This window comes from Ectopseudomonas oleovorans, assembly GCF_029845265.1.
Taxonomy (GTDB): domain Bacteria; phylum Pseudomonadota; class Gammaproteobacteria; order Pseudomonadales; family Pseudomonadaceae; genus Aquipseudomonas; species Aquipseudomonas oleovorans.
Genome location: NZ_JAOCLK010000026.1, coordinates 1 through 57340, shown reverse-complemented (window position 1 = coordinate 57340; position 57340 = coordinate 1). Strand labels below are relative to the sequence as shown.

46 protein-coding genes and 3 pseudogenes (1 of these 49 cut by a window edge) are annotated in these 57340 nt (G+C 64.1%); 28 read left to right on the top strand and 21 right to left on the bottom strand.

Going from position 1 to position 57340, the window contains the following annotated elements:
• Positions 1–962, bottom strand: partial view of a ribonucleoside-diphosphate reductase subunit alpha gene (locus tag N5J71_RS14345; RefSeq protein ID WP_279917115.1) — the 5' end (the start) only. Its footprint begins 1948 nt before the window's first position; the window shows 962 of its 2910 coding nt (coding positions 1–962); its start codon is at positions 960–962; its stop codon lies off the left edge, out of view.
• A gap of 906 nt (positions 963–1868) precedes the next feature.
• On the opposite strand from N5J71_RS14345, the gene N5J71_RS14340 reads away from it, so the two are divergent.
• Complete coding sequence (locus N5J71_RS14340; RefSeq protein WP_074858547.1) at positions 1869–2624, top strand: winged helix-turn-helix domain-containing protein; 756 nt, start codon at positions 1869–1871, stop codon at positions 2622–2624.
• A 10-nt stretch (positions 2625–2634) separates the two neighbouring features.
• Complete coding sequence (locus N5J71_RS14335; protein WP_279917114.1) at positions 2635–4242, top strand: ATP-binding protein; 1608 nt, start codon at positions 2635–2637, stop codon at positions 4240–4242.
• Positions 4243–4510: 268 nt separating this feature from the next.
• Here the strand turns inward: N5J71_RS14335 and N5J71_RS14330 are convergent, their stop codons facing one another.
• Complete coding sequence (locus N5J71_RS14330; RefSeq protein ID WP_055985048.1) at positions 4511–5215, bottom strand: 4'-phosphopantetheinyl transferase family protein; 705 nt, start codon at positions 5213–5215, stop codon at positions 4511–4513.
• A 607-nt stretch (positions 5216–5822) separates the two neighbouring features.
• Between N5J71_RS14330 and N5J71_RS14325 the strand changes: the two genes are divergently transcribed.
• Positions 5823–7697, top strand: a complete 1875-nt coding sequence (locus N5J71_RS14325) for an MFS transporter (protein WP_279917113.1) — start codon at positions 5823–5825, stop codon at positions 7695–7697.
• A 123-nt stretch (positions 7698–7820) separates the two neighbouring features.
• On the opposite strand, the gene sugE is transcribed toward N5J71_RS14325, so the two are convergent.
• The 3 genes from sugE to N5J71_RS14310 form a co-directional block, all read right to left on the bottom strand.
• Complete coding sequence (gene sugE / locus N5J71_RS14320) at positions 7821–8135, bottom strand: quaternary ammonium compound efflux SMR transporter SugE (protein WP_279533640.1); 315 nt, start codon at positions 8133–8135, stop codon at positions 7821–7823.
• 141 nt (positions 8136–8276) lie between these two features.
• A complete protein-coding gene (locus N5J71_RS14315) occupies positions 8277–9224 on the bottom strand; it encodes a bile acid:sodium symporter family protein (RefSeq protein ID WP_206407881.1) in 948 nt (315 codons plus the stop codon).
• A 147-nt stretch (positions 9225–9371) separates the two neighbouring features.
• The gene (locus N5J71_RS14310; protein WP_074858535.1) at positions 9372–10241 is read right to left on the bottom strand and encodes a MurR/RpiR family transcriptional regulator; all 870 of its coding nucleotides are present in this window, start codon (positions 10239–10241) and stop codon (positions 9372–9374) included.
• Between the two features lie 203 nt (positions 10242–10444).
• Between N5J71_RS14310 and zwf the strand changes: the two genes are divergently transcribed.
• The 4 genes and pseudogenes from zwf (at position 10445) to N5J71_RS14290 (ending at position 15350) form a co-directional block, all read left to right on the top strand.
• Positions 10445–11914 (top strand): glucose-6-phosphate dehydrogenase, encoded by a 1470-nt coding sequence (zwf, locus tag N5J71_RS14305; protein ID WP_003462188.1) that lies wholly within the window; start codon positions 10445–10447, stop codon positions 11912–11914.
• Positions 11901–12614 carry a 6-phosphogluconolactonase gene (gene pgl, locus N5J71_RS14300; protein WP_074858532.1) on the top strand — a complete coding sequence of 238 codons (714 nt, stop codon included), beginning with the start codon at positions 11901–11903 and terminating at the stop codon, positions 12612–12614. The genes zwf and pgl overlap by 14 nt, the downstream gene beginning before the upstream one ends.
• A gap of 1 nt (position 12615) precedes the next feature.
• Positions 12616–13287: a bifunctional 4-hydroxy-2-oxoglutarate aldolase/2-dehydro-3-deoxy-phosphogluconate aldolase gene (locus N5J71_RS14295; protein ID WP_084341123.1), complete on the top strand. Its 672-nt coding sequence runs from the start codon at positions 12616–12618 to the stop codon at positions 13285–13287.
• Between the two features lie 141 nt (positions 13288–13428).
• Positions 13429–15350, top strand: a pseudogene (locus tag N5J71_RS14290) (methyl-accepting chemotaxis protein).
• A 78-nt stretch (positions 15351–15428) separates the two neighbouring features.
• Here the strand turns inward: N5J71_RS14290 and ggpS are convergent.
• From ggpS to phhA, 5 genes are all read right to left on the bottom strand, one after another.
• Positions 15429–17687, bottom strand: a complete 2259-nt coding sequence (ggpS, locus tag N5J71_RS14285) for a glucosylglycerol-phosphate synthase (RefSeq protein ID WP_279917112.1) — start codon at positions 17685–17687, stop codon at positions 15429–15431.
• Positions 17688–17804: 117 nt separating this feature from the next.
• Positions 17805–19061: an MFS transporter gene (locus N5J71_RS14280; RefSeq protein ID WP_279917111.1), complete on the bottom strand. Its 1257-nt coding sequence runs from the start codon at positions 19059–19061 to the stop codon at positions 17805–17807.
• 203 nt (positions 19062–19264) lie between these two features.
• On the bottom strand, positions 19265–20461 hold the full coding sequence (locus tag N5J71_RS14275; protein ID WP_279917110.1) for an amino acid aminotransferase: 1197 nt from the start codon (positions 20459–20461) through the stop codon (positions 19265–19267).
• On the bottom strand, positions 20458–20811 hold the full coding sequence (locus tag N5J71_RS14270; RefSeq protein WP_279917109.1) for a 4a-hydroxytetrahydrobiopterin dehydratase: 354 nt from the start codon (positions 20809–20811) through the stop codon (positions 20458–20460). Before N5J71_RS14270 ends, N5J71_RS14275 begins: the two co-directional genes overlap by 4 nt.
• A gap of 342 nt (positions 20812–21153) precedes the next feature.
• The gene (gene phhA / locus N5J71_RS14265) at positions 21154–21939 is read right to left on the bottom strand and encodes a phenylalanine 4-monooxygenase (protein ID WP_279917108.1); all 786 of its coding nucleotides are present in this window, start codon (positions 21937–21939) and stop codon (positions 21154–21156) included.
• A 256-nt stretch (positions 21940–22195) separates the two neighbouring features.
• Here phhA and N5J71_RS14260 point away from each other — a divergent pair, with 256 nt between their 5' ends.
• Positions 22196–23749 carry a sigma-54-dependent transcriptional regulator gene (locus N5J71_RS14260; protein ID WP_279917107.1) on the top strand — a complete coding sequence of 518 codons (1554 nt, stop codon included), beginning with the start codon at positions 22196–22198 and terminating at the stop codon, positions 23747–23749.
• Positions 23750–23835: 86 nt separating this feature from the next.
• On the opposite strand, the gene N5J71_RS14255 is transcribed toward N5J71_RS14260, so the two are convergent.
• Positions 23836–24390, bottom strand: a complete 555-nt coding sequence (locus N5J71_RS14255) for a nucleoside deaminase (RefSeq protein WP_279917106.1) — start codon at positions 24388–24390, stop codon at positions 23836–23838.
• A gap of 370 nt (positions 24391–24760) precedes the next feature.
• Positions 24761–25648 carry a LysR family transcriptional regulator gene (locus N5J71_RS14250; RefSeq protein WP_279917105.1) on the bottom strand — a complete coding sequence of 296 codons (888 nt, stop codon included), beginning with the start codon at positions 25646–25648 and terminating at the stop codon, positions 24761–24763.
• A gap of 200 nt (positions 25649–25848) precedes the next feature.
• Here N5J71_RS14250 and N5J71_RS14245 point away from each other — a divergent pair, with 200 nt between their 5' ends.
• The 6 genes from N5J71_RS14245 (at position 25849) to N5J71_RS14220 (ending at position 32606) form a co-directional block, all read left to right on the top strand.
• Positions 25849–26676: an HTD2 family dehydratase gene (locus N5J71_RS14245; protein ID WP_279917104.1), complete on the top strand. Its 828-nt coding sequence runs from the start codon at positions 25849–25851 to the stop codon at positions 26674–26676.
• Positions 26677–26805: 129 nt separating this feature from the next.
• Positions 26806–27969, top strand: coding sequence for an acyl-CoA dehydrogenase family protein (locus N5J71_RS14240; RefSeq protein WP_104727584.1), 1164 nt, complete (start codon positions 26806–26808; stop codon positions 27967–27969).
• Between the two features lie 10 nt (positions 27970–27979).
• On the top strand, positions 27980–29332 hold the full coding sequence (locus N5J71_RS14235; protein ID WP_279917103.1) for an MmgE/PrpD family protein: 1353 nt from the start codon (positions 27980–27982) through the stop codon (positions 29330–29332).
• 14 nt (positions 29333–29346) lie between these two features.
• Positions 29347–30549 (top strand): CaiB/BaiF CoA transferase family protein, encoded by a 1203-nt coding sequence (locus tag N5J71_RS14230; protein WP_279917102.1) that lies wholly within the window; start codon positions 29347–29349, stop codon positions 30547–30549.
• A gap of 109 nt (positions 30550–30658) precedes the next feature.
• Positions 30659–31480, top strand: a complete 822-nt coding sequence (locus N5J71_RS14225; protein WP_003462158.1) for an HpcH/HpaI aldolase/citrate lyase family protein — start codon at positions 30659–30661, stop codon at positions 31478–31480.
• A 130-nt stretch (positions 31481–31610) separates the two neighbouring features.
• Entirely contained in the window at positions 31611–32606 is a 996-nt protein-coding gene (locus N5J71_RS14220) for a TRAP transporter substrate-binding protein (protein WP_279917101.1), read from the top strand.
• A 378-nt stretch (positions 32607–32984) separates the two neighbouring features.
• On the opposite strand, the gene N5J71_RS14215 is transcribed toward N5J71_RS14220, so the two are convergent.
• The gene (locus N5J71_RS14215) at positions 32985–33920 is read right to left on the bottom strand and encodes a hydroxymethylglutaryl-CoA lyase (RefSeq protein ID WP_279917100.1); all 936 of its coding nucleotides are present in this window, start codon (positions 33918–33920) and stop codon (positions 32985–32987) included.
• A gap of 157 nt (positions 33921–34077) precedes the next feature.
• A complete protein-coding gene (locus N5J71_RS14210) occupies positions 34078–35280 on the bottom strand; it encodes a CaiB/BaiF CoA transferase family protein (RefSeq protein WP_279917099.1) in 1203 nt (400 codons plus the stop codon).
• A gap of 168 nt (positions 35281–35448) precedes the next feature.
• Here N5J71_RS14210 and N5J71_RS14205 point away from each other — a divergent pair, with 168 nt between their 5' ends.
• The 5 genes and pseudogenes from N5J71_RS14205 (at position 35449) to N5J71_RS14180 (ending at position 40254) form a co-directional block, all read left to right on the top strand.
• Complete coding sequence (locus N5J71_RS14205) at positions 35449–36369, top strand: LysR family transcriptional regulator (RefSeq protein WP_003462150.1); 921 nt, start codon at positions 35449–35451, stop codon at positions 36367–36369.
• Between the two features lie 164 nt (positions 36370–36533).
• A pseudogene (locus N5J71_RS14200) lies at positions 36534–36776 on the top strand (C4-dicarboxylate ABC transporter); the annotation flags it as partial.
• Between the two features lie 268 nt (positions 36777–37044).
• Positions 37045–39006: an acetate--CoA ligase gene (acs, locus tag N5J71_RS14190; RefSeq protein WP_074858492.1), complete on the top strand. Its 1962-nt coding sequence runs from the start codon at positions 37045–37047 to the stop codon at positions 39004–39006.
• A gap of 210 nt (positions 39007–39216) precedes the next feature.
• Positions 39217–39423, top strand: a pseudogene (locus tag N5J71_RS14185) (methyl-accepting chemotaxis protein); the annotation flags it as partial.
• 51 nt (positions 39424–39474) lie between these two features.
• Positions 39475–40254, top strand: a complete 780-nt coding sequence (locus N5J71_RS14180) for an EAL domain-containing protein (protein WP_074858489.1) — start codon at positions 39475–39477, stop codon at positions 40252–40254.
• 221 nt (positions 40255–40475) lie between these two features.
• Here the strand turns inward: N5J71_RS14180 and N5J71_RS14175 are convergent, their stop codons facing one another.
• Positions 40476–41153 (bottom strand): DUF4197 domain-containing protein, encoded by a 678-nt coding sequence (locus tag N5J71_RS14175; RefSeq protein ID WP_104727599.1) that lies wholly within the window; start codon positions 41151–41153, stop codon positions 40476–40478.
• 118 nt (positions 41154–41271) lie between these two features.
• On the opposite strand from N5J71_RS14175, the gene N5J71_RS14170 reads away from it, so the two are divergent.
• Complete coding sequence (locus N5J71_RS14170; protein WP_074858479.1) at positions 41272–41673, top strand: hypothetical protein; 402 nt, start codon at positions 41272–41274, stop codon at positions 41671–41673.
• 6 nt (positions 41674–41679) lie between these two features.
• Here N5J71_RS14170 and N5J71_RS14165 read toward each other — a convergent pair whose 3' ends face one another.
• Genes N5J71_RS14165 through N5J71_RS14155 form a run of 3 tightly spaced genes read right to left on the bottom strand, consistent with a single transcriptional unit; the run spans position 41680 to position 43462 of the window.
• On the bottom strand, positions 41680–42378 hold the full coding sequence (locus N5J71_RS14165; protein WP_278619192.1) for an SDR family NAD(P)-dependent oxidoreductase: 699 nt from the start codon (positions 42376–42378) through the stop codon (positions 41680–41682).
• Positions 42375–42908 (bottom strand): DUF3833 domain-containing protein, encoded by a 534-nt coding sequence (locus N5J71_RS14160; protein ID WP_075748798.1) that lies wholly within the window; start codon positions 42906–42908, stop codon positions 42375–42377. The genes N5J71_RS14165 and N5J71_RS14160 overlap by 4 nt, the downstream gene beginning before the upstream one ends.
• A gap of 8 nt (positions 42909–42916) precedes the next feature.
• Entirely contained in the window at positions 42917–43462 is a 546-nt protein-coding gene (locus N5J71_RS14155) for a chalcone isomerase family protein (protein WP_125874775.1), read from the bottom strand.
• Positions 43463–43956: 494 nt separating this feature from the next.
• On the opposite strand from N5J71_RS14155, the gene N5J71_RS14150 reads away from it, so the two are divergent.
• Together N5J71_RS14150 and N5J71_RS14145 are read left to right on the top strand one after the other, a co-directional pair.
• Positions 43957–45318, top strand: coding sequence for a putative bifunctional diguanylate cyclase/phosphodiesterase (locus tag N5J71_RS14150; protein WP_279917098.1), 1362 nt, complete (start codon positions 43957–43959; stop codon positions 45316–45318).
• A gap of 231 nt (positions 45319–45549) precedes the next feature.
• On the top strand, positions 45550–46206 hold the full coding sequence (locus N5J71_RS14145; RefSeq protein WP_279917097.1) for a TIGR04211 family SH3 domain-containing protein: 657 nt from the start codon (positions 45550–45552) through the stop codon (positions 46204–46206).
• 4 nt (positions 46207–46210) lie between these two features.
• Here the strand turns inward: N5J71_RS14145 and ubiM are convergent, their stop codons facing one another.
• Positions 46211–47383 (bottom strand): 5-demethoxyubiquinol-8 5-hydroxylase UbiM, encoded by a 1173-nt coding sequence (ubiM, locus tag N5J71_RS14140; RefSeq protein WP_206408890.1) that lies wholly within the window; start codon positions 47381–47383, stop codon positions 46211–46213.
• 322 nt (positions 47384–47705) lie between these two features.
• Here ubiM and N5J71_RS14135 point away from each other — a divergent pair, with 322 nt between their 5' ends.
• Positions 47706–48671: a glucokinase gene (locus N5J71_RS14135; protein WP_206408891.1), complete on the top strand. Its 966-nt coding sequence runs from the start codon at positions 47706–47708 to the stop codon at positions 48669–48671.
• A gap of 51 nt (positions 48672–48722) precedes the next feature.
• Here the strand turns inward: N5J71_RS14135 and mapR are convergent, their stop codons facing one another.
• Together mapR and ccoG are read right to left on the bottom strand one after the other, a co-directional pair.
• Complete coding sequence (gene mapR, locus N5J71_RS14130; RefSeq protein WP_279917096.1) at positions 48723–50135, bottom strand: GntR family transcriptional regulator MpaR; 1413 nt, start codon at positions 50133–50135, stop codon at positions 48723–48725.
• 282 nt (positions 50136–50417) lie between these two features.
• Positions 50418–51830 carry a cytochrome c oxidase accessory protein CcoG gene (ccoG, locus tag N5J71_RS14125; RefSeq protein ID WP_084341101.1) on the bottom strand — a complete coding sequence of 471 codons (1413 nt, stop codon included), beginning with the start codon at positions 51828–51830 and terminating at the stop codon, positions 50418–50420.
• A 342-nt stretch (positions 51831–52172) separates the two neighbouring features.
• Between ccoG and N5J71_RS14120 the strand changes: the two genes are divergently transcribed.
• The 5 genes from N5J71_RS14120 to N5J71_RS14100 all read left to right on the top strand — a co-directional run bounded on the left by N5J71_RS14120 (position 52173) and on the right by N5J71_RS14100 (position 57290).
• On the top strand, positions 52173–53840 hold the full coding sequence (locus N5J71_RS14120) for a nitrite reductase NirA (protein WP_104727609.1): 1668 nt from the start codon (positions 52173–52175) through the stop codon (positions 53838–53840).
• Complete coding sequence (locus N5J71_RS14115) at positions 53837–54355, top strand: DUF934 domain-containing protein (RefSeq protein WP_003462102.1); 519 nt, start codon at positions 53837–53839, stop codon at positions 54353–54355. The genes N5J71_RS14120 and N5J71_RS14115 overlap by 4 nt, the downstream gene beginning before the upstream one ends.
• Entirely contained in the window at positions 54352–54705 is a 354-nt protein-coding gene (locus N5J71_RS14110) for a CidA/LrgA family protein (RefSeq protein WP_017674822.1), read from the top strand. The genes N5J71_RS14115 and N5J71_RS14110 overlap by 4 nt, the downstream gene beginning before the upstream one ends.
• Positions 54702–55385, top strand: a complete 684-nt coding sequence (locus tag N5J71_RS14105; RefSeq protein WP_279917095.1) for an LrgB family protein — start codon at positions 54702–54704, stop codon at positions 55383–55385. The genes N5J71_RS14110 and N5J71_RS14105 overlap by 4 nt, the downstream gene beginning before the upstream one ends.
• A gap of 297 nt (positions 55386–55682) precedes the next feature.
• A complete protein-coding gene (locus N5J71_RS14100; protein ID WP_003462099.1) occupies positions 55683–57290 on the top strand; it encodes a malate:quinone oxidoreductase in 1608 nt (535 codons plus the stop codon).
• Positions 57291–57340: the final 50 nt, after the last annotated feature.

Below are 57340 nucleotides of genomic sequence, written 5' to 3'. Positions count from 1 at the left end.
ACCTGCGGCAGTTCGAAACGGATGCCGTCCTTGTGGATGAAGTAACGGTCGTACAGGGTCTGCAGGCCCAGGTAGGTGAACTGCTGGTCGCGCTCGTGGTTCAGCGCCTTGCCCAGTTTCTCCAGGTCGTACTCTTTGAGTTTCGGGTCGAGCAGCTCGAACTCGGCGCCTTTTTCCACGTAGGCCGGCAGGGCCTTGGCGTACAGGTCGGCCATCTCGTGGTGAGTGGCGCTGGCAGTGATGTTGAGGAAGCTCAGGGCCTCGGCGCGGATGTTGTCCATCAGCAGGCGGGCGGTGACGTAGCTGTAGTTCGGCTCACGCTCGACCAGGGTACGGGCGGTCATCACCAGAGCGGTGTTGACGTCCTTCTCGGCCACGCCGTCGTACAGGTTCTTCAGGGTTTCGCGCTCGATCAGCGAACCATCGACTTCGGCCAGGCCTTCACAGGCTTCACGGATGATGGTCTGCAGGCGGCCCATGTCCAGCGGCTGCAGTTCACCGCCAGCGGTGGTGATGCGGATGCTCGGGTGCGGCTGGGCGATGTCGCTGCCGGCATTGGCGCTCTTGCGCTTGTTGGCCTGGGCTTCGCGGTAGATCACGTAGTCGCGGGCGACTTTCTGCTCGCCGGCGCGCATCAGGGCCAGTTCGACCTGGTCCTGGATTTCTTCGATGTGGATGGTGCCGCCGGACGGCATGCGGCGCTTGAAGGTGGCAGTGACCTGCTCGGTCAGGCGCGCAACGGTATCGTGGATGCGCGACGAGGCGGCGGCGGTGCCGCCTTCTACTGCGAGGAAGGCCTTGGTGATGGCGACGGTGATCTTGTCATCGGTGTAGGGGACGACAGTGCCGTTGCGCTTGATCACACGCAGTTGGCCGGGGGCGGTGGCAGCCAGATCCTGGGAGGATTCAGCGGCCTGCGGCGCCACGGCCTGCGGGTTCTCGCGAGTAGTGTCGGTATGCATGGAGATCTCCGTGTTCTGTAATTTTTGGTTGGACGTCACGATTAGAAACTGTGCCCTGTCCGCCGTTCATTCCATTAGCAGGCGGTTGAAAAACTACCTGCGTTGGCAATCCTGCGTTAAAAACGACCTCAAAATGCTCATTTACAACACGTAAACTGCGCTTTTTCGGTCGTTTTTGCCTTGTCTTGCCTGCCTCGCCTACGTTTTTCAACGGCCTGTTAACAACTGAGCCGCACGCGGCAGCGGGGCCGGGTACGGGGTGTCGCAAGAGCGGGCAGGGTGGACACGACTTCAAGTGCCGTCCTGGCGCATAAGTCACAGCGGGGCATTACCACGCCCCGCCTACTACATATAGTGGTCGACTTGCGGATAAGACCGCTGTCTGACCGGCTCACACGCAACGTCTGGCGTTGCTGCGCGGCTGTAACCCAGGCCAGTCCTGGGTTAGGGCGAAACGGTTAGCCGGGATATCTGGAAAACCCTGTGAAAAGGGCTTGCGCGATTCGTTCTTTTTGTGTCCCGTTTTCTGCAGTAACCCAACATCTGGTGGGTGCCGTGCAATAGGGATACAAGATAGTGCGCTGTTGGAGGCATTGCAAGGCGCTAGAAAAAGCACAGCCTGTGGATAAGCTGTGAGTGCCTTGTGGGTGTTAACAGCGTAGCCCGCGTGTTCTCTGGCTCTGGCTGCTAATGACCGTTCGTCGCTCCTGGCGGAAGGTTTGCAGCAATGTGGCGAAGCTGTTCGGCGGCGCACAGACTACCACTATATATAGTGTTTTTGGCATGTGCTGTGCTTAACCAGGTGCCAGGTCTGGGCGCTGGTTTGTCGCTCGCGCCGAGACGCGCTCAGCCCCTAGAATGGCGGCGGTGTTTGCGGCACTTGCCGCTATGCGAAGAGGAAAGGGTGTGGAACAAGAAGCGTGGCAGATTCTGATCGTCGAGGATGACCAGCGCCTGGCGCAGTTGACCCGCGAATATCTGGAGGGCAACGGCCTGCGAGTGGCCATCGAAGCCGATGGCGCGCGTGCGGCGGCGCGGATTCTCGCCGAGCAGCCGCACCTGGTGATTCTCGACCTGATGCTGCCGGGTGAAGATGGCTTGAGCATCTGCCGCAAGGTGCGCAGCGGTTACAAGGGGCCGATCCTCATGCTCACCGCGCGTACCGACGATATGGATCAGGTGCTGGGCCTGGAGATGGGCGCCGATGACTACGTGTGCAAGCCGGTGCGCCCGCGTGTGCTGCTGGCGCGCATTCGTGCGCTGCTGCGCCGCCGTGAGGGCGGCGAGAGTGAGCGTGACGAGGGTCAGCCACGGCGTCTGCAGTTCGGCGCGCTGGCCATCGACAGCGCCATGCGCGAAGCCTGGCTGGGCGAGCAGGGCATCGAGCTGACCAGCGCCGAGTTCGATCTGCTCTGGCTGCTGGCGGCCAATGCCGGGCGCATTCTGTCGCGCGAGGAGATCTTCAATTCCCTGCGCGGTATCGAGTACGACGGCCAGGACCGTTCCATCGACGTGCGCATCTCGCGTATCCGTCCGAAGATCGGTGATGACCCGATGCACCCGCGGATGATCAAGACGGTGCGCAGCAAAGGCTACTTGTTCGTCGCCGAGGCCGCCGAGGCGCTGCCGTTCGGTGATGCGTCGCCGATTCTGCGCGATTGATCGGACGGCCATGAACTCGATCTTCCTGCGCATCTATGGCGGCATGCTTGCCGCGCTGGTGCTGGTGGCGCTGCTGGGCGTCGGTACCCTGCACCTGGTCAACGAGGTGCGCGGCGACCAATACCGCGAAGGCCTGGCGCGCGGCACCTTCCGCCTGATGGCGGACAATCTGCTGCCGATGAACGAGGTGGAGCGCAAACGCGCCCTGGTGGTGTGGTCGCGCTTGCTTGGCATCCCGCTGGAACTGCAGGCCCTGAGCGAGGTGGCGCTGGAAAGCAGCGAGCGCAACCGGCTGCAGCGCGGCCACGTGCTGGTGCAGCAGACCGGCCCGCACTCGGCCAGGGTCTATGGCCTGCTCGATGGCAAGCAGCCGCTGCTGTTGACTGGCGAGATCCAGCAGATCAGCGAGCAGTTGGCGCGGGCCACCAACTACCTGCTGATCGACGAACTGGTGCGCTACCCGGTGCATGAGCAGCCGCAGCGCCTGGCTGAACTGAAGGCGGCCAAGCAGTTCGGCTTCAACCTGCAGTTGGTGCGGCTCGAGGACGCCACCCTCGACCTCGACCAGCGGCGGCGTATCGATGAGGGCGATACGGTGATGGCGCTGGGCAAGGGCGGCGACTCCATCTATGTGTTCTCCGGCATCGTCGATACACCCTGGGTACTGGAAATCGGCCCGCTGTACCAGATGAACCCCTATCCGCCGCAACTGCTGGTGCTGATCGGCGCGCTGGGCCTGAGCCTGATCGGGTTGATCGTCTATCTATTGGTGCGCTCGCTGGAGCAGCGCCTGCGTGCGCTGGAAAGCGCGGCTACGCATATCGCCAGCGGCCGCCTGGATGCCCGCGTACCGACACGTGGTGCGGACTCGGTGGGGCGCCTGGCCAGCAGCTTCAACGCCATGGCCGAGCACCTGCAGACCTCCCTAAGCACGCAGCGCGAGCTGGTGCGTGCGGTGTCCCATGAACTGCGCACGCCGGTGGCGCGCCTGCGTTTCGGCCTGGAGATGATTGCCGACGCGCCGAACGAAAGTGCCCGGCGCAAGTACATGGACGGCATGGACAGCGATATTCAGGACCTCGACAAGTTGGTCGACGAGATGCTGACCTACGCGCGTCTGGAGCAGGGTTCGCCGGCGCTGAACTTCCAGCAGGTGGAACTCAAGGCGCTGATCGATCAGGTGATCGACGAGCTGGCGCCGCTGAGCAACAAGGTGCGCGTGGAATGTGGCGCGGTGCTCAGTGTGCAGGGGGATGGCGCCTGCTGGGTCGAGGCCGAGCCGCGCTACCTGCACCGCGCGTTGCAGAATCTGGTGAGCAACGCCATGCGCTACGCCGAGGGCAAGGTGCTGATCAGTTGTGAGGTGGGCTACAAGCGCTGCCGTATCGATGTCGAAGATGATGGGCCTGGCGTGCCGGAGGAGGCCTGGGAGCGTCTGTTCAGCCCTTTCCTGCGCCTTGATGACAGCCGCACGCGGGCCTCTGGTGGGCATGGTCTGGGACTGTCCATCGTGCGCCGCATCATTTACTGGCATGGCGGGCGTGCGCAGATCAGCCGCAGCGACAGCCTGGGCGGTGCGCGTTTCAGCCTGGTGTGGCCACGGCAGCAGGGGGAGTAGGGCGCGACTGTGTGCTGGACCTGGTGCGCTGTGCGCACCGATTTTTTGCCTGCGCTGTAGCCGGATGCAATCCGGGGCGATTGAGCTCGGCCAAAAGCATCGCGGCTGAAGCCGCTCCCACGGGACCTGTGGGCGTCTGTAGGAGCGGCTTCAGCCGCGATAGCTCTATCCAGCTCGCATGAAATCCGGTCTGCGCCGTGACCGCCGCCGGCTTTGCAGGGTGCGCCGCGCGCACCGGGTTATCCATCAATGCTGTTGTGTTGCGTGATCACGCCGCCACGGCCACCAGACTCAGCACCTTGTTATCGAACAGCGCGAACTGGCCATCCAGCTCGGCGCCCGTGCGCCAGTCTGGGTGCAGGTCGATCAGCAGGCGCAGGCGTGCGCTGTCGTGGTCCATTTCCAGCAACTCGGCGTCATGGAAATAGAAGCGCGTCAGGGTCAACGGGTAGAGCGCCTTGAACAGGCTCTCCTTGAGCGAGAAGGTCAGGCTGATGCGCGCGGCGCGGGTCTTGTTGTCCAGGTTTTGCAGGCGCTGCAGTTCGGCGGGAGTGAGAATTTCGCCCTGCAGACGCTGGGCGCGCTCTGCGGGCAGCAGGCGCTCGACGTCCAGGCCTAGCGCGCGCCAATGCTCACGCTGGGCGACCAATGCAGCAGCCCAGTTGGCGCCATGGGTGATGGAGCCGACCACGCCGCGTGGCCACTGCGGCGCGCGGTCTTCACCTACGTCTGGCACGCTGGGCTGGCCGGTCACGCGGCGTAGTGCCTCGCGGGCACATAGGCGTCCGGCCAGGTACTCGGCCTGGCGCTTGGCGACGCCGCGCACCGGGGCGATATCGCAGCGAGCGAAGTCATCTTCTGCGAGCAGGGCTGGGTCGAAACGGGTGCTGATCAGCTGCGCGCCGGGCAGTACGCGGGGCAGCGGGTTGTGCGTGTCGAGAGGGCTACAGCAGGCGGGGTGGTGAGCGTTCATGGGCGCGATTGTGCCGCGCGGCGGACCGTGCAGTCATCTGCCGTTTACATTTCTTTGCAGGCAGGTAACAAAGCTAAACGGACGCTGAGGCTGGCTTTTGTCAGACTGCGCTGGCATTCCCCAGGGAGTGCAGGTGAGGTTGTAGTCAGTGCGAGGGCACTGACGTTTTCTCCGAGTTCGAGAACGGTAGCCCGATTGGGCTGCCGTTTTTTTTGCGTTGCGTTCTGTGGCGCGCGCGTTGTAGGAGGCGCTTCAGCGGCGAGCTTTGTGCAGATGCAGTCGCGGCTAAAGCCCCTCCCACAAAGGTAATGCTGTTCACATAAGAAATGGTGGAGCGTGAATAGTCCCCTGGCCCCTTTGGGGGAAGGGCGGGCCGCGTTCGAATAGGGGAAGTCGGCGGTTTTGCTGCTATTTTCAGCCCTCTCCCCCAGCCCCTCTCCCATGAATGGGAGAGGGGGGGCTAAGCGCTCGCGGCCCTAGATGAACAGCATCACCTCCCACGAAGTCGCTTTAGCCAAGGCGCTCGTATTTGCCCTGTGGCTTTCGTGGGGGGATTTGCAGTCAAATGCCTGTGCGGGTAAATCTACCCCCGCGAGGACCATGGACGATGACCCAACAATCGCAGTTCGCCCTGCTCGGCAAGAAGCGCTTTCTGCCGTTTTTCGTGACGCAATTGCTCGGCGCCTTCAACGACAATATCTTCAAGCAGTCGCTGATTCTCGCCATCCTCTTCAAGCTCAACACGGGCGCCGACCGCGATCTGCTGGTCAATCTCTGTGCCTTGCTGTTCATCCTGCCATTCTTTCTGTTCTCCGCCCTCGGCGGCCAGTTTGGCGAGAAGTTCGCCAAGGACGCGCTGATCCGCAAGATCAAGTTCGCCGAGATCCTGATCATGCTCGCCGGTGCCGTCGGGGTGCTGCTGGACAACCTGCCGCTGATGCTTGTCGTGTTGTTCGCCATGGGTACGCAGTCGGCGCTGTTTGGCCCGGTGAAGTATTCGATTCTGCCGCAGCACCTCAGGGAGCAGGAGCTGGTGGGCGGCAACGCCCTGGTGGAGATGGGTACGTTCCTGGCGATTCTGGCTGGCACCATCGGCGCCGGGATCATGATGGCCAGCAGCAATTATGCGCCCATCGTCGCCGGTTCGGTGGTGGCTGTGGCGCTGCTTGGCTACCTAGCCAGCCTGGGTATTCCCAGGGCGTCGGCGGCGATGCCTGAGTTGCCGCTGGACTGGAACATCTTTCGTCAGTCCTGGGCCATCATGAAGCTTGGCCTGGGCCAGCGTCCGGCGGTGTCGCGCTCGCTGGTGGGCAACTCCTGGTTCTGGTTTCTCGGCGCGATCTACCTGACGCAGATTCCGGCTTACGCCAAGGAGTGGCTGTACGGTGACGAGAGCGTAGTGACGCTGATTCTCACCGTGTTCTCGCTGGGTATCGGCCTGGGCTCGATGCTTTGCGAGCGCATGAGCGGGCACAAGGTGGAGATCGGCCTGGTGCCGTTCGGCTCCATCGGCCTGACCCTGTTCGGCATGCTGCTGTGGTGGTTCTCCGGCGGTTTCCCGCAGGGCGCTGCGCCGCATGACTGGCTGGCGCTGCTGGGTTACGGTCAGGCCTGGTGGATTCTCGGCTGCATCCTCGGCATCGGTCTGTTCGGTGGCTTCTATATCGTGCCGCTGTATGCGCTGATCCAGTCGCGCACCGCCGAGCACGAGCGGGCGCGGGTGATCGCGGCCAACAATATCCTCAATGCGCTGTTCATGGTGGCGTCGGCCATTGCAGCGATCCTGTTCCTGAGCGTCGCCGGGCTGTCGATTCCGCAGCTGTTTCTGGTGGTGTCGCTGATGAACATCGCGGTCAACAGCTACATCTTCAAGATCGTCCCCGAGTTCAGCATGCGCTTTCTCATCTGGCTGCTGGGGCATTCGATGTACCGGGTCGAGCACAAGGGCCTCGACGCGATTCCCGACGAGGGGCCAGCGGTGCTGGTGTGTAACCACGTGTCCTTCGTCGATGCGCTGCTGATCGGTGGCGCGGTGCGGCGGCCGGTGCGCTTCGTCATGTACTACAAGATCTACGACCTGCCGGTGCTCAATTTCATTTTCCGCACCGCCGGCACCGTGCCGATTGCCGGGCGCAACGAGGATCTGCTGATCTACGACGCGGCGTTCAGGAAGATCGCCGAGTACCTGCGCAATGGCGAGCTGGTGTGCATCTTCCCCGAAGGCAAGTTGACCGCTGATGGTGAGCTTGACGAGTTCAGGTCGGGCGTCGAGCGCATTCTCGAAGAGAACCCAGTGCCGGTGATTCCCATGGCGCTGCAGGGCTTGTGGGGCAGCTTCTTCAGTCGCGACCCGCACAAAGGGCTGTTCAAGCGCCTGTGGTCGCGGGTGTGCCTGGTGGCGGGAACGCCGATTGCGCCGGAGCAGGCCAAGCGCGAGGCGTTGCAGGCGCAGGTGGCGGCCTTGCGTGGGGATTGGCGTTGACTTGAACCATGTGGGAGGGGCTTTCGGCTCGGGCATCCTGCTTCGCTCTACCTCCTGCATCCCTGCAGTTGCAGCCGCGATTCGCCGCTAAAGCGCCTCCCACGAAGCTGGATTCCGGCTTTTTCAGTGGCTCAGCTTGAGACCGATCAGCCCGCAGACGATCAGCGCGACGCTGGCCAGGCGCAGCAGCGCCATGGATTCGCCGAACAGGATGATGCCGGCGATCACCGTGCCCACGGCGCCGACGCCGGTCCAGATGGCGTAGGCGGTACCCAGCGGCAGTTCCTTCATGGCCAGGCCGAGCAGGGCCAGGCTGACCAACATGGCGCAGACGGTCAGCGCCGTTGGCAATGGGCGGGTGAAGCCTTCGGTGTATTTCAGGCCGATGGCCCAGCCGACCTCGAACAGGCCGGCGAGAAACAGAATGATCCAGGACATAGTCACCTCCAGTGGCTGAAGGGGCCGTCCCCGGATGAGCCACCCTGGGCTCAGGGTGTGGAGGTCGTCCTCGCGTGCGCCATTATTGTGCACATTGGCGCGTCCGGGGCAAGGCGCCCCGGATTGGTGCGAGATGCTGAGTCAGTCTGCGCTGTGCTTGGCGTTCTGGCCCATGCGGCGGTACAGGGTCGCCAGCAGCGGGCCGGACAGGTTGTGCCAGACGCTGAACAGGGCGCTGGGCACGGCGGCCAGCGGGCTGAAGTGTGCGCTGGCCAACGCGGCACCGAGGCCGGAGTTCTGCATGCCGACTTCGATCGACAGCGTCTTGCGCTGCGCCAGCGACATGCCGAACAGGCGCCCGGCCAGGTAACCCAGGCCCAGGCCGATGCCGTTGTGCAGGATCACCACGGCCATGATCAGCAGGCCGGATTCGGCGATCTTGCCCTGGCTGGCGGCGACGACCGCAGCGACGATGGCGACGATGCTCACCACGGAAATCAGCGGCAGCACCTCGACCGCGGTCTTAACTCGTTCGCCGAGCAGGCGCTGGGCGATCAGGCCCAAAGCGATGGGCAGCAGCACCATCTTGAGGATGGAGATGAACATGGCGCTGAACGATACTGGCAGCCATTCCGAGGCCAGCAGCCAGATCAGTGCCGGGGTGACGATGGGGGCGAGCAGGGTGGTGACGGCGGTGATCGACACCGACAGCGCCAGGTCGCCACGGGCGAACCAGGTGATCACGTTGGAGGCGGTACCGCCTGGGCAGCAGCCCACCAGAATCACGCCCACGGCGATTTCCGGCGGCAGGGCGAATGCCTGGCACAACAGCCAGGCGGTGCCGGGCATGATGATGAACTGAGCCAGCACGCCAAGCAGCACGGCCAGCGGGCGGCGGGCGACTTCCTGGAAGTCCGCGCCCTTGAGGGTCAGGCCCATGCCGAACATGATCAGCCCGAGCAGCGGCACGATCCAGGCGGTCAGCGGCAGGAACCAGCTGGGCTGGAAGAATGCCATGACGGCGAACAGCAACACCCAGACGGCGAAGGTGTTGCCGATAAAACGGCTGAGGGCAATCAGTGCTTGCATGGCAGATTTCCTGGCAGGTTCGGAAAAGCCGGCAAGCCTACCAGAAGCGTCCAGCGCAGCAGAACTGTAGGAGCCGGCTTGCCGGCGATGCTTTTCCAAGGAGTGTCGATAGAACCGATCGCCAGCAAGCTGGCTCCTACAAAAGCCCTAGAGCGGCTCTTCGTCCGCCGGGTAGCGGCTGGCGCTGAGGCTCTCCTTGATCTTGCGCAGGTGCGGCTGGAAGTCGACGCCGCGGCGCAGGGTGACGCCGGTGGCGAGCACGTCGAGCACGGTGAGCTGGATGATGCGCGAGGTCATCGGCATGTAGATGTCGGTGTCTTCCGGCAGTGGAATGTCCAGGCTCAGGGTGCTGGCCCTGGCCAGCGGCGAGCCGGCAGCGGTGAGGCCAAGCACCGATGCACCGTTCTCGCGGGCCAGACGCGCCACTTCCACCAGCTCGCGGGTGCGCCCGGTGTAGGAAATGATCACGAACAGATCGCCGGTGTGCGCCACCGAGGCGATCATGCGTTGCATCAGCACGTCGGAATGCGCTGACACCGCCAGGTTGAAGCGAAAGAACTTGTGTTGCGCGTCGAGCGCCACCGAGGCCGAGGCGCCGAGGCCGAAGAAATGGATCTGCCGCGCCTGGATCAGCAGGTCGACGGCGCGGCTGATGTGCTGCGGGTCGAGGCTCTGGCAGGCGCTGTCCAGCGAGGCGATGGTGCTGCCGAAGATCTTGCGCGTGTAGGCCTCGGGGCCGTCGTCGGCCGATACCGCACGGCTGACGTAGGCGGCGCCGCTGGCCAGGCTCTGCGCCAGCTGCATCTTCAGTTCCGGGTAGCCGTTGGCACCGAAGGAGCGGCAGAAACGGTTGACCGTCGGCTCGCTGACACCCGCCGCCTGGGCCAGTGCGGCGATGCTGAAGCGCGTGGCCTGCTGCGGGTCGTGCAGGATCACTTCGGCGACCTTGCGTTCGGCCTTGTTCAGGTCGTCCAGGCGGCTCTGGATCTGTTCCAGCAGGTTGCGCACGCGGTCCATAAGGGCTCCTAACAGGCGGTTGAACGGGCTTGGCGACAGGCGATGGGCGGTAAAACAACCGGCCTATCCTACTGATGCCGCCTCAAGGTCACCACTGACTTATCGGATGCAGTGAATGATGTTGTTGCTATCACAACATTTTTCCTTGATAAAAGCAGTATCACCCGGTATTTCTAGTGCATCTTGATAAAAGAACAAACTCCATGCCCGCGATAAAGCTTGAATCCTGCACCTTTGCCTTGTTCGGAGCGCTGGGCGATCTGGCCTTGCGCAAGTTGTTTCCCGCGCTTTACCAGCTTGATCGCGCTGGTTTGCTACACGATGCCACGCGCATTCTCGCCCTGGCCCGTGAAGCGGGCGAGCCGAGCGACCACCTGCGTGCCATCGAGCAGGCGTTGCGCCTGCATGTGCCAGCCAAGGAGCTGACGGAAACCGACATGGCGCGGTTCCTGGCGCGTCTGAGCTACCTGACCATGGACTTTCTCAAGGCCGAGGACTACTCGGCGCTGCTCGAGCAGGTCAGCCCGCAGGATCAGTTGATCGCCTACTTCGCCACGCCAGCCTCGGTATATGGCGGCATCTGCGCCAACCTGGCCGCGGTGGGCCTGGCCGAGCGCTGCCGGGTGGTGCTGGAAAAGCCCATCGGCCACGACCTGGCCTCTTCGCGTGCGGTGAACGATGCGGTGGCGCAGGTGTTCGCGGAGAACCGCGTCTATCGCATCGACCATTACCTGGGCAAGGAGACGGTGCAGAACCTGATCGCCCTGCGCTTCGCCAACAGCCTGTTTGAAACCCAGTGGAACCAGAACCACATCTCCCACGTGGAAATCACCGTGGCCGAGAAGGTCGGCATCGAGGGGCGTTGGGGCTATTTCGACCAGGCCGGCCAGCTGCGCGACATGATCCAGAACCACCTGCTGCAGTTGCTCTGCCTGATCGCCATGGACCCGCCCAGCGACCTGTCCGCCGACAGCATCCGCGACGAGAAGGTCAAGGTGCTCAAGGCTCTGGAGCCGATCAGCGCCGAACAGCTTGGCCAGCGCGTGGTGCGCGGCCAGTACGTGGCCGGCAGCAGCGACGGTCGGCCGGTGCCCGGCTATCTGGAAGAAGAGAATTCCAACACTCAGAGCGACACCGAAACCTTCGTCGCCCTGCGTGCCGACATCCGCAACTGGCGCTGGGCCGGCGTGGCGTTCTACCTGCGCACCGGCAAGCGCATGCCGCAGAAGCTGTCACAGATCGTCATCCACTTCAAGGCGCCGCCGCACTACATCTTCGCCCCGGAGCAACGCCAGCTGATCGGCAACAAGCTGATCATCCGCCTGCAGCCGGACGAGGGTATCGCCCTGCAGGTGCTGACCAAGGATCAGGGCCTGGACAAGGGTATGCAGCTACGCAGTGGTCCGCTGCAACTGAGTTTTTCCGATACCTACCGCAGCGCGCGCATCCCCGATGCCTACGAACGTCTGCTGCTGGAAGTGATGCGCGGCAACCAGAACCTGTTCGTGCGCAAGGACGAAATCGAATATGCCTGGCAGTGGTGCGATCAGCTGATCGCCGGCTGGAAGCAGCTCGGCGAGGCGCCGAAACCCTATACCGCCGGTAGTTGGGGCCCGATGGCGTCGGTTGCCTTGATCACCCGTGATGGCAGGAGCTGGTATGGCGATCTCTGAACTGCAACTGCCGCCAGGCGTCCGGGCCTGTACGCATGACGCTGCCGGACCAATGGCTCAGGCGCTGGCCGTGCGCGTGGCTGATGCCTTGCGTGAGGCCATCGCCGTTCGCGGTCAGGCGACCCTGGTGGTGTCCGGCGGGCGCAGTCCGGTGTCGTTCTTCGAGGCGCTGGCGCAGCAGGATCTGCCCTGGGCGCAGGTGCGGGTCAGCCTGGCCGACGAGCGTTGGGTGCCGGTCAATCACGCCAGCAGCAACGAGGCGCTGGTGCGCCGTCATCTGCTGCGTGGCGCGGCCTCCGAGGCGAAGTTCCTCGGCCTGTACCGGGTCGCCGGTAGCCTGGAGCAGGCGGCCGAGTTGGCCGATGCGGCCTTTGCCGAACTGCCGCCGATCGACGTGCTGGTGCTCGGCATGGGCGACGACGGCCACACCGCCTCGTTGTTCCCGGACAGCCCCAATCTCGATCTGGCGCTACGCGCCGACTGCTCGCGCCGGGTATTGCCGATGCAGGCGCCGAGCCAGCCCGCACAGCGCCTGACCCTGACCCTGCCGCTGCTGGCCGGCGCGCGCCTGCCGCTGCTTGCGATCCAGGGCCAGGCCAAGCTGGCCACCCTGGCCGAGGCGCTGGCGCCCGGCGAGGTGGCGCGCATGCCGATCCGCGCCTTCCTGCATTCCCCTCTCGAAATCTATTGGTGCCCCTGACATGACCAGCCTCGACCAAGGCCAGCGCGCGCGCATGGCCGACAAAATCGCCGAGATCGACCGCATCTGCGCCCAGGCACGGATCATGCCGGTGATCACCATCGCCCGTGAGGCGGACATCCTGCCGCTGGCCGATGCGCTGGCTGCCGGTGGCCTGCGCGTGCTGGAGGTGACCCTGCGTTCCGAGCACGGCCTGGAGGCGATCCGTCGTCTGCGCGCCGAGCGTCCTGAGCTGTGTGTCGGTGCCGGCACCGTGCTGGACGAGGACATGCTGGCCGCCGCCACGGATGCTGGGGCGCAGTTCATCGTCACCCCGGGCAGTACCCGCGAGCTGCTGCTGGCCGCGCTGGACAATCCGCTGCCACTGTTGCCGGGCATCAGTAGTGCGTCGGAGATCATGATCGGCTACGCCCTGGGCTATCGCCGCTTCAAGCTGTTCCCCGCCGAGGTGTGCGGCGGGGTGGCGGCGCTCAAGGCGCTGGCCGGGCCGTTCGCTGGCGTGCGGTTTTGCCCGACCGGCGGTATCACCCTGGATAACCTGCAGCGCTACATGGCGCAGCCCAACGTCATGTGTGTCGGCGGTACCTGGATGTTCCAGCGCGAATGGGTGGAAAACAGCGACTGGGCGCGTATCCAGCAATGCAGCGCCGAGGCACTGCAGCTGTTGGACTGAAACGCGTCGCTGCCGATTGTCGGATCGACTTAAAATCTGTGCCGCGTTGGACGCCTGTGACGTCAGGTAATGTCATTGTGCTGGCGTCAATAAAAAAAATTCTCCAGCTAAACCTGAAACATCCGCAGTTGGAGAATTTTTATGAACACCTGGTTCGCTAATCTCAGCGTGACCCGCAAGCTTGCTCTCGGCTTCGGCCTGGTGCTGGCGTTGACCCTGGCGCTGGCCTGGACTGCCTGGAGCGGCCTGGGCAGCGTTATCCAGCGCAGCAGCTGGATGAGCGAAATTACGCAACTGAACGCCACGCTGACCAATCTGCGGATCGCCCGTCTGCAGTTCATGCTGGCCAAGGGCGATGCCCCCAGCACCGAGCGTTTGCTGACCAACCTCGACATCTATCTGCAGCAGCAGAAAAAATTGCTCGGCACCTTCACCAATCCAGTGAACGTCAAGCTGCTGCAGGAGCAGGACCGCTATAACCAGGACTACCAGCGCTCTCTGGCCGGCATGCGCGCCGCCTACGCAGTAGCGGCCAAGGTGCGTGATCAGGTCGCTGTCGAAGACCAGCAATTGAGTGAGCTGCTGGCCACGATGCGGCGCAGTATCGAACAGCTGCCGGAATACGACGCCAATCGCTTCCCGCAACTGCAGGCGCTGACCGCTACGCATGGCGAATTGTTGCGCCTGCGCTATCTCTTGAACGTTATGACAGCGCCCCCGATGCCCAAATCGAACAGGCGCTGTCCGAGCGTATCGCCATGGCCCGTGCCAGCCTGGATACCCTGGAGCAGGTTTTTGGTAGCACCCAGCAAGAAGCCGTACGCCGTATCGAGGCGGCCCTGGCGCAGTTCGAGCAGACCGTGCAGGCGTTCAAGGGCGCCACGGCCGATATCGCCCGCACCCGTCAGGAAATGACCGACCAGCAGACCGAGATCGTCCGCATCAGTGACACCCTGTACAAGTTCCAGATCGAGCGTCTGGCCATCGAGAGCGCCGAGGCGCGCACCTGGCAGATCATCGCCGTGCTGCTGGCGCTGCTGTTCGGTGTGTTGGCAGCCTGGCTGATCACGCGCCAGATCACGCGTCCGCTGCAGGACACCCTAGGCGCCGTGCAGCGTATTGCCGATGGCGACCTGACCGAGTCGGCGCGCATCACGCGTCGTGACGAGCTGGGCATGTTGCAGCAGGGCATCGCGCAGATGGCCGGCACCCTGCGAGAGCTGATCAGCGGCATTCGCGATGGCGTGGCGCAGATCGCCAGCGCTGCCGAGCAGCTTTCCGCCGTGACCGAGCAGACCAGCGCGGGTGCCAATCATCAGCGCCAGGAAACCGATCAGGTGGCCACGGCCATGCATGAAATGTCCGCCACCGTGCAGGAAGTGGCGCGCAATGCCGAGCAGGCCTCCGATGCCGCGACCGCTGCCGATGCCGAAGCGCGTCAGGGTGATCAGGTGGTAGCTCAGGTGGTGTCGCAGATCGAGCGTCTGGCTGCCGAAGTGGGGCGTTCCTCCGAGGCCATGACTGGCCTGCAGCAGGAAAGCGACAAGATCGGCAGCGTGATGGACGTGATCAAGTCGGTGGCCGAGCAGACCAACCTGCTGGCGCTCAACGCTGCCATCGAGGCGGCGCGGGCCGGTGAGGCCGGTCGTGGGTTTGCCGTGGTGGCCGATGAAGTGCGCGGCCTGGCCCAGCGTACGCAGAAGTCCACTGAGGAAATCGAAGCGCTGATCGCCGGCTTGCAGAGTGGTACTCAGCAGGTGGCAGCGGCGATGCGCACCAGCCGCGACATCACCGACAGCAGCGTCGAGCTGACCCGCAAGGCCGGTGTGTCGCTGGCCAGCATCACCCAGGCGGTGTCCAACATCCAGTCGATGAACCAGCAGATCGCGGCGGCCGCCGAAGAGCAGAGCGCCGTGGCCGAAGAGATCAGCCGCAGCGTGATCAGCGTGCGTGACATCTCCGAACAAACTGCCAGCGCCAGCGAAGAAACCGCTGCCTCCAGTGCCGAACTAGCCCGTCTGGGCGGTCAGTTGCAGGCCATGGTCAGCCGCTTCCGCGTCTAAGCCTGCAGTCGTGTCGGTGCGTACAGCGCACCCTACGTCGACCGCGTAGGATGCGCTGTGCGCACCGTCTGGTCGAGCTTAGCTGGCCAGTGTCAGCGACGGCTGTTCTTCCGTGGGCGCCACGCCGGCGAGGACGTCCTCGCCCCAGCGGCGAATGTCGTTGAAGCAGACGATATCGAACAGCTCGCGCAGGCGCGCCTGGGCTTCGCTCTTGGGCAGGTTCAGCGCCAGGTAGCAGGTCTGCGCCAGGTCGGCTGGGTCGTGCGGGTTGGTCAGCAGCGCGCCCTTGAGTTCGGCAGCGGCGCCGGCGAACTCCGACAGCACCAGCACACCACGCCCGCCGAGCAGGCCTTGCGCTGCGACGAACTCCTTGGCCACCAGGTTGAGCCCGTCGCGCAGCGGGGTGATCCACATGACGTCGGCCATGGCGTACCAGGCGCTGACTTCCTCGAACGGCAGGCTGCGGAAGAAGAACTGCAGCGGCGTCCAGCCGATACGGGCGAAACGGCCGTTGATGCGACCGACCGCCTGCTCGATCTGCGTCTGCAGTTCGTCGTACACCCTCATCTCGCGCGCGGCGGGCACGCACACGGTGACCAGGGTGACCTTGCCGAGCAGCTCGGGGTTGTCGTCGAGCAGACGCTCGTAGGCGTTGAGTTTTTCCAGGATGCCCTTGGTGTAGTCGAGGCGTTCGACCGAGAGGATCAGCTTCACGCCTTTCATCTCTTCGCGTAGCTGCGCCATCAGCTCCTTGATCTTCGGTGCCTCCAATGCATTGCGCACGCGGTCGATATCCAGCCCTACCGGGTGCGCGCCGAGCTTGACCTGGCGCGTGCCGGTATCCAGCGCGGTGGTCATGCGCTCCAGGCCCACGGCGCAGCCATAGGTGATGAAGCGCGGCGCGCAGCTCTGTCTTTCCAGCGCTTTGAGCGGGAACACGCCGCGCGCGACGTCGACGAAGTTTTCCACCTGGCGTGGAATGTGGAAGCCGATGTAGTCGCACTGCAACAGGCTGCCGACGATCTGTCGGCGCCACGGCAACACGTTGAACACGTCGGCCGAGGGGAAGTAGGTGTGGTGGAAGAAGGCGATGCGCAGATCCGGGCGCAGCTCGCGCAGGTAGGCCGGCACCATCCACAGGTTGTAGTCGTGCAGCCAGACGATGGCGCCCTCGGCGGCCTCCAGCGCGGTGCGTTCGGCGAAGGCGCGGTTGACCTTGAGGAACACCTGCCAGTCGTCCTCGTTGAAGGTGGCGCGCTCCCAGAAGGTGTGCAGGGTGGGCCAGAAGGCTTCCTTGGAGAAGCGCTTGTAGAAGACGTCGACTTCCTCCTTGCTCAGCTTGACCCGCGCAGCGGTGAGCTTGGGATAGCGCTCGGCGTCCACCGTGGTGTGGCTGTCGAACGGCTCGTCACCGTCCTCGTGCACGGCCCAGGCCACCCAGGAGCCGGGGCGACCATCGCCGAAGAAACTCAGCAGGGTAGGGATGATGCCGTTGGGCGAGGTGGGGCGGCGGCGTTGCAGCTTGCCGGCGGCGTTGCGGTATTCCTCATAGGGCAGGCGATGATAGACCATCACCAGCTCGGCCTTACCCGGCTGCGCGGCCTGGCGGCGTTCGGCGGCGATGCCGTGCTCGCCAAGGAAGCCGAAATGGGCGAAGGCTTCGAGAATGCCGCCGCAGCCAGGGCGGCTGGCGTGCAGGGTGCGCGAGTGGCTGCGCGTGGCTTCTAGCAGCGCGCTTTCCGACTGGCCGACGCAAACACCGTGGAAGCTGGCGCTGAGCATCGACAGGTCATTGAGTGTATCGCCGGCGGCCAGCACCTGATCGTGGCTCAGCTCCAGCCAGTCGGCCAGTGCCTGCAAACTGCTGCCCTTGTTCACGCCCTTGGGCAGGAAGTCCAGGTACAGCTCGGCGGAGTACAGCAGGTCGCAACCCAGCTCATCGGCGATCTCGCGCAGTGCCGGGTTGGCCGCCTGTTCAGGCGTGCAGAAGTAGGAGCAGCGGCGCGCCTGCGGCACGTCCTGACGCTCCAGGCCGAACGGCTCGATGACGCTGGCTACCTGGGTTTCGCCGGGCCAGCGGGCATCGACCACACTCTGCAGCGGCTGGATCGGCTGCAGGCTGTCGCCATGCACCAGGGTCGCGCCGACGTCGGCGATGATGTAGTCCGGCTGCGGCAGTGTCGGGTCGGCCAGCAGCGGCAGCACCGCCTCCAGGCTGCGCCCGGTGACATAGGCGAGCTTGATCTCGGGGTGGGCGGCGATGGTCTGGTAGAGGCTCAGGCGATCTTCGGGATCGCCAGCGAGAAAGGTTCCATCCAGGTCGGTGGCTAATAGCATCGTTGTTTCTCCAGAAGTGGCCGGTGCGGCGTTGCTCGGTGGCGAGCGGCCGACGGGCCGGGTTTCTGGCTGCTTGGGGTAGGCTCGGGGCCTTGCCGAAACAGCCGGTTCACATCTTCAGGACGCTGGGTTCAGGTCGTCCTCCATCTGTTCGTGCGGCGGCGCATCGGGCATCAGCTCCAATACCGTGGGGCTGGTGCGCAGCATGGGCGTGAAGTGCGCAGCGTCGCCGCTGACCAGATCGCTGACATGGCGCAGCCGGTAAAAGGTGTAGGCGGCCAGCAGGCCGAGGGTGCAAGCGAAGTACAGCGGCAGCGCGCTGGCGCCCAACTGCTCCATCAGCAGACCGGCCAATAGCGGGCCGCACACCGAGCCGATGCCATTGACCATCAGCAAGCTGGCGGAGCCGGAGAGGATCTCGTCGCTGTGCAACTGGTCGATCAGTTGTGCGACGGCGATGGGGTAGATGGCGAAAGCCAGGCCGCCCCAGATGAAGATGGCGCCGAGCAGCAGTGGGCCGGCCGGCAGCAGGCTCATGATCAGCGCCAGGGCGACTGCCAGTATCACCACCCAGAGCAGTACCTGGCGCCGGTCGTGGCGATCCGAGTAGATACCGATGGGCCATTGCAGCAGGGCGCCACCGAGAATGGTCGCGGTCATCAGCAGACCGACGCCGGAGGTATCGAAGCCGGCCAGACTGGCGTAGACCGGCGCCATGCCCCAGAAGCCGCCCATGGCAAGGCCGGAGAGGCCGGCTGCGACTATCGCCAGCGGCGCAATATTCCACAGTTGGCGCAGGTTGCTCGGCGGTGTCTCGGGCAGGCTCGGCTGTGCCTGGCGGGTCAGGGTGATGGGCATCAGCGCGGCGCTAATGAGGATGGCAGCGATGGCGAAGAGGGTGAATTGCACCGGGTCGGCCAGGTGCAGCAGTTGCTGAGCCAGGGCCAGGGCGCCGAGGTTGACCGCCATGTACAGGGCGAACACCTGGCCGCGCTTCTCGTTGGGTGCCTGGGCGTTGAGCCAGCTCTCGATGACCATGTACAGCGTCACCAGCGCCAGACCGTAGAGCACACGCAGCAGCAGCCAGACCCACGGATCGATCAGCAGCAGATGGAGCAGGGCGGCAATGGCAGCCAGGGCGGCGCAGCAGGCGAACGCGCGGATATGTCCGATGCGTCGAATCAGCGGAGTCGCCAGCCAGGTGCCGAGGAGGAACCCGACGAAGTACCCGGACATGATCAGGCCGAGCATCGTGGTGGAGTAGCCTTCGGCGACGCCACGCAGGGTCAGGAGGGTGTTGAGTAGACCATTGCCGAGCAGGAGCAGAGCCACGCCGCTCAGCAACGAGCTGATGGGGGCAATGAGAGACAACATGCAAACTACCCTAGGGAACTATGCCGCTGATGGCAAGCATGAAGCAGGCCAGTGCTTCCCTGGATAACTATTTAAGTATCTGATTTATATGATTTATTTTTACCGATAAACGGTCTTTGAATATTTTCTGACCGTTTTGCTGCGCGGCTTTAGGGCGCCGAAACCTGTGCCTGCACCGATCTCGGCGCCTCGCTCTGGCTATGTCAGAGACTGACTTGGGCGATGGCGCTGGCCAATTGGTCGAGCCGTGTGGCGTCCAGTCCGGCGACGTTGGCGCGGCCACTGCCGACCATGTACACGCTGAATTCCTCGCGCAGACGTTTGACCTGCAGCGGCGACAAACCGGTGTAGGAGAACATGCCACGCTGCTCGGCGATGTGCGCGAAACGCTCGCTCAGGCCGTGTGGCGCCAGTGCCTCGACCAGGCCACGGCGCAGGCTGGCAACGCGCAGGCGCATACCCTCCAGCTCGTCCTGCCACAGGCGCTTCAGTTCATCGTCACCGAGGATCTGCGCCACCACCGCCGCACCGTGAGCCGGCGGCGTCGACCACAGGTTGCGGGCGATGAAGGCCAGCTGACTGCGGATGTCGACGAGCTTTTCGGCGGCGCTGGCGCAGACGATCAGTGCTCCGGTGCGCTCGCGATACAGGCCGAAATTCTTCGAGCAGGAGCTGGTGATCAGCAACTCCGGCAGCTCGGCGGCGAACAGGCGCACGGCCCAGGCATCTTCTTCCAGGCCATCGCCAAAGCCCTGGTAGGCGAAGTCGATCAGCGGCAGCAGTTCACGCGCCTTGACCACCTCCAGCACGCGTTTCCAGTCGCGCGGAGCGAGGTCGAAGCCGGTGGGATTGTGGCAACAGGCGTGCAGCAGCACCACGTCGCCCTTGGGCAGATGGGTGAGGGCGGCGATCATGGCCTCCACGTCGAGGCGGTTATCGGCGCCGACATAGGCGTAGTGACCGACCTTGAGGCCGGCCTCGGCGAACAGGGTTTCGTGGATCGGCCAGGTCGGGTCGCTCAGCCAGATACCGCGCCCCGGCAGGCAGTGGCGGATGAAGTCGCCCGCCAGGCGCAGCGCGCCGGTACCACCGGGTGTCTGCGTTGCGCCGGCGCGCTGCTCGGTCAGCAACGGCGAGTTGGCTCCCAGCACCAGCTGACTCAGCAGTGGGCCGAATGCCGCGTCGCCGTGGCCGCCGATGTAGGTCTTGGTTTGTTCGTCGTCGATCAGGCGCTGCTCGGCGAGTTTCACCGCGTGGGGGATTGGCGTCAGCCCCTGGGCGTCCTTGTAGACGCCGACGCCAAGGTCCAGACGCGCCGGGTTGCTGTCGAGGCGATAGGCTTCCATCAGGCTGAGGATGGGATCACCCGGTACGCGGGCGATCTGGGCGAAATGCTTCACTTGCGGCCCTCGGCGCTGGCGGCCAGTACGTCAGTGCGTGCGGCCATGATGAAGTCGTTGCGGTGCAGGCCGCGCATCTCGTGGCTCCACCAGGTGACGGTGACCTTGCCCCATTCGGTGAGCAGGGCCGGGTGGTGGCCGACTTCCTCGGCGATGGCGCCAACGGCGTTGGTGAAGGCCAGGGCATGGCGAAAGTTCTTGAACAGGTACATGCGCTCCAGCTCCATATGGTCGCCGCGTACCTCGATGTTCCAGTCGGGGATCTCGCGGATCAGCTCGGCCAGTTCTTCATCGGTCACTTTCGGCGCATCGGCGCGGCAGGCTTCGCATTGGTTTTGGGCAAGGCTCATTGGGGTTCTCCTGGGTAAACAATGTAATGACAGTAGTTGATCATCGAGTGTAGGAGCCGCGCCCTCGCGGCGAATCGCGGGGGCAACGCCGATAAGAGAGTCAGGCCACAATCGTTTCGCGCCGGGGGCGGCGTTCCTACAGGGCGATGCATCGCACCAAGGTGTAGGAGCCGCGCCCCGCGGCGAATCGAGCGGGCAACGCCAATGATGGAGTAAGGCCGCAATCGTTTCGCGCCGGGGCGGCGCTCCTACAGGATGTTGGATTGCACCATCGTGTAGGAGCCGCGCCCCCGCGGCGAATTGATAGGGCAACGCCATTTGTTGGTAATGGGCCGTCACGGTCTACGCGGCTTTCGGCGGAAATTTCGGTGCGTGCAGACCCAACTGCATGGCCTGCTGCACCAGCGCCATGATGTCTTCCTGAGCCAGCTCGAACAGGCGCTTGAGCTCGGGCAGGACGAAGTACACCGGCTGCAGGATATCGATGCGATACGGCGTGCGCATCGCTTCCAGCGCATCGAAAGGCTGGTGCTCGGGCATGTCGGACAGGGCGTAGAGGGTTTCCTTCGGCGAGGACAGGATACCGCCGCCGTAGATGCGTCGGCCCTGGGGAGTGTCGAGCAGGCCGAACTCGATGGTCAGCCAGTACAGCCGCGCCAGGTAGATACGCTGCTCTTTCGTGGCCTTGAGACCGAGCTTGCCGTAGGTGTGGGTGAATTCGGCGAACCAGGGGTTGGTCAGCAGCGGGCAGTGGCCGAAGATCTCGTGGAAGATGTCCGGTTCCTTCAGGTAGTCCAGCTCCTCGGGTGTGCGGATGAAGGTGGCCACCGGAAACTGCTTGCTGGCCAGCAGTTCGAAGAAGGTCTGGAACGGGATCAGTGCCGGTACCCGCGCCACTCGCCAGCCGGTGCTGGCTTCGAGCACACGGTTGATCTCGCCGAGCTGCGGAATGCGCTCCAGCGGCAGGCCGAGCTGCTCGATACCGTCCAGGTATTCCTGGCAGGCGCGATTCTCGATCACCTCCAGCTGGCGGGTGATCAGGGTATTCCATACCTGATGCTCGCTTTCCGGGTAATGGATAAAGCCACTCTCGTCCGGTTCCCGGGCCAGGTAATGCGTACTCTTCATCGCTGCTTCCTTCAGGGGGCTGTTGTTCTTGTCTTGGACACAGATTTACCCCGCCTGCGCGCTCGAAGGCAGGTCTTGAGCAACATCGCAGCGCAGTCGCTGAAAGAGAAATTGTAAAGATTTGATTACGATCAGGCCGAAGTGGCCATTTATCGCCTTGTCGTTATGCTTGGGTGTCACATATTCTTGACGGAAATTATGCCGCTCAGTCGAATTTCCGGGTGGCCCCATAACAAGAAAACCAAGAGCCCGAGCCATGCGTATCAAGGTCCATTGCCAGAACCGTGTCGGCATTCTGCGTGACATCCTCAACCTGCTGGTCGACTACGGCATCAACGTCGCCCGGGGCGAAGTCGGTGGCGAGCAGGGCAACGCCATCTATCTGCACTGCCCGAATCTGATCAATCTTCAGTTCCAGTCGCTCAGGCCGAAGTTCGAGGCCATTGCCGGCGTATTCGGCGTCAAGCGTGTGGGTCTGATGCCCAGCGAGCGGCGTCATCTGGAGCTCAATGCGCTGCTCGGTGCGCTGGACTTTCCGGTGCTGTCCATCGACATGGCCGGCAGCATCGTCGCCGCCAACCGCAGCGCCGCGCAGTTGCTCGGCGTGCGTGTGGACGAGGTGCCGGGCATGGCGTTATCGCGCTACGCCGAGGATTTCGATCTGCCCGAACTGGTGCGCGCCAACAAGACGCGGATCAACGGCTTGCGGGTGAAGATCAAGGGCGATGTGTTCCTCGCCGATATCGCGCCGCTGCAGAATGAGCACGACGACAGCGAGGCACTGGCCGGCGCCGTGCTGACCCTGCATCGCGCCGACCGCGTTGGCGAGCGTATCTATCATGTGCGCAAGCAGGAACTGCGTGGCTTCGACTCGATCTTCCAGAGCTCGAAGGTCATGGCCGCGGTGGTCAAGGAAGCGCGGCGCATGGCGCCGCTGGATGCGCCGCTGCTGATCGAGGGCGAAACCGGTACGGGCAAGGAGTTGCTGGCGCGCGCCTGTCATCTGGCCAGTCCGCGTGGGCAGTCGCCTTTCATGGCGCTCAATTGCGCCGGGTTGCCCGAATCCATGGCCGAAACCGAGCTGTTTGGCTACGGCCCCGGCGCCTTCGAGGGCGCGCGTCCGGAAGGCAAGCTCGGTCTGCTGGAGCTGACTGCTGGCGGCTCGCTGTTTCTCGATGGCGTCGGCGAGATGAGCCCGCGCCTGCAGGCCAAGCTGCTGCGCTTTCTGCAGGACGGCTGCTTCCGCCGTGTCGGTAGCGACGAAGAGGTTTATCTGGACGTGCGGGTGATCTGCGCGACGCAGGTCGACCTATCCGAGCTCTGCGCCCGAGGCGAGTTCCGCCAGGATCTCTATCACCGCCTCAACGTGCTCAGCCTGCACATCCCGCCGTTGCGCGAGTGCCTCGACGGGCTGGAGCCGCTGGTCGAGCACTTTCTCGATTCCGCCAGCCGACAGATCGGCTGTGCGTTGCCCAAGCTGGCGCCACAGGCCTTCGAACGCATGGCCCATTACCACTGGCCGGGCAACGTGCGGCAGCTGGAGAACGTGCTGTTTCAGGCGGTTTCGCTATGCGATGGTGGCACGGTGAAGGCCGAACACATTCGCCTGCCGGATTACGGCGCGCCGCAGCCGCTCGGTGAATTTTCGGTCGACGGCAGCCTCGACGATATTCTCGGGCGCTTCGAGAAGGCGGTGCTGGAGCGCTTGTTCCGCGATCATCCGAGCAGCCGCCAGCTGGGCAAGCGTCTCGGTGTTTCCCATACCACCATCGCCAACAAGCTACGGCAGCACGGGTTGGGCAAGGACTAGGCGTAGGGGGCGCCGCGCGCACCCATGCTCCGCTGGCCCTGGCTGATGCCTGCAGTTTTCGGTGCGCACGGCGCACCCTACGGTTTTCAACGACTGCCGCGCCAGGCCTGTATTACGCGTTGTCGGAGTACCTGCCGATCCTGCAGGCGATCGATCATTCGCTCGGCCAGGTCGAGCCAGTAGGGATCGACCTTGGCCTGCACCATGCACGCACCCGAGGCAAGATTGGCCCAGGCCGGAGGCAGGCGGCCGTGACGCAGGGCGAAGCCGCCGTCACGGTCGCGTGCCAGGTAGCGTACGCGGGGGATGCCGGCCAGCAGGATACGGCCGTAGCACATCAGGCAGGGTTCGAGGCTGACGTAGAGGGTCAGACCTCGGCGGTCGACTTGCGCATGTTCGCTTTCGAGCTGGTCGAGCACCTGCATCTCGGCGTGGGCGGCGCTGGCGTAGGCCGGGGCGAACACCTGATTTCGACCGTTGCACAGCAGTTCACCTGCGCCATCCACCAACAAGGCGCCGACCGCATAACAGCCTTCCTCGACTGCCTGCAGGGCCTGTTCGCAACAGAGCCTGGCCCAGGTGTCATCGGCATGAGTGCTGGCTGGCGCCTGCTGCAACAGGGCGAGGTGTTCCGGGTGCATGCGTGCCTCCAAGGCCAAAAAGGCGTCTCGGGAGTATGGCTTGCCATGTGACTGGTGCCCTAGGGTCTGTACGAAAAGTCGTCGAGCGAAGGTCAGGCAAGGCAAAAACAGGCGAAGAGGCGGAGTTTACGAGCTGTAAATGAGCATTCTGAGCCTGTTTTTAACGCAGCATCACCGAGCGCAGGCACTTTTCGTACAGACACTACGACCTTGGTGCAATAGGCAGGGCAAGGGGCTGCGGCGACACTGAGCACGTCCCGATCATCCTGCGTGATTTGGGTGCAAGCGTTTCCGCATTCCTTTCGAGGAATGCCTTGAATGGGCGGGCGACCAATTGGTCGCCCTTTTTTTGCCCGGAATTTCGCCGGCGCTAGACGCCCTGGTTCAGCCGGTCGATCAGCGCGCGTACGCTGCCCGGCAGCGCATCCAGCTCACGGACCAGCATGCTGCGCTCGCGCACCGCCCAGGCTTCGTCCAGTTGCAGGATGGCCAGTTGCATGGTGCGGCTGTGCCGGCGTGCGGCCGACTCGGGAATGATGCCGATGCCGACGCCGCCTTCGATCATCCGGCAGATCGCCTCGAAGCTCGATACCTGGATACGCAGGGCCAGGTTGCCGCCGAGTTTCTCCACCTGTTCACGCAAAAAACTCAGCAGCGTACTGCCCTCGTGCAGGCCGATGTGCTGGTAGGCGAGGGTGTCGTTGAAGCTCACCGATTGCCGCCGCGCCAGCGCATGGCCCAGGGGTACGGCCAGCACCAGGCGGTCGGTGCTGAAGTGCAGCACCTGCAGCCCCGGCGCCTGCACCGGGCCGGCGATAATGCCCAGATCCGCCGCGCCATCGAGTACGCCACGAACTATGTCGCGGCTGAGGCGCTCCTGCAGGTCGACGGTGACCCCGGGGCGTTCGGCGAGAAAACCGGCCAGCACCTCGGGGAGAAACTCGGTCACTGCCGTGGTATTGGCGAAGATGCGGATATGCCCGGCGGCGTCGGTGCCGTATTCGGTGAATTCGCTTTTCAGGTAATCCACCTGGCGCATGATCAGCCGCGCATGCTGCAGCAGGCGTTGACCGGCCGGGGTCAGCTCGACGCCACGGCTGTCGCGATACAGCAGGCGGCTGCCGAGCTGGCTTTCCAGTGATTTGATCCGCGCGCTGGCGGCGGCCGGCGAAAGGAAGGCTTTGCGCGCGCCCTGGGTCAGGCTGGGGGACTCGGCGATATGGATGAACAGGCGCAGGTCGGGCAGATCGAAATGCATGGTGGCCATTTCCTGAGGTCATTCGTAGGAGCCTGCTTGCGGGCGATCACTGGCGATCTGTAAAGCATCGCCCGCAAGCGGGCTCCTACAGGATTCGTGTTAAGCATATCCGAACGCTGGTTTAAATAAATGCGGATTCTCTGAACGCATGCGGCATCGCATGCTCCAGCTCACACAAGAACCGAGCTGGAACCTGCCCCATGAGTGATTCTGCTTTTTCCGCCTGGATCGGTCGTAGTGAAGAAGTCCACGACCAACTCAGCCGCAACCTGGTCAAGCGCATCGCCGCCACCTTTGGCGAAGCCACACCGGCCCATGGCGAGGCGCTGCCGCCGCTGTGGCACTGGGCGTTTTTTCAAGAGCCGGTCGCCGAGAACGGTCTGGGCGAGGACGGCCATCCGGCGCGTGGTGGCTTCCTGCCGCCGGCCGACAACCGCAACCGCATGTGGGCCGGCGGCCGTATCGAGTTCATCCAGCCACTGCGGGTGGGTGGCGAAGCCAGCCGGGTATCGACCATCAAGCACATCGAGGAAAAGCACGGCCGCACCGGCGCGCTGCTGTTCGTCACCGTGCAGCACGACTACCTGCAGGACGGCCAACTGGCCATCCGCGAGGAGCAGGACATCGTCTACCGCGAGCCCAGCCCGCCCAAGGCCAGCAGCGGCGAGCCTCTGGTCGCTGGCGACTGGCGCGAGGCGGTCACGCCGTCCAGCACCCTGCTGTTTCGCTACAGCGCGGTGACCTTCAACGGCCACCGCATCCACTACGACTGGCCCTATGTCACCGAAAGCGAAGGCTACAGCGGCCTGGTGGTGCATGGCCCGCTGATTGCCACCCTGAACCTGCGCGCCTTCTGCCGCGCCAACCCGCAGGCGCGCCTGCGGCATTTCGCCTATCGCGGCCTGCGTCCGTTGATCGCACCGAACCCCTTCGAGGTGGGTGGGCGCATCAGTGGCGATGGCCATGCCGAGCTGTGGGCGGGTAACGAAGCCGGCCTGGCGCAGCGCGCCGAGGTGCAATTCGACTGATTTCTGACGGCAAACACTGATCCGTAGGAGCCCGGCGGGCGGCTAGCTCTTGCGGGCGATCAAAAACGAAGAGCATCGCCCGCAAGCGGGCTCCTACATAGCAAATAGCGCACGACCCGAGGGCGACTGATGAACCACAACAATAACGAAGAACTCAACGCGATCCGTGAAGGCGTGCGCGCACTCTGTGCGGAATTCCCGGCCGAATACTGGCGCAAGATCGATGAGGAGAAGGGCTTCCCGGAAGCCTTCGTCACGGCCATGACTGAAGCCGGCTGGCTGTCGGCGATGATCCCGGAAGAGTACGGCGGCTCGGGTCTGGGCCTGGCCGAGGCCTCGGTGATTCTCGAGGAGGTCAACCACTGCGGCGGCAACTCCGGCACCATCCACGGGCAGATGTACAACATGTTCACCCTGCTGCGTAACGGCAGCGAGGAGCAGAAGCGCCACTACCTGCCGAAGTTGGCCAGCGGCGAGCTGCGCCTGCAGTCGATGGGCGTCACCGAGCCGACCACCGGCACCGACACCACCAAGATCAAGACCACCGCCGTGCGCCAAGGCGACAAGTATGTGATCAACGGCCAGAAGGTGTGGATCTCGCGCGTGCAGCATTCCGATCTGATGATCCTGCTGGCGCGTACCACGCCGCTGGCCGAGGTGCAGCGCAAGTCCGAAGGCATGTCGATCTTCCTGGTCGACCTGCGCGAGGCCATCGGCAACGGCCTGACCGTGCAGCCGATCGCCAACATGGTCAACCACGAGACCAACGAGCTGTTCTTCGACAACCTGGAGATTCCCGCCAGCAGCCTGATCGGCGAAGAGGGCAAGGGTTTCCGCTACATCCTCGACGGCCTCAATGCCGAGCGCACGCTGATCGCTGCCGAGTGCATCGGCGATGGCCGTTGGTTCATCGAGAAGTCCGCGCAATATGCCCGCGATCGTGTGGTGTTCGGCCGGCCCATCGGCCAGAACCAGGGCGTGCAATTTCCCATCGCCGAGGCGCACATCGAGATCGAGGCCGCCGACCTGATGCGCTGGCGCGCCTGCGAGGAATACGACGCCGGGCGCAACGCTGGGGCAGCGGCGAACATGGCCAAGTACCTGGCGGCCAAGGCCAGCTGGGAGGCGGCCAACGCCTGCCTGCAGACCCATGGCGGCTTCGGTTTCGCCAACGAATACGACGTCGAGCGCAAGTTCCGCGAAACCCGCCTGTACCAGGTGGCGCCGATCTCCACCAACCTGATCCTGAGCTACGTGGCCGAGCATTTGCTCGAGCTGCCGCGTTCGTTCTGAGGCCGCGACCATGAGCAAGCACACTCAACAACTGGCCGCGTTCCTTGCCGAACTGTCCTACGAGCAGATTCCCGAGCACGTACTGGACCGCACTGAAGACCTGTTCCTCGACTGGCTCGGTTCGGCCCTGGCCAGCGAGGGCGCGCGGCCGATCCCGCTGTTCGAGGCCTATGCGCAGAAGATGGGCCCGGCCGATGGCCCCGCGCGCATCCTGGTCAATGGCCGTGGCACCTCGGCGTACTTCGCCGCGCTGGTCAACGGTGCGTCGTCTCATCTGGTGGAGCAGGACGACCTGCACAACAGCTCGGTGCTGCACCCGGCCACCGTGGTCTTCCCGGCCGCTTTGGCGGCGGCGCAGGACCTGGGCAAGTCCGGCCGCGAACTGCTGCTGGCCTCGGTGGCCGGCTACGAGGCGGGCATTCGCATCGGCGAATTCCTCGGTCGCTCGCATTACCGCATCTTCCACACCACGGCCACGGTGGGCACCCTGGCCGCTGCCGTGGCGGTGGGCAAGCTGCTGGACTTCGACCAGCAGCAGTTCATCCACCTGCTCGGTAATGCCGGTACCCAGGCCGCCGGGCTGTGGGAATTCCTGCGCGACGCCGCCGATTCCAAGCAGCTGCACACCGCCAAGGCGGCCGCCGATGGCCTGCTGGCCGCGTACCTCACCGAGCAGGGCCTGACCGGCGCGCAGAACATCCTCGAAGGCGAGCAGGGCATGGCCGCCGGCATGTCCCGCGATGCCGACCCAAGCAAGCTGTCGGACCGTCTCGGCCGGCGCTGGGCGCTGGTGGAAACCTCGTTCAAGTTTCACGCCTCCTGCCGCCACACCCATCCGGCGGCTGACGCGCTGCTCGACCTGATGCAGCGCGAAGGTTTGCGCCACCAGCAGATCGAGCGCGTCATCGCCCGCGTGCATCAGGGCGCCATCGATGTGCTCGGCCGCGTGACCGTGCCGCAGACCGTGCACCAGGCCAAGTTCTCCATGGGCACCGTGCTCGGCCTGATCGCCGTGCATGGCAGCGCGCAACTGACCGAGTTCGCCAACCTGGCCCTGCAGGACCCGGCCGTGGCCGCCTTCCGCGACAAGGTGCAGATGCGCCTGGACCCAGAGGTGGATGTGGCTTACCCGCAGCGCTGGCTGGGCCGCGTCGAGGTTCTCACCACCGATGGTCGCACTCTGCGTGGCGCCATCGACGAGCCCAAGGGCGACCCCGGCAACACCCTCAGCCGCGCCGAGCTGGAAGACAAGTTCCGTCGCCTGCTGGCTTTCGCTGGCCAGCGCAGCAGCGATGAGGCCGGCGTGCTGATCGAGCGGGTCTGGCGCCTGCGCCAGACCGACGACCTGAGCCAGTTGGCCTGACCGAGGACATGGACATGAACAACGCACAACAACCACGGCCACTGGATGGCATCACCGTGGTCAGCCTGGAGCACGCCATCGCCGCGCCGTTCTGCACCCGTCAACTCGCCGATCTCGGTGCGCGGGTGATCAAGGTCGAGCGCCCTGGCAGCGGCGATTTCGCCCGTGGCTATGACGAGCGCGTCAGCGGCCTGGCCTCGCATTTCGTCTGGACCAACCGCTCCAAGGAAAGCCTGACCCTCGACCTCAAGCAGGACGAGGCCACACAAGTGCTCGACAGCCTGCTGGTCAAGGCCGACGTGCTGGTGCAGAACCTCGCGCCCGGCGCTGCCGCGCGCATGGGGCTGTCATTCGAGGCGTTGCACCAACGCTTTCCCCAACTGATCGTCTGCGACATCTCCGGCTACGGCGAGGGCGGCCCGTACGAGCAGAAGAAGGCCTACGACTTGCTGATCCAGAGCGAGGGCGGCTTTCTCTCCGTCACCGGCGGGCCAGGCGAGGAGGAGATGGCCAAGGCCGGCTGCTCCATCGCCGATATCGCCGCCGGCATGTACGCCTACACCGGCGTGCTCTCGGCATTGATGCTGCGCGGCAAGACCGGCGTCGGCAGCCGCGTCGACGTGTCGATGCTGGAAAGCCTGGTGGAGTGGATGGGCTACCCGCTGTACTACGCCTACGACGGCGCCACGCCGCCGCCGCGCGCCGGCGCCGCGCACTCGACCATCTACCCCTACGGCCCGTTCCCGGCCGGCGACGGCGGCACGGTGATGCTCGGCCTGCAGAACGAGCGTGAGTGGCAGGCGTTCTGCGCCAAGGTGCTGGAGCAGCCGGAGCTGGCTGGCGACGAGCGCTTCTCGGCCAACTTCAAGCGCTCGGCCAACCGCGCCGAACTGCGTGCGCTGATCGTCGAAGCCTTCTCGCGCATGAGCACGGCGCAGGTCATCGAGCGCCTGGAGCTGGCGCAGATCGCCAATGCCCAGGTCAACGACATGGCTGGCGTCTGGGCTCACCCGCAACTCGAAGCGCGCCAGCGTTGGCGCCAGGTCGACAGCCCCAGCGGCAGCCTGCCGGCGCTGTTGCCGCCGGGGCGCAACAGCGCCTTCGAACCGCGCATGGATGCCATCCCGGCGTTGGGCCAGCACACCGATGCGTTGCTCGTCGAGCTGGGTTATGCCGCTGGCGATATCCAGCGCCTGCATGAACAGGGGGCGGTATGAACTCGCCTGTTTGCGGATTCAATCCGGTTGCGTGTCGTTGCGTAGGGTGCGCTGTGCGCACCGATGAATCCAGAAGCTGGTGCGCACGGCGCACCCTACGGGGCAAGGTATGAATTCACAGATCATTCGCAGCGCCCTGTTCGTGCCGGCGAGCCGCCCGGAGCGCATCCCCAAGGCGCTCGCCGTCGGTGCCGACGCGGTCATCGTCGACCTGGAAGACGCCGTGCAGGAGAGCCTCAAGGTCGAGGCCCGCGCCCATCTCGATGGCTTTCTCACCGCCAATCCAGAGGCTCGCTTGCTGGTGCGCATCAACGCGCCAGAGCATGCCGGCCATGGCGCCGATATCGAACTGTGCGGCCGTCATGCCGGTGTCATCGGCGTGCTGCTGCCCAAGGTGGAAAGTGCTGCGCAGGTGGCGCGTGTGGCGGCCTGCGGCAAGCCGGTGTGGCCGATCATCGAGAGTGCAGCGGGGCTGCTGGCGCTGGCGGAGATCGCCCGCAGCGAAGGCGTCGAGCGCCTGTCCTTCGGCGCCCTTGACCTGGGGCTGGACCTGGGCCTGAGCAGCGGCAGCGCCGCGGCCGAACGCATCCTCGACCAGGCCCGTTATGCCTTGCTGCTGCATTCGCGCACGGCCGGCCTGGCCGCACCGCTCGACAGCGTATTTCCCGCCATCGAGGACCGCGACGGCCTTGCCCGCACGACGCGCGATGCCCGCGACATGGGCTTCGACGGTTTGCTCTGCATCCACCCGACTCAGGTGGCGCTCGTCCACGACGCCTTGCGCCCGACCGACCAGGAATTGGCCTGGGCGCGCCGGGTGATGACGGCAGCCAGCCGCGGCGACGGAGTCTTCGTGGTCGACGGCCAGATGGTCGACGCTCCCGTACTCGGTCGCGCTCGTCGTCTGCTGCAACGCGCAGGAGAACCGTAGGAGCCCGCTTGCGGGCGATGCTTATCAGCCGATCGCCGGCAAGCCGGCTCCTACAAAAAACGGCTGGCTGCCAAGGCAGTCAGCCACCTTGTAACCACGTACCAACCTACAAAAACAATGAGGTAACGTCATGTTCAAACTCACCGCCAAGGCGCTCGCCTGCGCCGCCATTATGTCCTGTGCAGGCCTGGCTCAGGCTGCCGATGCGCCCATCCTGATCAAGTTCGCCCATGTGGTGGCAGACAACACACCCAAGGGGCAGGGCGCGCTGCTGTTCAAACAACTGGCCGAAGAGCGCCTGCCAGGCCGGGTGAAGGTAGAGGTCTACCCCAACTCGTCGCTGTTTGGCGACGGCAAGGAAATGGAGGCGCTGCTGCTCGGCGACGTGCAGATGCTGGCGCCGTCGCTGGCCAAGTTCGAGCAGTACGCCAAACCGATGCAGATCTTCGACCTGCCATTTCTGTTCGACAACATGGAGGCGGTCGATCGCTTCCAGGCCAGCCCGGAGGGTCGTGGGCTGCTGACCTCAATGGAAGACAAGAACATCACCGGCCTGGCTTACTGGCACAACGGCCTGAAGGTGATGTCGGCCAACAAGCCGCTGCGTGATCCGGCCGATGCCCGTGGCCTGAAATTCCGTGTGCAGGCGTCGGCGGTGCTCGAGGAGCAGTTCAAGGCGGTGCGCGCCAACCCGCGCAAGATGAGTTTTGCCGAGGTCTATCAGGGCCTGCAGACCGGCGTGGTCAACGGCACCGAGAACACCTGGTCGAACTACTACAGCCAGAAGGTGCACGAGGTGCAGAAGTACATGACCGAGTCCGATCATGGCCTGATCGACTACATGGTGATTACCAACACCAAGTTCTGGAAGGGTCTGCCGGATGACGTGCGCAGTGAGCTGGAAACCATCATGGCCGAGGTTTCCGTCGAGGTGAACAAGCAGGCTGATGAACTCAACCGCACGGCCAAGCAAGACATCGCCAAGGCTGGCACCACCGAGATCATCGAGCTGACCCCGCAGCAGCGCGCCGAATGGCGTGAGGCGATGCGCCCGGTATGGCAGAAGTTCGAGAAGGAGATCGGTGCCGAGCTGATCCAGGCGGCGGAGAAGTCCAACCAGGGCTGAGTGTTCCCTCTGGCATGAAAACGCCCGGCTTGTGCCGGGCGTTTTCATGTCGAATGAGGGCGTCGCGGCTAAAGCCCCTCCCACATTATTTTGTCAGCCCCTGACCGCAATTGGCTGTTGCAACTCGGCGCAGACCCTAACGCCGCGACGGTGTGACCTCATTACCCGTGTAGGAGCTCCGCCTCGGGGCGAAGCGATTGCAGCCATTGAGTGACTTCAGCGTTGGCCATGGCATTCGTCGCGGGGCGCGACTCCCACGATAAGCATCAACTCCGTGCTTTTGGGCTTAGCCTTCGGGGGCAGGCGATGAAAGTGGTATGCAGACGGACCGACGCTATCTTGTGGGAGGGGCTTTAGCCGCGATTTGGTAGCCGAACCTCAGAGCCCGGCCTCCTGCATCCACTTCGGCTTGGGATAGCGGCGATCGGATTTGCCCGCCTTGAGGATGGCGCCCGGCACCTCGTGGCCGATCAGGTCGGGCAGGGTGGCGGCGGCGTCGAGCAGGGCATCGAGGTTCACGCCGGTGTCCAGGCCCATGCGCTGGAACATGTGCACCAGATCCTCGGTGCAGATATTGCCGCTGGCACCCGGCGCGTAGGGGCAGCCACCGAGGCCGCCGAGCGAGGCGTCGAAGCGGTCGATGCCAGCATTCAGCGCCGCCAGTGCATTGGCCAGGCCCATGCCACGGGTGTTGTGAAAATGCGCGGTAAATACTGCTTCGGGCCAGCGCTGCAGGGCCTCGCGGCAGATACGCTCGACCTGTGCCGGGTCGGCCATGCCGGTGGTGTCGCACAGGGTCACGCCCTGTACGCCGATCTCCAGCAGACGCTCGGTCAGTTCATATACGCGCGTCTCGGGCACCTCGCCCTCGAAGGGGCAGCCGAAGGTGGTCGACAGCGAGGTGTTGATGAGCACGCCGCTGCCACGCGTCACCTCGATGATCTCGGCGAACTGCGCCAGCGACTGCTCCGGCGTCATGCGCAGGTTGGCCAGGCCGTGGGTGTCACTGGCCGACATCACCAGGTTGATCTCATCCACCTCGCACGACAGCGCGCGTTCGCAGCCCTTCACGTTGGGCACCAGCACGGTGTACTCCACGCCAGCCACGCGCTGGATGCCGCGCATCACCTCTTCGGCATCGCGCAGGTTGGGGATGGCTTTGGGCGAGGTGAAGGAGGTGACCTCGATCTTGGCCAGGCCGGTGTGGGACAGGCGGTCGATCAGGGCGATCTTGTCTTCGGTGGGGACAAAGGAGGCTTCGATCTGGAAGCCATCGCGAGTGGCGACGTCCTGGATGTAAAGGCGTTTGTTCATATCGTGTCCTGTTAGTGATCGTTCCCACGTCGAGGCGTCGAACCGTCCGCGTGGGAATGCATCTTGGGACGCTCTGCGTCCCGCTATCCACGGCGGAAGCGGAGCGTCTGGGGCTTGGCTCCCACGCGGAGCGTGGGAGCCATCGATATCCACCTACTCAGATAATCCCGCGCTCTCGCAGTCCTGCGACCTGTTCCGCGCTCAGGCCGAGGCCTTCGAGGATGTCGTCGTTGTGCTCTCCGAGCTGCGGGCCTCCGGTGCCGATACGGCCTGGCGTGCGGCTGAGCTTGGGTAGTACGCCCGGCACCTTGAGCGGGCCGACGCTGGTCTGCACCTGCTCGATCATCTGTCGCGCCAGGTAGTGCGGGTCCTGCACGATATCGGCGGCGGTGTAGGGATAGCCGGCCGGCACGCGCGCCCCCTTGAGCGCTTCGATCACTTCATCGCGGCCACGCTGGGCGGTCCATTCGGCGATGGCGCCGTCAATCAGCTCGGCATGCTGGCTGCGTCCGTCGTTCTGCGCCAGGCGCGGGTCGTTGCCCAGGTCGTCACGGCCGATCAGGCTCATCAGGCGCTTGTAGATGCTGTCGCCATTGCCGGCGATCAGCACGTAGCTGCCGTCGTTGCAGGGGTAGGAGTTGGACGGCGTGATGCCGGGCAGGGCGCTGCCGGCCGGCTCGCGGACGTAGCCGAAGGCGTCGTATTCGGGGATCAGGCTTTCCATCATGGCGAATACCGACTCGTACAGTGCCACGTCGATTTCCTGGCCTTCGCCGCTGCGCGCACGCTCCTGCAGGGCCAGCAGCACGCCAATCACACCGTACAGCGAGGACAGCGAGTCGCCGATGCTGATGCCCACGCGCACCGGTGCCTGGCCGGGGTAGCCGGAAAGGTGGCGCAGGCCGCCCATGGCTTCGCCGATCACGCCGAAGCCGGGCAGGTCGCGGTAGGGGCCGGTCTGCCCGTAGCCGGAGATGCGCAGCATGATCAGCCGCGGGTTGATCGCTTTCAGCGCCTCGTAGCTCAGGCCCCAGCCTTCCAGCGTGCCGGGGCGGAAGTTCTCCACCAGCACGTCGGCCTCACTCACCAACTTACGCACGATCTCCTGGGCTTCGGTTTGCTTCAGGTCGAGGGTCAGCGAGCGCTTGTTGCGCGACTGCACGTGCCACCAGAGCGAGGTGCCGTCCTTGATCTTGCGCCACTTGCGCAGCGGGTCGCCGACGCCCGGCGGCTCGATCTTGATCACGTCGGCGCCGAATTCGCCGAGCAGCTTGCTGGCGAAAGGGCCGGCGATGAGCTGGCCCATCTCGATCACCTTCAGCCCCTGCAGGGCCATGTTGCGGGTGTTGCTCTGAGTCATGGCTGCACCTGATTTGCCTGTGCGTTTCTCGTGGTGCGCAGAATGGCGCAGCGGCGCGGTGCCGACAATTGCCCAATGGTCAAGCTAGGCTTCGCGTATCACGAAGTGGCATGCTGTAAATCAGCTTTCTGGTAGCTTCGCTTCGCCAGGCACGAAATGGAGACCCTCATGCGCCGCATCGATTTCGTCACCCTCAAGCTGTTCGTCGCCATCGCCGACGAGCGCAGCCTGACCCGCGCCGCCGAACGCGAGCACCTGGCTCTTGCCGCAGTGAGCAAGCGCGTCAGCGACCTGGAAAACCAGCTGGGCATCGCTTTGCTCTATCGCCAGCCCAAGGGCGTCGAACTGACCCCGGCGGGCCACGCATTGCTGCACCATGCACGCAACATGATGGACAACCTCGAGCAGCTCAACGCCGATCTCAGCGAGTTCAGCGAAGGGGTGAAAGGCCATGTGCGCATCCACGCCAACACCTCGGCGGTGATCGAGTTTCTGCCCGAGGATCTGGCCAGTTTCAGCCGCCTGCACCCGCAGGTGAAGATCGACCTGGAAGAGCGGGTCAGCAGCGAGACCATCCGCGCCGTACGCGAGGGCCTGACCGATATCGGCATCTTCGCCGGGCATGTGCCGTCCGAGGATCTGCAGGTATTCACCTACCGTCACGATCAGTTGGTGCTGGTCACCCCGCGCGAGCATCCCCTGGCCGAACGCGACGGCCTGTTCCTGCGCGAGGCGGTGGGCTACGACTTCATCGGCCTGCAGCAGGACGCGTCCCTGCACAGCCTGCTGCAGCATTCGGCGCACAGCCAGGGCGTGGCCTTGCGCCTGCGCATTCAGGTGCGCAGCTTCGAGGCTATCTGCCGGATGATCCATACCGGTATGGGGGTTGGCGTATTGCCGGACCTGGCGGTGCGTACCTATTTGCCGGCGCTCGATGTGCGGGTGATCCCGCTGCACGATCCCTGGGCGCGGCGTAAACTCAAGGTGGCAGTGCGCAACCAGGACAACCTTTCGCTGACCGCGAAGCAGATGCTCGACCATCTGCGTAACAGCTCATCAACAGAGGATCTTTCAACACTGCCTTCGTGAATGCCGAAGGCTCGGTTGTTCAAATGTGAATTTCAGCGTGGGGGAGGGCGCAGTAGAGTCCGGGCCAATCGAAGGGTTTCTCCCTCGACGCTCAGACAAAAACAACAGGAGCCTTCCATGAAGTTTTATTTCGTCCGTCGTGGCCTGGCCGGTGTGCTTGCCGGTTGCGCACTCTCGGCGCACTCTCGGCACACGCAGCCGAGTCGCAGCCGACCGCCCCGATCTTGATCAAGTTCTCCCATATCACCGCCGACAGCACGCCGAAGGGCCAGGGTGCGCTGCTGTTCAAGAAGCTGGTAGAGGAGCGCCTGGCCGGCAAGGTCAAGGTCGATGTCTATGCCAACTCTTCGCTGTATGGCGATGGCAAGGAAATGGAAGCCCTGCTGCTGAGCTTCCTGATGATCATCACCTACATCCCGGCCGTGTCCATGGCCCTGCCGAACTGGCTGGGGATGAGCTGAGCAATTGTGTCTACCTCTGCGCCCGGCCTTGTGCCGGTTTTTTTATCTGCGCGCCTCGACGTATCCATGACGCTGTCGAATTGGCTCGCCATATGCCAGGCAGGGCTTCAAGACGATGGTCTTAGAGCGGTAAGACCATGGTCGAATGGCCTCACGAAGGGTCGGGGGATACAAAAGGCACCATACAAAAACAACTCCCCGTCGAGGTGATTCCATGAGTGCTGCGTCTCTTTACCCTGTGCGTCCCGAAGTGGCCGCGCGGACCCTCACTGACGAGGCCACGTACAAGGCCATGTACCAACAGTCCGTGGTCAACCCCGAGGGTTTCTGGCGCGAGCAGGGCAAGCGGATCGACTGGATCAAGCCCTACACCAAGGTCAAGCAAACCACCTTCGATGACCACCACGTCGATATCAAGTGGTACGCCGATGGCACCCTGAACGTCTCCTACAACTGCCTCGACCGTCATCTGGAAGAGCGTGGTGACCAGGTCGCGATCATCTGGGAAGGCGACGATCCTTCCGAGCACCGCGAGATCACCTATCGCCAACTGCACGAAGAGGTGAGCAAGTTCGCCAACGCCCTGCGTGGGCAGGACGTGCACCGTGGTGACGTCGTCACCATCTACATGCCGATGATTCCCGAAGCCGTGGTGGCGATGCTCGCCTGCGCGCGCATCGGCGCCATCCATTCCGTGGTTTTTGGCGGCTTCTCCCCGGAAGCGCTGGCTGGCCGCATCATCGACTGCAAGTCCAAGGTGGTGATCACCGCCGACGAGGGCTTGCGTGGTGGCCGCAAGGTGCCGCTGAAAGCCAACGTCGACGATGCGCTGACCAACCCGGAAACCGCCAGCGTGCAGAAGATCATCGTGGTCAAGCGCACCGGCTCCGACATCAAGTGGAACCAGCATCGCGACATCTGGTACGAAGACCTGATGAAGGTCGCTGGCAGCGTCTGCGCGCCGAAGGAAATGGGTGCTGAAGAAGCCCTGTTCATCCTCTACACCTCCGGCTCCACCGGTAAGCCCAAGGGCGTGCTGCACACCACCGGCGGTTACCTGACCTACGCTTCGCTGACCCATGAACGCGTGTTCGACTACCGTCCGGGCGAGGTCTTCTGGTGCACCGCCGACATCGGCTGGGTCACCGGCCACACCTACCTCGTCTACGGGCCGCTGTCCAACGGCGCCACTACCCTGATGTTCGAGGGCGTGCCGAACTATCCGGACGTGCGTCGCGTGGCGCAGATCGTCGACAAGCACAAGGTCAACATCCTCTATACCGCGCCGACCGCGATCCGCGCCATGATGGCTGAGGGCAAGGCCGCAGTCGAAGGTGCCGATGGTTCCAGCCTGCGTCTGTTGGGGTCTGTGGGTGAGCCGATCAACCCGGAAGCCTGGCAGTGGTACTACGAGAACGTTGGCCAGAGCCGCTGCCCGATCGTCGATACCTGGTGGCAGACCGAAACCGGTGCCTGCCTGATGACCCCGCTACCAGGTGCTCACGGCCTGAAGCCGGGCTCCGCCGCACGGCCGTTCTTCGGCGTGCAGCCGGCGCTGGTGGACAACCTGGGTAACATCATCGAAGGCCCTGCCGAGGGCAACCTGGTGATCATCGATTCCTGGCCGGGTCAGGCACGTACCCTGTACGGCGACCACGACCGCTTCGTCGACACCTACTTCAAGACCTTCCGCGGCATGTACTTCACTGGTGACGGTGCGCGCCGCGACGAAGATGGCTACTGGTGGATCACCGGTCGCGTCGATGATGTGCTCAACGTCTCCGGCCACCGCATGGGCACAGCCGAAGTAGAAAGCGCCATGGTCGCCCACCCGAAAGTGGCCGAGGCCGCGGTGGTTGGCGTACCGCACGACATCAAGGGTCAGGGCATCTACGTCTACGTCACCCTGAACGCTGGCGAGGAGTCTTCCGAGCAGTTGCGTCAGGAGCTGAAGAACTGGGTGCGTAAGGAGATTGGTCCGATTGCCACGCCGGACGTCATTCAGTGGGCGCCTGGCCTGCCGAAGACTCGCTCGGGCAAGATCATGCGCCGCATCCTGCGCAAGATCGCTACCGCCGAATACGACTCCCTCGGCGACATCTCCACGCTGGCCGATCCTGGCGTGGTGCAGCACCTCATCGACACGCATCGGCAGATGCAAGCCGCCTGCGCCTGATCGGTAACGGCAACCGAAAGCCCCGCCCGGCCACAAGCCCGGCGGGGCTTTCGTTTTGGGTTATGCCCTCCTTCGCCGTCGGCTTCTGCCGGAGCCGGCGGCGCCTCGCAAGGGCGCAGCGGCGCCGAACAACTGGTCGGCGCCGCGCAGAACATCTCCAGCGCCGCCAGCCAGCTGTCGGTGTCCACTCAGGAGCAGTCCCACGCAGCCACCAGCGTGGTCGGTGTGGTGGATCAGATCTCCGTGGCGCTGCGTGAGCAGACGGTCGCCAGTCAGGACGTGGCGCGCAATGTCGAGCGCATCGCACAGATGTCGATGGAGAACAGTGAGGCAGTGGCCGATACATCGCGTACCGCACAAGGCTTGCAGCAACTGGCGTTGTCGCTGGAAAAACAGGTGGCTTCCTTTCGTTTTTGACTAGGATGACAATGACGGAGTCTCCACGTCTTGTTCTATAAGGAAGCGCCTATGGGTATTGTCAGTCAGAGCATCTTTCCTCAGCCATTTCGGGCTGTGGGCTGCGCCGAGTGTCGCAACCCCGAGGCACTGGGATTCGACTTCACCATGGCCTTTCAGCTGATTCTGGATGTCGAGGAGCAGCGACCCTTCGCCTACGAGGCGCTGGTGCGTGGTGTCAACGGCGAGTCGGCGGGGGAGATTCTCGGACGGGTCAACGATGGCAACCGCTACCGTTTCGATCAGGCCTGCCGGGTCAAGGCCATCGAGCGGGCTGCGAAGCTCGGGCTGCTCGATATTCCGGATTGTCTGCTCAGCATCAACTTCCTGCCCAATGCGGTGTATCGCGCCGAGACCTGCATTCGCGCCACGCTGGAGGCGGCGCAGCGCTTTGACTTCCCGCGCGAACGGCTGATGTTCGAGGTGACCGAAGGCGAGCAGATCCATGATGCGGAGCACCTCAAGCGGATCTTCGCCGAGTATGGCAAGCAGGGCTTCACCACCGCCATCGACGATTTTGGCGCGGGCTACTCCGGGCTCAATCTGCTGGCCGAATTCCAACCGCACCTGCTCAAGCTGGACATGGCCCTGACCCGCGGCATCGATCAGGACCCGGTGCGCCAGGCCATCGTCGCCGGTATCGTGCTGGTCGCGCAGCGCCTGGGCATTCGCATCATCGCCGAGGGTATCGAAAGTGTTGGTGAGCGTGATGCGCTGATCGAGCTTGGTATCCGCTACATGCAGGGCTTTTTCTTCGCCAGGCCCGCGTTGGACAAGCTTTGTCTGCCCTAAGCGCAAACGCACCGCTGGTGGGGACAGTTAAGTGCTGACGTAGCGAATGTGAGCGGCACCCTGCCGCGAATCAGGGCGGCGTGCTATGGCCAAAAACGGATAACCCGCAGGTCACATCACCCCGTAGGAGGCGCGCCTCGCGGCGAATAGAAAGATCACCGCAAAGCCAAAGGCTTCGCCCCGGGGCGGGGCTCCTACTCAGGCTGCGTCAAGGGCTCTTCTCAGAGCGCGCCGAACACCTTCTTCGCCAGGCTGGTAGCGGCACCGGCCGGGTTCTGGCGGATGCTGGCTTCCTGCTTGGCAATCATCTCGAACAGGCCATCGAGTGCCTGTTCGGTCACGTAGCTTTCCACCGTGCTGCTCTTGGCGTCGACCACGCCAAAGCTGGCGGCCTGGCCGGCGAAGGCGTTGTACTGCTGGGCCAGACCGACCTGGTCGGTGGCCTGCTTGACGATGGGCAGGAACTTGGCGCGGATCTGTTCGCGGCTGCTCTTGTTCAGGTACTGGGTGGCCGAGTCCTGCGGGCCGCTGAGAATTGATTTGGCATCGGCCACGGTCATCTTCTTCACGGCATCGACCAGCAGCGCCTGGGCCTGTGGCACGGCGGCTTCGGCAGCCTTGTTCATGCTCGCTTCGAGCTGATCGACCTGGGCGCCCATGCCCATCATCTTCATGGTCTTGGCGGCTTTGCCGAGTTTGCCGGGCAGCTCGATGCGCACGTCCGGGTTGTTGCTGAATCCGCCGGGCGTGCCCAGTTGCTTGACGGCCACCTGGGCGCCCTGGATCAGCGCATCCTTGAGGCCGCCACTGGCATCCTGCTGGCTCAGGTTGGAGAGGGACAGAGCGAAGACGTTGGCCGAAAGCAGCAGGCCAGCGGCGAACGTGGTGAGGCGCAGCATGGTGTTCATCCTTGCATCGGGGGGGAAATGCTGTGAGCTTAACGGAGTCTGCGTTACTGGCAAGTCGGCCGATAGCCGTGGATGGGCAGCGCGTTTCGCTATGGCTATGATCAGGGCCATGAATTCGCCGCTGCTGCTCCGAAATCCTTGCCCGCCAGGCGCTTGCGACTGCCAGCGTGATGAGCTGCTGGACAGGCCGGGTGCCGATACCCGCGTGCTGCTGTTGACCCGGCAGGAGGAGCAGCGCCTGCTCGAACGCCTGGAAAACCTGCAGAGCCTGGAAGACCTTGAGCGCATGCAACAGCGCATGTTCGAGCAGTTGGGCATTCGCCTGCATATCGAGCCGGCCCATGGCGAGGTGCGCAGCATGCGCGGCATCCACATGCATTTTGATACTCATCCAGGGCTGTGTCGCAAAACCCGGCAGAGCATTCCGGCGGCGATCCGCCGGGCCATGGAGAAAAGGCCGGAAATCGCCTGGCGTCTGCTGGACTCCTTCGACCTGTTCGGTGGCTTGTAGGGGGTGCTACCAGGGCAGTGGTTGGCCGTCGTAGGCGTGGAAGCTGCCGCTGTGCTCGGGCCCCAGCGCATAGATCACCCGCAGCATTTCAGCGGCGGCCAGTTCGGCCGGACGCGCAGCGCTGGCGCCGCGAAAGGGCTGTGACAGCGGCGAAATCACTGTGCCGGGATGCAGGCTGAGCAGTCGTGCCTTGGGCTTGCTGCGTGCCAGCTCGATGGCTGCGGTCTTGATCAGCATGTTCAGCGCCGCCTTGGATGCACGGTAGGCGTACCAACCACCGAGGCGGTTGTCGCCGATGCTGCCGACCTTGGCCGAGAGCATGGCCATGGCACCCTGATTGTCCAGCAGAGGCAGAAAGTGGCGCAGCACCAGCGCCGGTCCCAGTGCGTTGACCTGAAATACCGCCTGCAGCGCATCGGCCTCGATGGCAGCCAGGCTTTTCTCTGGTGCGATACCGTCGCGGTGCAGCAGACCGGCCGTGTGCAGGATCAACTGATACGGTGCTTCGCCGGCCAGTGCGACTGCAGCTTCGGCGATGCTGGTGGGAGTTTCGAGATCGAGCGCAGGTGAGCTGCTGCGGCTCAGCTCACGCACGCTGGCGCAGTTTGGGTCGGCGCGCAGTAACCGGCAGAAGGCCTGGCCAATGCTGCCGCTGGCGCCAATCACCAGCGCCTTGTAGCCGTTGCCCAGGCTGTGCAGGGTCATGGTGTGGCAGCGCCCCGACGGAAGAACAGCGTGACCTGGCCCAGCTCGATGCCGAACTTGCTCATGGCTGAGCGGTTGATCAGGGTGTCGTCATCCATCAGGTACATCCAGTCGTCGAAGTAAACGACATAGGTTGTATCGTCCACCGGCAGGTTGAGGTGATAACGCCAGCGCAGGGCGTTGCCGGCCACTTCACCGATGGCTTCGCCGATCACATCGTCAGCGGTGCCGATCCAGCGTCCTTCGCCGTCCGGGGTCAGGGTCCAGACCCGGCGCTGACGGGTGCCGTCGCTGTACAGAAAGCGCTCGTCGAGGATCAGCTTGTCGCCCTCGCGGCGGCTCTGGATATCGACGTGGAAGCGCTTGATCACCTCACCGGAGCGATCCTGGAACATGCCCCAGGCCTGCACCGGCCCGGAGAAGTAGGTGGGCAGATCCAGCACGGGTTTCTCGTTGGCGTAACGCTCGACCGGGACCTGGCCGCAGCTGATCAGCAGCAGGCTGCTCAGCACGATCAATAGGGCTTTCATGTAGTACCTCATGGGTTAAGGCCAAGCAGGGCGGCACGCAGTTTCGGGCTGCGGGTCTGCGGGTCGAGCCAGATGGAGAAGAAGGCGCGGGCGAACTCCGGGTCGTCGATCACGTGCTGCAACTCACCGTCGACGTAGAAGCGGCAGCCCTCGCCGGGCAGGAATACGCCGGTGATGCGCGTGCCATCCTTCACGTCGACGAACGCCTGGCTCATCTGTTTCGTCCAGACGCTTTGCTGTTCGCTGTCGAGGGGCTCGCCGTTGATCCGGCGAATCTCGTCGAGGCTGGTATCGACCAGGGTTTCCCGGCTGATGGTGCGTCGGTAGGTCAGTTCCAGGGCGAAGGGCTGGGAGAAATCCACAGGCTGCGCCGGGCTCCACAGCTTGGCGTTGTAGACCGAAAAGCCGAACCAGCTGAAATCGCCGCTACCCACCAGACTGGCCTGCGGTAGTTGTTCACGCCAGCCGTCCTGGGTGGTGGCCTGCACTGGCTGGCCGAGCAGCAGCAAAAACAGCAATACGGCAGGGGGCAGAGGTCGAATCAGGGTGGCCATGGTCGTTGCCTCTGAGGCGGCTGACGGGGGCCGCGTCCAGCCGTTGATTCGGAGCCCGGCGGCGACGGGCGTTGAGTAAAAAAATCCGGCAACCAAAAAAGGGGAGAGAGTGTTGCCGGATTGCGCAGCTTGTTTGGGCTGACGTCGGTCGTGGCAAGCAGGCCTGGAGCAAGGTGTGCAAGCGTTGTACGAGCCCTGTTTGAATCCAATATATGTACAAAAAATAAAGTTGTACAGTTTTTGTATAGATGCGGGGCGCGAAGGTGGGCCTTACCGTTCATATGAGCGGCGCGTCTGGCGCGGCGTTAGGTGGGGCAATAGCAGCGCACGGGGGCGCTGTAGGCGGTGGGAGGGGTATCACCATGGCGGAGTCCGATGGACTTGATGGCCGAACGCTTGGCCAGTGAGGCGTACTGGCTGCATTAAAAACATCTGGGAAACTTGCATTCGGCCAGGCAGCTTCAAGAATGAAGTGATCGGATCAGGATTTCACCATGCCATCACTCTCGAGCTTCGGCAGGCGCGTTCGCAAACTCTGGCATGGTGCAGACCTGGCTCTGGTCGGTCAGCGCCGTGAGCGCCGCATGCGCATGCTGTCGAGTCTGGTGATGATCGTGATGGGCCTGCTCTGGGGGCTGTTCTTTTCCTCTCGCGGCTATTGGGCCATCGTCATCATGGATGTGACCATCATCCTCAGCGGTGTGGCGGTCTTCGCCCTGACGCTGCGCAACCAGGCCCGCAGCGCCAACCTGATTCTGTTCGGTGCGCTGATCCTTATCGTCGTCGCTTCGACCCTGCTGCTCGACCCGCCGACCCTCATGGCGCCGCGTGCGACACATCTCTATCTGCTACCGGTGGCTGTCGGCGTGTTGATGGCCTTCCGCGATGAGCCTCTGTGGCTGCGTTACGGTATGTCTCTGTTCTGCCTGCTGCTGTTCGTCGCCCTGGCGGCGTCGAACTGGCGACCCACCGATCTCTACGCACTGCCCGACGATGTGCGGCGTGTCGGCTCCTGGCTGCAGGCCGGCGTGGCCATGGTGCTGTTCTTCTTGCTCCTGCACATTCTGCAGACCGATACCGCCGAGCGCTCCGAACTGGATCGTGACCTGCGCGCGGCCATCCGCGAGGGGCAGTGCGTGCTGCACTACCAGCCGCAACTCAACGATGCAGGGCGAGTGGTGGGAGCCGAGGTGCTGATTCGCTGGCAGCACCCGCAGCGTGGGCTGCTGGCGCCAGGCGAGTTCATCGACCATGCCGAGAACACCGGGTTGATCATCCCCATTGGCCTGTGGGTGCTGGAGCAAACGGCCGCGCGCTTGCGGCAATGGAAGGATGACCCGCTCTTCGGCGACCTGGGCCTGGCGGTGAACATCAGCCAGAAGCAGTTCTCGCAAAGCAGTTTCGTCGCCGAAATTCTCGATCTGATCGAGCACCACGGTATCGATGCCCGGCGCCTGGAACTGGAGTTGACCGAAACGCTGATCGTGCATGACATGGAAGACCTCACGCGCAAGATGACGGCGCTGGTCGAACATGGCGTGCGCTTCTCGCTGGATGACTTCGGTACCGGCTTTTCTTCCCTCAGCCACCTCAAGCGTCTGCCGCTGAGCAAACTGAAAATAGACCGTTCGTTCATCTGCGACGTGCTCACCGATGCCAACAGCGAAACCATCGTGCGCACGGTGATCGCTCTGGGGCAGAGCATGGGCATGACGGTGATCGCCGAGGGCGTGGAAGCTGAGGCGCAGCATAGGTTTCTGGCGGACAACGGTTGCACTCAGTTCCAGGGATATCTGCTTGGCCGGCCGATGCCGTTGGTGGATTTCTCTACCTTCGTCCAGCGCCACAACGGCTGACGCCACCTTCCGTCCATCTACCATCTCCTGCCTGGAGTGAACTCCAGGCAAGCGGCCAATGTCTGTCTGCTGTCGGCCCATACCGGCAGAAATAGATGGCTATTGGCCGCTAGCGTGGCGTCTACGTCGCGGATTCTGCCTGGATCATGCTCGAGCGTTTTGTTCAGCGCGTGGCCGGCAACGTCCATCCCGTTCGCCGGGTTCGTCTGACTGCCACGTGAAGATCGCCCCATGTTTTTATCTCGTCATACTCCATTTCAACCTCGCATTCTCGGTGCCTGCCTGCTGCTCGGTGGCCTGCTCGGCGGCGTGCAGCCGTCACTGGCGGAAGAGGCCGCCAGTAACCAGCGCTGGGTCAGCGACAGCCTCAATACCTACGTGCGCAGCGGTCCTACCGATGGCTACCGGATTGTCGGCACCCTGGTTTCCGGGGAGAAAGTGGAGCTGTTGCGCACCCAGGGCGACTACAGCCAGGTGCGTAGCGCCAGCGGCAGCAGCGTCTGGATTCCCAGCCGCGACCTGCAGTCGGTGCCAGGCCAGGCCGAGCGTCTGCCGCAACTGGAACAGAAAGTCGCTGACCTCAGCGCTGAGCTCAAAGGCATCGACGACGCCTGGAAGGCGCGTGTGCAAGGCATGCAGGAAACCCTGGACTCGCGCAAGAAGCTCATCGACGAGCTGCAGGCCGCCCGTGGCGCGCTGGACGCCGAGCTGACCACTACCCGTTCGCAGCTACGCGATGCCCAGGCGCAACTGGGTGAAGAACAGCAGCAGGTGCTGATGCGCTACATGGCCTATGGCGGCAGCATCGCTGGTGCCGGGCTGCTGCTCGGGCTGATTCTGCCGACCATGCTGCGGGTCAAGCGCAAGCGTAATGATCAGTGGGTGTGATTGATCAGGCGCGAGCGGTCAGATGACGGGCGATGCCCTTCTTCAGCGGTAGCAGGCCCTGTGCCACGCGCAGGCCAGCGCCGCGCAGCAGGCGCACGGGCAGCTGATCGTTGGTGTACAGCTCCACCAGCAGGTTGGTGGCCTGGTACAGCGGCCAGGTGGCCAGGCGTAGCTGGCGCTCGTAGCGCGCCAATGGCGCAGGCGCACCGATGTCCCGGCGTTTGCCATGGGTGGCCAGCAGTGCGTCGCTGAGCAGTTGCACACCGATCAGGCCGAAGTTGAATCCGTGTGCGGTGACCGGATGCATGCCCACGGCGGCATCGCCGAGCAGGGCGCAGCGGTGGCCGACCATGCGTCGCGCGTAGGCGCCCACCAGCGGATAGGCATGGCGGCTGCTGACCAGTTGCATGGCACCCAGACGGCGGTCGAAGCGCCGCTCCATCTCGCGGGCGAAGCTGGCTTCGTCGAGTTTCTGCAGGCGTTCTATTTCGCGCGGCGGCAGGGTCAGCACGGTGGACGACTGCCGGCCGTTCAGAGGCAACAGGGCCAGGGTCTGGCCGTAGCCGAACCATTCCCAGGCTATTTGCTGGTGCTCCCGTTCGTGCTGCATGCGGCACACCAGCATGCTCTTGCCGAAGTCCTTGAGCTGCGCGCCGATACCGAGCTGGCGGCGCGTCTCCGAGAAGCGGCTGTCGGCGGCGACCAGCAGGCGTGGTTGCAGCACCTGGCCATCGTGTAGCACCAGTTTCACTTCGCCTGCACGCTGTTCGATGGTGCGTATGCTGGCGTCGCACAGCAATTGCACGTCGGCGCAGTCGCTGACCGCCTGATAGGCTGTGCGACGAATGGCCTGGTTGGCCACCAGATGGCCGAGGTGCTCGGCGCCGGCTTGCTCGGCGCGGATCTTCAACGCGAACAGCGAGGGGCCGTTGAACACCTGGGCATCGCGCAGCACGGCAACCTCTTCGCTGGGCAGGCGCGCCCACAGGCCGAGGCGTTCGAGCAGCGTCTGCGAGCCATGGGTGAGGGCGATCTCGCGGCCATCGAAGGCCGGTTCGGCCAGTGCCTGCTCGGCCTGGCGCTCCAGCACCACGATGGACAGGCCATGTCCGGACAGGGTGCGTGCCAGACACAGGCCAGCCGGGCCGGCGCCGACGATGACGATATCGGGTGACATGCTGCAGCTCTCCGTGCGGATGACCAGTAGGGCGGGTGAAACCCGCCATGCGCCGGTGCGAGTCTAGGTCGCCGCAACGCCGCCGATATTGTCCGGGATCATGCCGAGGGCTGAATCTGTTGTGTGGGGCGCAGGCGATGAGTTGGCATTAAATATTGTTGTTATTACAACTTTATCTGGCTTGATAGGCGTAATTTTCGGGTTTGCTGTGGTGTGCGTTGTCTGAACTACAAAAATAATTCGGATTTGGAGTCGATGCTATGCATCCTCAATTTTCTGCAGTTGCCGATCAGCGAACGGCCTTCGCTCAGGAGGCGTTCTCGTGAAACTGGCTCTGGTCGGCGATATCGGTGGTACCAACGCACGCTTTGCCCTGTGGCGTGACGAGCAACTGGAGGCGGTGCAGGTTCTGCCGACCGCCGATTTCGCAGGGCCGGAACAGGCCATCGTCGCCTATCTGCAAGCCCAGGGGCTGCCGCTGGGGTCCATCGGCTCGGTGTGCCTGGCCTGCGCCGGGCCGGTCAGCGGCAAGCTGTTCCGCTTCACCAACAATCACTGGCGTACCGATCTTACGGCGTTCTGCGAGGCATTGCAGATCGACCGCTTACAGATGATCAACGACTTCTCCGCCATGGCCCTGGGCATGACCCGCATCGCCGAGCATGAGCGTGTGCAGGTGTGCCCGGGCGAGCCGCAGGCAGACCGTCCGGCCTTGGCGATCGGCGCCGGCACTGGCCTCGGTGTCAGTACGCTGCTCGCGCAAGCAGATGGTCGCTGGCTGGTATTGCCGGGGGAGGGTGGTCACGTTGATCTACCCATCGGCAGCCCGCGCGAGGTCGAGCTCTGGCAGATTCTTTATCGGCAACTGGGCCATGTGCGCGCCGAAGACGTGCTCAGTGGCAACGGCCTGCTGGTGCTGTATCGAGCCATCTGTGAGCTGGACGGTCAGCCTTTGCTGCACGCGACGCCAGCGGCCATCACTACCGCAGGTCTGGCCGGCGAGCCCGTCGCCGCTGCGGTGCTGGAACAGTTCAGTTGCTGGCTCGGCCGCGCTGCTGGCAACAACGTGCTGACCCTGGGCGCGCGCGGTGGGGGGTATATCGTTGGCGGTGTGGTGCCGCGTTTTGCCGAGCGTTTTCTTGCCAGCGGTTTTGCCAAGAGTTTCCGCGACAAGGGTTGTATGAGCCATTACCTTGACGGCATTCCGGTGTGGCTGGTGACGGCCGAGTACCCCGGCCTGACCGGCGCCGGCGTGGCCTTGCAACAGGCGTCGGAGCGTAGCCCGTAGCCGGATGCAATCCGGGGCGATTCCTGCTCCGGTTCCCGGATTTCATCCGGGCTACAACAATCCCGCCACCAGGCGCCCGAGCACTTCCATGGCCTGTTCGCTGCGCGGGTTCCACGGGTGGCCGTAGTTCAGCCGTGCGCAGTGGCGAAAGCCCTGGCTGGCGGAGAAGATCGGCCCCGGCGCCAGGCTTATGCCCTGGGCCAGGGCCAGGCGCAGCAGTTGTAGCGAATCCAGGCGTTCGGGGAATTCGAACCAGAGGAAGTAGCCACCCGAAGGTCGCGTGACCCGCGTGCTGGCGGGAAAGTGTCGGGCGGCGGAGGCGAGCATCGCGCTCTGCTGCATTTCCAGGGCGTGGCGCAGCTTGCGCAGGTGACGGTCGTAGCCACCGTGCTGCAGGTAGTCGGCCAATGCCGTCTGGGCCGGTACCGAGGGCGAGATGGTGGTCATCAGCTTGAGCCGGGCGATCTGCTCGGCATAGCGCCCACCGGCCACCCAGCCGATGCGATAGCCCGGCGCCAGGCTCTTGGAGAAGGAGCTGCAATGCATCACCAGCCCGTCGCGGTCGAAGCTCTTCACCGGCTTGGGCGGGTGGCTGCCGAAGTACAGCTCGGCGTACACGTCGTCTTCGATCAGCGGTACCTGATGCTCGACCAGCAGCTCATACAGCGCCTGCTTCTTCTCCTCGCTCATGCTGGCGCCGAGCGGGTTCTGCAGGCTGCTCATGAACCAGCAGGCCTTGATCGGCAGTTGCTTGAGGCTCTCCGACAGGGCACCCAGGTCGATGCCCTCGCGCGGGTGCACGGGGATTTCCACGGCCTTGAGCTGCAGTCGCTCCAGCACCTGCAGGCAGGCGTAGAAGGTGGGGGACTCGATGGCCACCAGGTCGCCCGGTTGGGTCACGCACTGCAGGCAGAGGTTGAGCGCCTCCAGGGCGCCGTTGCTGATCACCAGCTCCTCCATCGGCAGCATCACGCCGCTGACCATGTAGCGCAGGGCGATCTGCCGGCGCAGGTCGGCGTTGCCGGCGGTCATGTCGGCGATGATCTCGTGCGGCGAGAGCCTGCGCAGCGCGTGCGCCATGCTCTTGGCCAGACGCGGCAGCGGAAACAGATCCGGGCTGGGGAAGGCCGAGCCGAAGGGTACGGTATGCGGGTCCTTGAGCGAGGCGAGCACGGAGAACACCAGTTCGCTGACATCGACTTCGGTGGTTTGCGCGGCGTGGGCGGTCAGTTCCGGTTCGTGCAGCGGGCGCTTGGCGTGTTCGCGGACGAAGTAACCGGAACGGGCGCGCGCCTGGATCAGGCCGCGATCTTCCAGCAGGTAGTAGGCCTGGAACACGGTGGACGGGCTGACGCCGTAGGTGCGGCTGGCATGGCGCACTGAGGGCACCTTCTCGCCAGGGCCGAGCACGCCGGTACGAATCAGCTCGGCAATCTCGTCGGCGAATTTTTCGTAGCGTTTCATCCTGTCCTGGTTCACCGGCGCAAAGGGTAAGGACGAACACTTTACGGGGTGAGCGGCAGACATGGCAGTGCCTCGTGAAGGGGGACGTATCTCGAATCGCCCAGGATTGCATCGGGCTACAACGCTTGCTCCCCTCTCCCATTCATGGGAGAGGGGCCGGGGGAGAGGGTTAGATACACCTCCGTGTAACCGTTACCCCCTCTCCCTAGCCCTCTCCCCGTGGGGGAGAGGGGATTGATCGTGTCCACCTTTCGTTAGGTGAACAGCACGGTTTACTGCGACTCAACGCAGCGGCGCGAGGAAGGTGCTCTTGGTGCTCACATGGCTCTGCGAATCGGCCTTGTCGCGCACTTCGAAACGCAGGGTCTGCGGCCCGGCAGCGTTGTGCGAGGCCGTCAGCGCGACGCTTACCGGCAGGTCGCGAATCTCCCCCGGCGCCAGGTTCAGCGTGCTCGGGCCATGCAGTTCGAAGTCGCCGGGCTCGACCAGGCTGATGGCATAGCTGCGCGCTTGCTGGGTCTTGTTGATGATCTTCAGGCTGTAGATGTTTTCGATCTGGCCCAGAGCGTTCTCGCGGAACAGGCCACGGTCACGGGTCACGTCCAGCGAGATCAGCGGGCGTTCGGCCAGGGCCCAGGTGAAGGCGCCGATCATCACCGCCAACATCGCCGCGTAGCCGATCAGGCGCGGGCGCAACCAGTGGGTCTTGCCGCCGGCCAGCTCGTTCTCGGAGCTGTAGCGCACCAGGCCGCGGGCATAGCCGAGCTTGTCCATCACGCTGTCGCAGGCATCGACGCAGGCGCCGCAGCCGATGCATTCCAGTTGCAGGCCGTCGCGGATGTCGATGCCGGTGGGGCAGACCTGTACGCACATCGTGCAGTCGATGCAGTCGCCCAGACCTTCGGCCTTGTAGTCGGCGTCCTTGCGGCGCGGGCCACGGGTTTCGCCACGGGCGGCGTCGTAGGAGATGACCAGTGTATCGCTGTCGAACATCACGCTCTGGAAGCGCGAGTAGGGGCACATGTCGCGGCACACCTTCTCGCGCAGCCAGCCGGCATTGATATAGGTGGCGGCAGTGAAGAACAGCACCCAGAAGGCCGTGGTGGCACCGACTTGGAAGGTCGCCAGGTCCACCGTCAACTGACGCACTGGGGTGAAGTAGCCGACGAAGGCCAGTGCCGTGACCAGGCTGACCGCGAGCCACAGGCCGTGCTTGGCGCTGCGCCGGGCCAGTTTTTGCAGCGACCAGGGCGCAGCGTCGAGCTTGATGCGCTGGCCGCGGTCGCCCTCGGTGATCTGCTCCACGCGCATGAACACCCAGGTCCATACGCTCTGCGGGCAGGCGTAGCCGCACCAGACGCGGCCAGCGAGTACGGTGATGAAGAACAGGCCGAAGGCGGCGATGATCAGGATCGCCGAAAGCAGGATGAAATCCTGCGGCCAGAAGGTCGCGCCGAAGATATGGAACTGGCGGTTATCCAAGTCCCAGAGCACCGCCTGGCGGCCATTCCAGTCGATCCAGGCGGTGCCGAAGAACAGCAGGAACAGCAAGCCGGCACCGAGCAGGCGCAGGTTGCGAAAGCGTCCGGTGAAGCTGCGCGTGTGGATCGGGCCGCCGGCCTGGGCCGGCGTCAGGCGAGTGGGTTTGGCGGGGTCGATGCTCTCGACGGCCCGCACGGGGATCAGCTCGGTCATGTCGTTGCCCTCATCAGGCGTTTATTCAGGCTGGCGCCATGATCCGAGTGGGGCTGTTTACAAAACAGACTCAGGTTTTTGATAAAAAAGCGGATCAGATGATTGCGTCGAGCGCAGGGAAAAGTGCCACGCAGGCCGCCAGGCCTCGCCATTGCTGAGGCCAGGAGCCTTAAGGTCGAGCGGTGCAGATACCGCCCTGCGACATCGCGCCGCGCCAATCGGTGCCCTGTGCAGGTCACTGTCGTACCCATCTGATCTGGTTTTTTAAGGCTTTTCTGGCGCTGTTCTCGGTACACGCCCGGCAGGCATAGTTGACACCCCGTGATCAGGAGGCCTGCCTGTATGTACCAATACGATGATTATGACCGCGCGCTGGTGCGCGAGCGCGTCGCCCAGTTCCGCGACCAGGTACAGCGGCGCCTGGCCGATGAACTGAGCGAGGAGGAGTTTCTGCCGCTGCGCCTGCAGAACGGCCTGTACCTGCAAAAGCATGCCTACATGCTGCGCGTAGCCATTCCCTACGGCACCCTCTCGGCCAAGCAGATGCGTGCGCTGGCGCATATCGCCCGCGAGTACGATCGTGGTTACGGCCACTTCACCACGCGGCAGAACATCCAGTTCAACTGGGTCGAGCTCGAGCGTGTGCCGGACATCCTCGACTGGCTGGCCGATCACGACATGCATGCCATCCAGACTTCCGGCAACTGCGTACGCAACGTCACTACCGAGGCTTTCGCCGGCGTCGCTGCCGACGAGTACCTCGACCCACGCCCACTGGCCGAGATCCTCCGTCAGTGGTCGACGGTCAATCCGGAATTCCTCTTCTTGCCGCGCAAGTTCAAGATCGCCCTGTGTGCAGCTGAGCAGGACCGCGCAGCCGTTCAGGTGCATGACATCGGCCTGCAGCTGTATCGCGACCAGGCCAACGAGCTGCGTCTGCGTGTGCTGGTCGGCGGCGGCCTTGGGCGTACGCCGATCATCGCCCAGACCCTGCGCGAGGGTCTGCACTGGCAGGACTGCCTGTCCTACGTCGAGGCCATCCTGCGCGTGTACAACCGCCATGGCCGGCGCGACAACAAGTACAAGGCGCGGATCAAGATTCTGGTCAAGGCGCTGGGCATCGAGGCCTTCGCTAATGAGGTGGAGCGCGAGTGGCAGCCGATCAAGGACGGCCCGGCGCAACTGACCGAGGAAGAGTACCAGCGCGTCGCGGCCTCCTTCCACAAACCGGCCTACGTGCCGCAGGACACCCTCGACCTCGACTTCGGTACCCACCTGGCGCGCGACGAGGCCTTCGCCCGTTGGGTTTCGCGCAATGTCATGGCACACCAGGTGCCCGGTTACCTCAGCGTGGTGCTGTCGACCAAGCCCGGCATCAGCGCTCCGCCCGGCGACGTCACGGCCGAGCAGATGGAGGCCGTGGCCGACTGGAGCGAGCGCTACGGTTTCGGCGAGATTCGCGTCGCCCACGAACAGAATCTGGTGCTGCCCGATGTACGCAAGGCCGACCTCTACGCGCTATGGCGGGAGGCCGAAGCGGCCGGGCTGGGCACGGCCAACGCCGGGTTGCTCACCGACATCATCGCCTGCCCCGGTGGTGATTTCTGCTCGCTGGCCAACGCCAAGTCGATCCCCATTGCCCAGGCCATCCAGCAGCGTTTCGACGATCTCGACTACCTGCATGATCTGGGCGAGCTGAGCCTGAACATCTCCGGCTGTATGAACGCCTGCGGCCATCACCATATCGGTAACATCGGTATCCTCGGCGTCGACAAGAACGGCAGCGAGTGGTACCAGCTGACCCTCGGTGGTAGCCAGGGCCAGCAGGCGGCGCTGGGCAAGGTGATCGGCCCGTCGTTCGCTGCCGAGCAGGTGCCCGAAGTGATCGAGCGTATCGTACGCACCTACGTCGATCAGCGGCAGGTCAACGAAGGCTTTCTCGACACCTTCCAGCGCATCGGCCTGGAGCCATTCAAGGCGAGCGTTTACAGCCGCGAGGAGGTGGTATGAACAACCTGATTCGCCTGGTCGAGGGCCAGGCCTGCATCGTCGACAACGATCCCTGGGAGCTCGATGTGGAGGCTGACGCGCCGTTGATCCTGCCGCTTGCGGCCTGGCGTGAGCGGCAGTCTGTGGAGGTGCTGGAGGGTAGGACGATGAGCGCCGATGGCCTGCTGCTGCAGGTGGATGACGATCCAGAGGCGCTGCAGCCGTTTCTCAGCAGTCTGCCGTTGATCGCCATCGACTTCCCCAGTTTTCGCGATGGCCGTGGCTACAGCCAGGCCTACCTGCTACGTACCCGCCTGGGCTGGCGCGGCGAGTTGCGCGCGGTGGGCGATGTGCTGCGCGACCAGTTGGCGCACATGCGCCAGTGCGGCTTCGATGCCTTCGCCGTGCGCGCCGACAAATCGCTGGAAGATGCACTCAAGGGCCTGCAAGGGCTCAGTGTGTTGTATGGTCGCTCGGTTATCGAGCCGCGTCCGCTGTTTCGTCGGGGGCGCCATAAGGAGGAGTCGGGATCATGATGGTGCGTGGCCTGTTCTGGCTGGTATTGCTGCAATTGTTCGGCGTGGCGCTCAATCACTGGCTATTGCCGATGCTGCCAGCCTCGATCATCGGCCTGCTGCTGCTCTCGGTCTGGCTGATGTGGCGCGGCGCCGTGCCTGAGCCGCTGCAGCAGGCCGCCGGTGGTTTACTGCCTTACCTGCCGCTGCTGCTGGCCGTACCAGCCTCGGGGATCATGACCAGCAGCGATCTGCTGCTCGGTGAGCTGCCGGTGATTGCCACCGCATTGGTGCTGTCGCTGCTGGTCACCGTGCCATTCTGCGGCTGGCTGTTGCAGACGCTGATCCGCCGTCAGGAGCGCAAGGGATGACATTGCTGACTCATCATCCGCTGTTCGCCATCGCCCTGACGCTGGCCGCCTTTCTGATCGCCGCCTGGCTCTATCGCCGCAGCGGCTGGCTGCTGCTGCAGCCGGTTCTGGTGTCGGTCACGCTGATTGTCACCACTTTGCTGTTGTGCGGGGTGGATTACGCCACCTACCGCGTTGGCGCCGAGCCCGTTGCCTGGCTGCTGGGGCCGGCCACCGTGGCGCTGGCGGTGCCGCTGCAGCACAACATCAAGCGCATCCGCCAGTTGTTCTGGCCGGTGATGATCACCCTGACGGCCGGCGGCGTCCTGTCGGTGGCGCTGACCCTGGCCATCGGCTGGGTGCTGGGCGCCGACTGGAGCGTGGTGATGAGCCTGGCGCCGAAGTTCGTGACCATGCCGATTGCCATGCCGGTGGCCGAGCAGATCGGCGGCGTCGCTTCGCTGGCTGCGGTGATGGTCATGCTCACCGGGGTGATTGGCACGGCCATGGGGCCGCTGCTGCTGCGCTGGGCTGGCGTCGATCACCCCGCGGCCCGTGGCCTGAGCTACGGCATCAATGCCCATGCCATTGGCACCGCCCATGCCTTGCAGGAAGGGGAGGAGTGCGGCGCCTTCGCCGCCCTGGCGATGAGCCTGCTGGGCATCGGCACCGCCTTGCTGTTGCCACTGCTGCTGGCCTGATTCGGGCGGGATTCCGCCATTTCCAGGGGGCTCCCCCCGTGAATCTGGCGAGTTCCCGCCAGCCCCGTGCCGGCTGTGTGGCAGAAAGCCGCACAGGGACTGCTGAATCCTTTCAGCGGCACGCATATTGCTCCAGAACGCGGCGCGATCGGAATACGCCCGCCAAGAGGCCTGGAAACACCCTTCCTCCCGCCGCGCCGCAGATCTGCGGCTATCGCCCATGTGCGGCCCAAACGGCCGCTGCCCGAAACCTTGCCTGCACGGCTGTTGTCGTCGTGCGATGAACTGGACTGTCCCATGAAGAAAATCCTGCTGACGCTGCTTTGTCTCAGCGTGATCGGTTGCTCCAAGCCCCGCGAGCCCGAGAAAACCGTCGACGTGCTGCTGATCGGCGCTGGCGTGATGAGCGCCACCCTCGGCACCTACCTCCACGAGCTGCAGCCGGACTGGAGCATTGAAATCTATGAGCGTCTCGACCAGGTAGCCGCCGAAAGCTCCAACGGCTGGAACAATGCCGGCACCGGCCACTCAGCCTTTTGCGAGCTGAACTACACCCCGGAAACCGCCGACGGTGGCATCGATATCAGCAAGGCGATCGCGATCAACGAGTCGTTCGAGATCTCCAAGCAGTTCTGGGCCACCCAGGTCGAGCGCGAGGTGCTGAGCAAGCCCAAGAGCTTCATCAACATCACCCCGCACATGAGCTTCGTCTGGGGCGACGACAACGTCGAATACCTGCGCAAGCGCCATGCTGCGCTGCAGCACAGCAACCTGTTCCGTGGCATGGAGTTCACCGAAGACCACGCGCAGATTGCCCAGTGGGTGCCGCTGGTCATGCAAGGTCGCGATCCGCAGCAGAAGGTCGCCGCCACCCGTATGGCCATCGGCACCGACGTCAACTTCGGCGAGATCACCCGTCAGCTGATCGACTCGCTGATCGGCAAGGAGCAGGCCAGCCTGCACCTGGAGCACGAAGTCCGCGACCTCAAGCGCAACGATGACGGCACCTGGCGTGTGACCGTCGCCGACCTGGCCAAGGGCGGCGCCGAGCAGAGCATCAACGCGCGCTTTGTGTTCATCGGCGCTGGTGGTGGCGCGCTCAAGCTGCTGCAGAAATCCGGTATCGAAGAAGCCAAGGGCTACGCCGGTTTCCCGGTCGGTGGCCAGTTCCTGATGACGCGTAATCAGGACGTGGTTGCCCAGCACCTGGCCAAGGTCTACGGCAAGGCTTCGGTCGGCTCGCCGCCCATGTCCGTGCCGCACCTGGACACTCGCGTGATCGACGGCGAGAACGTGCTGCTGTTCGGCCCGTTCGCCACCTTCTCCACCAAGTACCTGAAGAACGGCTCGCTGCTCGACATGTTCAGCAGCATGACCACCGACAACTTCATGCCGATGGTCAACGCCGGCATTGACAACTGGTCGCTGAGCACCTACCTGATGGGTCAGCTGATGCTCAGCCAGGAAGACCGCATGGCCTCGCTGCGCGAGTACTTCCCGCAGGCGCAGGACGCCGACTGGGAGCTGATCAATGCCGGCCAACGCGTGCAGATCATCAAGAAGGATACCGAGAAGGGCGGCGTGCTGCAGTTCGGCACCGAAGTGGTGACCTCGGCCGATGGCAGCATCAGCGCACTGCTGGGCGCCTCGCCGGGTGCTTCCACCGCCGCGCCGATCATGCTGCACCTGATCGAGAAGGCCTTCGCCGACAAGGTCGCCACCCCTGAGTGGCAGGAGCGCCTGAAGGAGATCATCCCGTCCTACGGGCAGAAGCTGAACGACGACCTGGCACTGACCAACCGCATCCGCCAGTGGAGCAGCGAGCGTCTCGAGCTGCAGCACATCGAAGTGGCGCCGGACGTGGAAATGGCCGCCGAGCCCGAGCCGGCTGCTGTGACTCTGTAAGGCTTTAACCGCTGTAAAGAAACCCGCCCTGCGTGATGCGCACGGCGGGT

Excerpts from the sequence above, each read along its gene's own strand:
- N5J71_RS14335 (WP_279917114.1), top strand. The coding sequence starts at position 2,635 with ATGAACTCGATCTTCCTGCGCATCTATGGCGGCATGCTTGCCGCGCTG.
- N5J71_RS14330 (WP_055985048.1), bottom strand. The coding sequence starts at position 5,215 with ATGAACGCTCACCACCCCGCCTGCTGTAGCCCTCTCGACACGCACAAC.
- N5J71_RS14325 (WP_279917113.1), top strand. The coding sequence starts at position 5,823 with ATGACCCAACAATCGCAGTTCGCCCTGCTCGGCAAGAAGCGCTTTCTG.
- sugE (WP_279533640.1), bottom strand. The coding sequence starts at position 8,135 with ATGTCCTGGATCATTCTGTTTCTCGCCGGCCTGTTCGAGGTCGGCTGG.
- N5J71_RS14315 (WP_206407881.1), bottom strand. The coding sequence starts at position 9,224 with ATGCAAGCACTGATTGCCCTCAGCCGTTTTATCGGCAACACCTTCGCC.
- N5J71_RS14310 (WP_074858535.1), bottom strand. The coding sequence starts at position 10,241 with ATGGACCGCGTGCGCAACCTGCTGGAACAGATCCAGAGCCGCCTGGAC.
- zwf (WP_003462188.1), top strand. The coding sequence starts at position 10,445 with ATGCCCGCGATAAAGCTTGAATCCTGCACCTTTGCCTTGTTCGGAGCG.
- pgl (WP_074858532.1), top strand. The coding sequence starts at position 11,901 with ATGGCGATCTCTGAACTGCAACTGCCGCCAGGCGTCCGGGCCTGTACG.
- N5J71_RS14295 (WP_084341123.1), top strand. The coding sequence starts at position 12,616 with ATGACCAGCCTCGACCAAGGCCAGCGCGCGCGCATGGCCGACAAAATC.
- ggpS (WP_279917112.1), bottom strand. The coding sequence starts at position 17,687 with ATGCTATTAGCCACCGACCTGGATGGAACCTTTCTCGCTGGCGATCCC.
- N5J71_RS14280 (WP_279917111.1), bottom strand. The coding sequence starts at position 19,061 with ATGTTGTCTCTCATTGCCCCCATCAGCTCGTTGCTGAGCGGCGTGGCT.
- N5J71_RS14270 (WP_279917109.1), bottom strand. The coding sequence starts at position 20,811 with ATGAGCCTTGCCCAAAACCAATGCGAAGCCTGCCGCGCCGATGCGCCG.
- phhA (WP_279917108.1), bottom strand. The coding sequence starts at position 21,939 with ATGAAGAGTACGCATTACCTGGCCCGGGAACCGGACGAGAGTGGCTTT.
- N5J71_RS14260 (WP_279917107.1), top strand. The coding sequence starts at position 22,196 with ATGCGTATCAAGGTCCATTGCCAGAACCGTGTCGGCATTCTGCGTGAC.
- N5J71_RS14255 (WP_279917106.1), bottom strand. The coding sequence starts at position 24,390 with ATGCACCCGGAACACCTCGCCCTGTTGCAGCAGGCGCCAGCCAGCACT.
- N5J71_RS14250 (WP_279917105.1), bottom strand. The coding sequence starts at position 25,648 with ATGCATTTCGATCTGCCCGACCTGCGCCTGTTCATCCATATCGCCGAG.
- N5J71_RS14245 (WP_279917104.1), top strand. The coding sequence starts at position 25,849 with ATGAGTGATTCTGCTTTTTCCGCCTGGATCGGTCGTAGTGAAGAAGTC.
- N5J71_RS14240 (WP_104727584.1), top strand. The coding sequence starts at position 26,806 with ATGAACCACAACAATAACGAAGAACTCAACGCGATCCGTGAAGGCGTG.
- N5J71_RS14235 (WP_279917103.1), top strand. The coding sequence starts at position 27,980 with ATGAGCAAGCACACTCAACAACTGGCCGCGTTCCTTGCCGAACTGTCC.
- N5J71_RS14230 (WP_279917102.1), top strand. The coding sequence starts at position 29,347 with ATGAACAACGCACAACAACCACGGCCACTGGATGGCATCACCGTGGTC.
- N5J71_RS14225 (WP_003462158.1), top strand. The coding sequence starts at position 30,659 with ATGAATTCACAGATCATTCGCAGCGCCCTGTTCGTGCCGGCGAGCCGC.
- N5J71_RS14220 (WP_279917101.1), top strand. The coding sequence starts at position 31,611 with ATGTTCAAACTCACCGCCAAGGCGCTCGCCTGCGCCGCCATTATGTCC.
- N5J71_RS14215 (WP_279917100.1), bottom strand. The coding sequence starts at position 33,920 with ATGAACAAACGCCTTTACATCCAGGACGTCGCCACTCGCGATGGCTTC.
- N5J71_RS14210 (WP_279917099.1), bottom strand. The coding sequence starts at position 35,280 with ATGACTCAGAGCAACACCCGCAACATGGCCCTGCAGGGGCTGAAGGTG.
- N5J71_RS14205 (WP_003462150.1), top strand. The coding sequence starts at position 35,449 with ATGCGCCGCATCGATTTCGTCACCCTCAAGCTGTTCGTCGCCATCGCC.
- acs (WP_074858492.1), top strand. The coding sequence starts at position 37,045 with ATGAGTGCTGCGTCTCTTTACCCTGTGCGTCCCGAAGTGGCCGCGCGG.
- N5J71_RS14180 (WP_074858489.1), top strand. The coding sequence starts at position 39,475 with ATGGGTATTGTCAGTCAGAGCATCTTTCCTCAGCCATTTCGGGCTGTG.
- N5J71_RS14175 (WP_104727599.1), bottom strand. The coding sequence starts at position 41,153 with ATGCTGCGCCTCACCACGTTCGCCGCTGGCCTGCTGCTTTCGGCCAAC.
- N5J71_RS14170 (WP_074858479.1), top strand. The coding sequence starts at position 41,272 with ATGAATTCGCCGCTGCTGCTCCGAAATCCTTGCCCGCCAGGCGCTTGC.
- N5J71_RS14165 (WP_278619192.1), bottom strand. The coding sequence starts at position 42,378 with ATGACCCTGCACAGCCTGGGCAACGGCTACAAGGCGCTGGTGATTGGC.
- N5J71_RS14160 (WP_075748798.1), bottom strand. The coding sequence starts at position 42,908 with ATGAAAGCCCTATTGATCGTGCTGAGCAGCCTGCTGCTGATCAGCTGC.
- N5J71_RS14155 (WP_125874775.1), bottom strand. The coding sequence starts at position 43,462 with ATGGCCACCCTGATTCGACCTCTGCCCCCTGCCGTATTGCTGTTTTTG.
- N5J71_RS14150 (WP_279917098.1), top strand. The coding sequence starts at position 43,957 with ATGCCATCACTCTCGAGCTTCGGCAGGCGCGTTCGCAAACTCTGGCAT.
- N5J71_RS14145 (WP_279917097.1), top strand. The coding sequence starts at position 45,550 with ATGTTTTTATCTCGTCATACTCCATTTCAACCTCGCATTCTCGGTGCC.
- ubiM (WP_206408890.1), bottom strand. The coding sequence starts at position 47,383 with ATGTCACCCGATATCGTCATCGTCGGCGCCGGCCCGGCTGGCCTGTGT.
- mapR (WP_279917096.1), bottom strand. The coding sequence starts at position 50,135 with ATGAAACGCTACGAAAAATTCGCCGACGAGATTGCCGAGCTGATTCGT.
- ccoG (WP_084341101.1), bottom strand. The coding sequence starts at position 51,830 with ATGACCGAGCTGATCCCCGTGCGGGCCGTCGAGAGCATCGACCCCGCC.
- N5J71_RS14120 (WP_104727609.1), top strand. The coding sequence starts at position 52,173 with ATGTACCAATACGATGATTATGACCGCGCGCTGGTGCGCGAGCGCGTC.
- N5J71_RS14115 (WP_003462102.1), top strand. The coding sequence starts at position 53,837 with ATGAACAACCTGATTCGCCTGGTCGAGGGCCAGGCCTGCATCGTCGAC.
- N5J71_RS14110 (WP_017674822.1), top strand. The coding sequence starts at position 54,352 with ATGATGGTGCGTGGCCTGTTCTGGCTGGTATTGCTGCAATTGTTCGGC.
- N5J71_RS14105 (WP_279917095.1), top strand. The coding sequence starts at position 54,702 with ATGACATTGCTGACTCATCATCCGCTGTTCGCCATCGCCCTGACGCTG.
- N5J71_RS14100 (WP_003462099.1), top strand. The coding sequence starts at position 55,683 with ATGAAGAAAATCCTGCTGACGCTGCTTTGTCTCAGCGTGATCGGTTGC.